We start from the raw sequence: 56,489 nt of genomic DNA on the forward strand, positions 1-56,489 counted from the left end.
GAATTGAGGATCAATCAACATGGCTGCTAAAGAAGTCAAATTCGGCGACTCCGCACGCAAGAAGATGCTGGTCGGTGTGAACGTCCTGGCTGATGCCGTTAAAGCGACCCTCGGCCCGAAAGGCCGCAACGTCGTGCTGGAGAAGAGCTTCGGTGCTCCGACCATCACCAAGGACGGCGTTTCCGTCGCCAAGGAAATCGAGCTGAAGGACCGCTTCGAGAACATGGGCGCCCAGCTGGTCAAGGACGTTGCGTCCAAGGCTAACGACGAGGCCGGTGACGGCACCACCACCGCTACCGTTCTGGCCCAGGCTATCGTCAATGAAGGCCTGAAGGCTGTCGCTGCCGGCATGAACCCGATGGACCTGAAGCGCGGCATCGACAAGGCCACCATCGCCATCGTCGCCGAGCTGAAGAACCTGGCCAAGCCGTGCACCGACTCCAAGGCCATCGCTCAGGTTGGCACCATCTCCGCCAACTCCGACTCCTCCATCGGTGACATCATCGCCGAAGCCATGGAGCGTGTAGGCAAGGAAGGCGTCATCACCGTCGAGGAAGGTTCGGGTCTGGAGAACGAGCTGTCCGTCGTAGAAGGCATGCAGTTCGATCGCGGCTACCTGTCGCCGTACTTCATCAACAAGCCGGACACCATGGTCGCCGAGCTGGACAGCCCGTTGCTGCTGCTGGTCGACAAGAAGATCTCCAACATCCGCGAACTGCTGCCGGTGCTGGAAGCTGTTGCCAAGGCCGGTCGCCCGCTGCTGATCGTTGCCGAAGACGTCGAAGGCGAAGCCCTGGCGACTCTGGTGGTCAACAACATGCGCGGCATCGTCAAGGTTGCTGCAGTCAAGGCCCCGGGCTTTGGCGATCGCCGCAAGGCCATGCTGCAGGACATCGCCATCCTGACTGGCGGTACCGTGATATCCGAAGAAGTCGGCCTGAGCCTGGAAACCGCTACCCTGGAGCACCTGGGTAACGCCAAGCGCGTCGTGCTGAACAAGGAAAACACCACCATCATCGACGGTGCTGGTCAGCAGGCCGATATCGAAGCCCGCGTTGCGCAGATTCGCAAGCAGGTCGAAGACACCACCTCCGACTACGACAAAGAGAAGCTGCAAGAGCGTCTGGCCAAGCTGGCCGGCGGTGTTGCCGTGATCAAGGTCGGTGCCGGTACCGAAGTCGAGATGAAAGAGAAGAAGGCCCGCGTTGAAGACGCCCTGCACGCGACCCGTGCTGCCGTCGAAGAAGGCGTGGTTCCTGGCGGTGGCGTTGCCCTGGTGCGCGCTCTACAGGCCATCTCCGAGCTGAAGGGCGAGAACGAAGACCAGAACGTTGGTATCGCACTGCTGCGTCGCGCTGTCGAAGCGCCGCTGCGCCAGATCGTCTCCAACGCCGGCGGCGAGCCAAGCGTAGTGGTCGACAAGGTCAAGCAGGGTGAAGGCAACTACGGCTTCAACGCCGCTTCCGACACCTACGGCGACATGATCGAGATGGGTATTCTCGACCCGGCCAAGGTGACCCGTTCGGCTCTGCAAGCTGCAGCGTCCATCGGCAGCCTGATGATCACCACCGAAGCGATGATCGCCGAAGTGGCTGAAGACAAGGCCGCCGGCGGCATGCCGGACATGGGTGGCATGGGCGGTATGGGTGGCATGGGCGGCATGATGTAAGCCGACCGGCCCTTAGCTACAAAAAGAACCCCGCCTTGTGCGGGGTTTTTTTATGCCTGCTGAACAGTGACGTCACAGGCCGTACATACCGTTCGTCCAAAATTGCACAGGAATTAAACAACTGAACTACGGTCAGTTAACTACTCGCTTAATCAAGGGCTTACGCCATGAAGCTGGAAATAGCTCGAGGATTGTTCCTGGCTGGCGCTCTGGGAGTGACCACGCTGTGCGTGGCGGCCTGGAATGAGCCCGGAGCGACGCTGGTGCAGAGCAGCGAAAGCCGCAGCTATTGTCCGGTGCCGCCTGGTGGGCGCCCGCAGTTCGAGGCGATGCGGCCTGATCAGGATTTGCTGTTGTTGCTGTATGGCCTGTCCCAGGGCATGCGGTGAGCTGGAGGCTATCCTCGCAGCCCACACCGCACTCAGCCGGCGCTCGGTACGGCCGCCGCGGACGGGCTTTGGTCGGGCTTGGCCAGCAGGTCATAGACCGCCGGTAGCACGAACAGGGTGAACAGCGTACCCACCGACATGCCGGTGGCAATCACCAGGCCGATGTCGAACCGGCTGACCGCGCCGGCCCCACTGGCGATGATCAGCGGCACCATGCCGAACACCGTCGCCGCTGTGGTCATCAGCACCGGCCGCAGGCGAATCGCCGCCGCTTCTTCCACCGCTTCGCGTCGACTCAGGCCCTGTTCGCGGCGCAGCTGATTGGCGAACTCGACGATCATGATGCCGTGCTTGCTGATCAGTCCGATCAGCGTCACCAGGCCCACCTGGGTATAGATGTTCATGCTCGACAGGCCAAGGAACAGCGGCACCAGCGCGCCACAGACCGACAGCGGCACGGTGACCAGGATCACCAGAGGATCGCGGAAGCTCTCGAACTGCGCGGCCAGGACCAGGAAGATCACCGCCAATGCCAGCGCGAAGGTCAGGTACAGCGCGTTGCCTTCCTGGATGTACTGGCGCGAGGCGCCGGCGTAATCGAAGCTGAAACCTTCGGGCGCTTCTTCGCGGGCGATGGTCTGCAGCGTTTCGATCGCCTCGCCCATGCTGACGATCGGAAAGCCCTGGATCATCGCGGCGTTGAGTTGCTGGAACTGCTTGAGCTGAGTCGGTCGGGCGCGATCGTGCACCTGGATCAGCGTCGACAGCGGCAGCATCTGGCCTTGCCCATTGCGCACGTAGTAGTTGCTCAGCCAGTCCGGGTTGTCGCGGTAGGCGCGCTCGACCTGGGCGATGACCTTGTAGCTGCGGCCTTCGATGGTGAAACGGTTGATCTCGCCTTCGCCGAGCAGGGTGCTCAGGGTCAGGCCGAGGTCTTCCATGGATACGCTCATCTGCGCCGCCTTCTCGCGGTCGATCTCGACCACGATTTCCGGTTTGTCGAAGGCCAGGTCCACGTCGAGGAAGGCGAACTTGCCGGACTCCTCGGCGCGCTTGCGGATGCGCTCGGTCACCTGCAGCAGCGTCTCGTAGTCGTTGGCGGTGTTGATCACGAACTGGAAGGGCAGGCCTTCGCCGGTGCCCGGCAGAGACGGCAGGTTGAAACCGAAGATCTGCAGGCCCGGCAGGCGATCGAGCTTGGCCTGCACCTCGGGAAGGATTTCCATCTGCGAGCGCTCGCGCTCGTCCCAGGGCTTGAGCAGGAAGCCGCCGATGCCGCTCTGCACGCCGTCGAAACCGTTGATCTGGAACCAGGAGTAGTACTCCGGAAAGCTCTTGAAGATCTCCAGGAACTGGTCGGTGTAGGCGTTCAGGTAGTCCAGGTTGGCGGTCTTCGGTGCGCTGGCCATCATGAAGACGATGCCCTGGTCCTCCTCCGGTGCCAGTTCGCTCTCGGTGAACATCAGCAGCACCGGAATCAGCGCCAGCACGAGCACGGCGAACACCAGTACCACCGGGCGGGTATTGAGGGTGCCGTGCAGCGCGTGCTGATAACGCTGCTTGAGGCGTTCGAACAGTTCGTCCAGGCGATGGGCGAAGCCGCTGGGGTTCTCCTCATGGCGCAGCAGCTTCGAACACATCATCGGTGACAGCGTCAGCGCCACCACGCCGGAAATCAGCACCGCGCCGGCCAGGGTCAGGGCGAACTCCTGGAACAGCGCGCCGGTCAGCCCCTGCAGGAAGCCGATGGGGGCATAGACCGCCGCCAGGGTGATGGTCATGGTCACCACCGGCATGGCGATTTCCCGTGCGCCGTCGATGGCCGCCTGGAACGGTGACTTGCCCTGTTCTATATGCCGGTGGATGTTCTCCACCACGACGATGGCATCGTCCACTACCAGGCCGATCGCCAACACCATGGCCAGCAGCGTCAGCAGGTTGATCGAGTAACCCATCGCCTGCATGAAGAACAGCACGCCGATCATCGACAGCGGAATGGTCACCACCGGAATCAGCACGGTGCGCAGCGAGCCGAGGAAGAGAAACACTACGACGATGACGATCACTGCGGCTTCGGCCAGGGTCTTCACCACCTCGTCGATGGAGGCCTGGATGAACTCGGTGGCGTCGTAGGCGATGGTCGCCTTGAGGCCCGGCGGCAGCTGTGCCTCGATCTGCGGCATGATCGCGCGCACTTCCTTGATCACGTCCAGCGGGTTGGCGCTGGGTGTGCCCTTGATGCCGATATAGACCGAGGGGATACCGTCGAACGAGCTGATCGAGTTGTAGCTTTCGGCGCCCATCTCCACCCGCGCCACATCACCCAGCAGAACGCGACTGTCGCCCTGCGTGCGCAGCGGGATGGCGGCGAACGCTTCCGGCGTCTTCAGCTCGGTGTCGGCGTTGATGCTGGTGACCACGTACTGGCCCTTCACTTCGCCGGCCGCCGAGAGGAAGTTGTACTTGCGTACCGCCTCGTTCACGTCGCTGGCGGAAACCCCATAGGCCGCGAGCTTCACCGGGTCCAGCCAGAGGCGCATGGCGAACACCTGGTTGCCGAGGATTTCCGCTTCGGCCATGCCCGGCAGCGTCGCCAGCTTGGGCTGGATGACCCGCGACAGGTAGTCGGTGATCTGCGGGTTGCTCAGCTGGTCGCTGTAGAAGCTGATGTACATCAGCGCGGTGGAGTCGGCTGCCTGCTTGTTCAGCACTGGGTCCTCGGCATCCTGCGGCAGCTGGTTCTTCACCGAGTTGGCCTGGCTCAGCAGCTCGGTGTAGAGGCGATCGGTGTCGGCGCCAATACGCGCATAGACCGAGATCACCGAGGCGTTCTGCTGGCTGACCGAGGTCATGTAGTCGACGCCTTCGGCGCTGGCCAGACTCTGCTGCAACGGCTGGGTGATGTAGCCCTGGATGGTCTCGGCGTTGGCGCCGGGGTAGGCGGTGGTCACCGTGATCAGCGCACTTTCCATCTGCGGGTACTGACGGATGGTCAGGCTGTTGAAGGCCTGGATGCCGAGCAGCACGATCAGCAGGCTAATGACGCTCGCCAGCACGGGGCGGCGGATGAAGGGGTCGGTGAACGCCATGGGAAGTCCCTGGAACCTTGTCTGAGTCTGCTGTGCGTCGGGCCTGCCGCGTGAGGAACAGGCTTTTTCTATTCGGTCGCCGGCTGCTGAGAGCCTTCCAGCTTGAGCGTGCGGCTTTCGGCGATGGCGACATGGGCGCCGCTGTCCAGCTTGAGCTGGCCGGCGGTGATCACCTGTTCGCCGCCCTCCAGGCCGTCGAGGACGACCGTCAGTCCGTCGCGCCGCTCGCCGGTGGTGACGAAGCGGCGCTCGACCACCAGGTAGGGCTCGTCGCTGCTGACGCCTTCCGGCGGCGTGCCCTCGGTCACCAGCAGCACCGAGTTGCCATACAGGGTGTAGGTGATGGCGGTTTCCGGGACCACCACCTGGGCGGTCTCGGTCGGCAGCAGCACCTGCAGGTCGGCAAACATGCCGGGCAGCAGACGTCCGTCCGGATTGCCCAGTTCGGCGCGCACCTGAACGTTGCGGGTAGTGGTTTCCACCTTCGGGTTCAGCGCGCTGATCAAGCCTTCGAAGCGTTCGCCGGGATAGGCGGCGACCTGTAGCTGCACTCGCTGGCCGAGCTTCAGCAGCGGCACATGCTGCTCGGCCAGGAAGAAGTCGACGTACAGCGTGGTCAGGTCCTGAAGCGTGGCGATCGGCGTGCCGGCGGCGATGTAGTCGCCGACATCCACCTGACGGATGCCGATGGTGCCGGAGAAGGGCGCCAGGATGCGCTTCTTCGACAGACTGGCGCGCAGCTGCGCAACGCTGGCCGCGGCCTTCTGCGATTCGGCATTGAGCCGGTCGTACTCGCTGCGCGAAATGGCCTGGCGATCCAGCAGGCTACGCGCGCGCTGGAATTCCAGGCGCGACAGGTTGAGGTCGGCTTCGGCGCTGGCCAGGCTGGCCTGCTCCATCTCGCTGTCGAGCAGCACGATGGCCTGGCCCTTGCTGACCTTCTCGCCGGACTGGAACTGCACGTCGGTGATGGTGCCGGCGATCTCGACGCTGAGGTCGATGCCCTGCGACGCCTTGAGCGTGCCGATGGCTGGCAGGCGGCTTTGCCAGTCCATGCGGCGGGCGAGCTCGGTTTCGACGTCGATCGCAGGCTTGGGGGCCTGGAACTGTTGAATCTGCTGATAGATCGAGTTGAATTTGAGCGCGGCAAGAATCGCAACGACGACGACCACCGCGCCCAGCATGAACAGCATGCGGCGCAACATTTTCCGATTTCCTTGGAGATGTGAGCCGGCTGTCTACTGCCGTGATCGAGGCAGCCGTTCGAACGGTCCGGTCGCCAGCTTCGGCGACCTGCTGGCACCTGACTCAGCAGGACCGGAGAGCGAGGAACTTAGCCCCGAAACGAGGCCAAGTAAAGGGGGAGCGGGGCGGAATGCAGCGCAGGTGTGGGGCGGGCGACAGACTGTCGGCCCGCCCGCAGATCATCAGCCGGCAAGGCGTTGGGTGACCTCGGTAAGTTGCGCCGACAGCCCGTGCAGGTTCTGGCTGGCGGTTTCGGTGCGCTCGACGTTCTGCTGGTTGATGGTGGCGATGGAGGTGATCTCGGTGATGTTGCGCGAAATGTCTTCGGCCACCGCGGTCTGCTCCTCGGCGGCCGTGGCGATCTGGCGGTTCATGTCGCGGATCGCCTCGACCGCTTCGGTGATGCGCTGCAGCATCTGACCGGCCTCGGTCACCTGGCCGACGCCCTGTTCGCTGCGCGCCTGACCGCTCTCGATGGCGCGTACGGCATTGCTTGCGCCGGTCTGCACGGTGTCGATGATCTGGTGAATCTCGGCGGTGGACTCGGCGGTGCGCTGGGCCAGGGTGCGCACCTCGTCGGCGACCACGGCAAAGCCACGGCCGGCGTCACCCGCTCGGGCCGCCTCGATGGCGGCATTGAGCGCGAGCAGGTTGGTCTGGTCGGCGATCCCGCGGATCACCTCCAAGACCTTGCCGATGCGCCCGCTATCACCCTCCAGGCGGCGGATGACGTCTGCCGTGCTGGCGATCTCGTTGCTCATGTCGGTGATAGTGGCGATAGTGCCGCGCATCACCGCTTCGCCCTGCTGGGCGGAATGGTCGGCGGCGTCGGCGGCCTGCGCGGCTTCGGCGGCATGCCGCGAGACTTCCTGAGCGGTCGCGGACATCTCGTGCATCGCCGTGGCGACCTGATCGGTACGCGAGAACTGCTCGCGGGCGCCGTCGGCCATCAGCCTGGCGATGGCGTTCAACTCGCCGCTGGCACTGTCCAGATTCGAGGTGCTCTGCTGCAGGCGGGTGAAGGTGTCGGCGAGGAAGTCGCGCAGCACGTTGGCGGCAGCGGCAAGGCGGCCCAGTTCGTCGCTGCGGCTGGCATCCACGCGGTCGGCGAACTTGCCCTGGCTGAGGCGGGCGATGTGCTCGATCAGGTTGCGAATCGGTTCGATGATCCGGCGATTGACCAGCCACAGGCTGAACAGCGCCACCACCACACTGGCGAGGATCATGATGATCGGGCCGAAGGACGCGGTGCTCTGAGCGTCGGCACGGATGGTCTCCGAGCGCTGCGCGGCGGCGTCGCCCAGCTGTTTGACCAGCTCGCTCAGCTGAGCGCTGGTCGCCCGGTCGATACCGGCTACCGCGGCGTCCCCGGCGAGCGGGTCGCTGTCGGCGGCAATGTAGGCATCCAGGCCCTTGCGATAGGCAACGCCGAGAGTGCGGTGCTCGCTACGCAGGCTCTCGATCTGCTTGGCCAGCTGCGGTTCGTCGGCGGTCAGTACCAGTAGATCGCCCAGAATCTTCTGCACCTTCGCTTCCTGGGCCTCGAACTGGCTCCAGTAGCGGTTGCGAGAGTCCGGCTGTTTGCCACGCAGCAGAACGTTCTTCCATTCCTGGACCTGCACCTTGAACTCGAGGTTGGCCTCGTCGATCAGTTGCACTTCGGCCAGCGGGCCGTCGAGCAGCGCCTGGAAGTGGTCGATGTTGTTGCTGAGCAGGCGAATGCAGGCGAGGGCGATGAGCAGCGTCAGCAGCAGGCTGCCGCCGATCAGCGCGAGGATCTGCGCGCGCAGGGATTTCTGGAGCATGGGCAAGGTCTCGGCATTTGAGAAAACGTCAATCAGCATCCGTGCCGTTTCCCAGCATCATCGGCCGGGGGACGCTTTTCTTGAGCTAGACGATGCGCAGATGGTTGTCCCAGAGCCCCGCGGGCAGGTCCAGCGGTGTGCTGGCGATACGTTCGCCACGGCAGTCGAACAGGCGGCAGCGGCCCTGCCCGGAGCTGACCACGAAGCCCTCGGTGACTGCCGCGACGCCCGCGCAATCGGGCACATGGGCTGCCTGCCGCAGCTCGGCACTGTCCAGGTCCCAGATGAACACCTTGTTGCCGCGCGGCGCGGTGACGGCCAACAACCGCAGCTCGTCGTGGATGGCGAGGCTGGCGGTGTACTGGTTCATGATCTGCCGCTGTGCCTCGCCCAGCGGAAAGTGCTGGAAGGCCTGCCCGGGCCGCTTGATCGCCAGCAACGGGATACGGTCCATGGCATCCCCTTCGTACTGCTGGCCGCTGACCACGGTACCGTCGGCGGCCACGGCGAGGTGACGCACGCTGTTCATCTGCTCCGGCAGCTGTTCCTTGCTGACCAGCGTACCGTCGCGGCGTAGCAGCACCAGGCTCGGCTCCATCGCATCGAGATTCATCATCTCGCGGCTGTCGGCTTCGGTGCGGATCCCACCATTGGCGATGACCAGGGTTTCGTTGTCCGGCATCCACAGCAGCTGGTGCGGGCCGATGCCATGGGTCGCGTGCTCGCCGACGCGCACCAGCTGTCGGCCTTCCAGTCGATAGACGCCGAGGACGCCACGGCCGGCATCGGCGGTGTCGTTTTCGGTGGTGTAGAACCACTCGCCGTCCTTGTGAAACACCCCGTGCCCGTAAAAGTGGCGGTCGGCCGGCGAGGCCATGACCTGCAGCAGACGCCCGTCACGCGCATCTATCAGGTAGCTCTCGCGGCTCGGGCGACGGCCGACGAACACGGCCAAGGGCAGGTACGGGTGCGGGTAGACGTCATGGCAGCGCTCGGCGACTGGTGTGGCAAATACCTGGCTGCCATCGAGGCGGTAGCCGACGGCGTAGTGTTGCCCGTCGGCGCCATCACGTGCGGAGAGCAAAACCTGTTGCCCGTCGTGACGCGTCAGTGACCAGCCAGCGATGCCGCTGGCGGCAAGCATGGCGCCGGTCAGGCCAAGCAGGGTGCGGCGCTTCATGATCAGTCCCCGTCGTGCGCGTTGAAGCCGATCTGCACGCCGAGGGCGCGTGCCAGCTCGAGCTGGTGCAGGCGATGCAGTTGGTCTATCCGCTGGTACAGCGCATCGAGCTGCGCCCGACTCTCCTCGTTGGCGAGCATTTCGCCGAACGGCTCGGGCATGGCTTTCAGTTGTTGCAGCAGATCGGCGTAACCGGCGTCGATGCGCTTGGCCAGATCAGCCTGCTCAGCGCCGAGCAGCGCGCGCAGACCGTCCTGGTCGGCACCCAGCCAGAGGCTTTCGGCGCCTTTGACGGTGGCAGCGATATTGCTCAGGGTCGTGTCGCTGCGCCAGCCGTCGGCCTGGTACGGCTGCGGATGGCCCTTGGTCTGGCGACCGAGCGGCGCGCCGAGCTTCTTCTTCAGGCCGTCGAGGGCCGTGACCTGAACCCGCAGCAGTTCGGCGATGGCTTCGCTCGGTTCGGCATAACGCTCGTTGGGAAAGCTGCGCAACTGATCGGCCATGCCGTCCTTGTCCTGCCATTGCTGCAGGACGCTGGCTGCAAGCTGCTGCTGGTGCTCGCCGATGGCCGTCAGCAAGGGGCAGTAGCGCGTCCTGGTGGTGGGGTCGGCGAGGTCGATGCTGCTGTCGAAAAGGACGTACTCGTAGGCGCTCAGGCCCTGCACCACGACGCTGGCGTTATCCAGATCGGCCTGGGTCAGCTCGGGCTTGGTCTTGAGCAGTGCCGTGACCTGGCGTGCAACGAGGTTCTTCTTGTCCGGCCAGAACTGGACCTGCCAGGCCAGATTGCCTTCGCCCATTGGGCCGATCAGCAGCGGCTGCAGGCCGGCCCAGGCGGTTTGCGCATGCACGAAGGCTGCATGCGCTTCGTCCAGGGTCTGGTTGTCGGCACAGAAGGCGATCGCGCTGGCCGCCAGGCGGCGGTCGGCTTCCGACCACTGTTTATAGGCTGGCAGCAATACGCCATCAGCCAGGGTTTTGCTGGTCTCGGCCTGCGGGTCGGTGGGCGTGCAGGCGCTCAGCAACAAGGCGGTGAGCAGAGCGCCGCTGGCGATGCGCAGGGTGTTCGAACGGATCATGGTGTCCTCATCGGCAAGGCCGGTTGCAGCGCTTTTCGCGCCGGGAAAGCATGGTGAATAGCATGGGCATTCAGAGCGACTCGAGGAAGCTCAGCAGCGCGGTACGTTCGTTCTGGTCGTAGCCGAGCACGATCTGGCGCGCCTTCTCGGCCTCGCCGCCGTGCCAGAGTATGGCTTCGAGCAGGTTGCGAGCGCGGCCGTCGTGCAGGAACTGGGTATGCCCGCTGACTGCCTGGGTCAGGCCAATGCCCCACAGCGGTGGCGTGCGCCATTCCCGGCCTTTGGCCTCGAATTCGGGGCGGTTATCCGCAAGACCTTCGCCCATGTCATGCAACAGCAGGTCGGTGTAGGGGCGAATCAGCTGATTGGCCAACTCCGGTTCCGCGGCGTCGGCAGCGGTGGTGAACTGTGGCACGTGGCAGCTCTGGCAGCCGGCGCGGTGAAATAGCGTCTTGCCGGCGAGTACCTGTGGGTCGTCGACGTTCCGTCGCGCAGGTACGCCGAGATTGCGGGTGTAGAACAGCACCTGGGCGAGGATGTCGTCGCTGACTTCCGGCTCGCCACCGTCCGGCATCGCGCGACACTCGGTCTGCCGGTCGGTGCAGCTGTTGCCGCTGAACAGGCTGGTGGACAGACCCATATCGTTGAAGAAGGCGTCGGCGTTCTGCTGATTGAGGCTCGGCTGTCCGGCCTTCCAGCCGAAGCGGCCAATCACGGTCTGCCGGCTGGTCTGGTCGAAGACCCGGTTCGGGCGGCCGGAGATGCCGTCGCCGTTGCGGTCATCGGGGTCGGCATTGGCCAGCAGCGCTTCTTCGGGAATGGCTTCGAGCAGGCCCAGGCCGATCATCGGTGGCGCGATGCGCAGGGACATCCGGGTATCCGGATGCATGTCACCATAGGCCAGGTCGTTCAGTTCGATTTCCGGCCTGCGCAGCTCGACTTCGGTGCCATCGGCGAAGCGCACCTGCTCGGTCGAATAGCGCAGCCGTACCTTGCCTTCCGGGGCGACGCCGGGAATCGCCATGTCCTGCAGCTGGCCGCCGTAGCTTGGCTCCGGTGCGATGCCACGTTCTCGGACGACTTCGGCAAGCTCAGGACCGGCCGGAATGGACAGCCGTACCAGCATCGACACGGCGCTGGTCGCATCGGGTGCCGGCGGATGGCCGCGGCCGTCCTTGATATGGCAGTTTTGGCAGGCGTTGGTATTCAGCAGCGGGCCAAGACCATCGCGAGCGGTGGTGGATGCCGGGGCGATGACCCAGGGATTTCGGAAGAAGCTGTTGCCGACGCTGAAGTCGAGTCGACGCATCGGTGCCAGATTGGCCGAAGGCATGGAGTAGGCGTTCTGGTCGAACTTCATCACCGTGGTGCTGCCGCCGGAGAGCGCCTCACCAGGTTCGGGCTGGGAGAAAGTCGGTGTTTCAACGTTATCGCAGGCGACCAGGGCCAGAGCCAGCAGCGGGAAGAGGCGGCGAAACAGCGGGCGCATCGGAAGTACCTGCGGGGCGGTGAATTAAGCCGCGCAATCTTAGCAGGCTAATCGTAATGGAATAAGAGGGATTTGCATTTGCGCGAGAGGAGCGCGCGCTCTGGGACCAAGCAGGGGCACAGCGAAAAGCCCGACACGGGCGCAACAGCTGCGCCCGTGTCGGCGCCGATCAGAACTCGTGATCGGCGGTGTCAGGGTTGAGGTCGCTGATGCCGAGGGCACCGGCGGCCTGCTCGATCGCGGCGGTCTGCTTGACCAGTGCGCCGATGGCATCGCGTACTTTCTGCTGGCCTTCGGTGTTGTCCGAGGCGATCAGCTGATCGAAGGCCTCTCCGTTCTCAGCACTTTCCACCAGAACCTGCAGCTTGGCTTCGGTAGTTTCCAGGTCGGTCTTCAGCGTGCTGTCCACCTCCGGGCTGACGCCCTGAACCAGCGAGGCCAGGCTCGGGCCGGTCAGTGTGGTGCCGTCGACGCGCTTGTACTCGCCGAGATAGACGTTGCGAACGCCACGGGCATTGAAGAAGTGCGAGTTGTGAGTGTTGTCGCTGAAGCAGTCGTGCTCGTCTTCGGTGGAGTTGGCTTCCAGAGCGACTTTCATGCGCTCGCCAGCCAGTTCGCCGAGGGACAGGCTGCCCATGCCGAAGAACATCTTGCGCAGGCCGTTTTCCGCGGTATCGGCTTCGAGGCTGGCGCGGTAGTTCTCGGCATTCGGCTGCCACTGCTCGACCATTTCCTGCAGGTCGCTGACCAGCAGTTCGGTCGCGACTTTCAGGTAGGTGCGGCGGCGGTCGCAGTTGTCGCCGGTGCAGCCTTCGCCTTCCACGTAGTCGGTGTAGGGCCGCTCGCCGGCACCTGGGTCTGTGCCATTGAGGTCCTGGCCCCAGAGCAGGAACTCGATCGCGTGGTAGCCAGTGGCGACGTTCGCTTCGGAGCCGGCCAGTTCGTTGAGGCTGGCCAGCAGCTCGGCGTTGATTTCGCTGGTGTCGACCTTGTCTTCGCCAATCTGCAGTTCGCTGTTGGCGATGATATTGGCTGTGGCGCCCGGGTTGCCGAGGGCGTGCTGGTAGTCGCCCTCGATGTAATCGATCAGGCCCTCATCGAGCGGCCAGGCATTGAGCTGACCTTCCCAGTCATCCACGACGGCGTTGCCGAAGCGGAATACTTCGGTCTGCATGTAGGGAACGCGGGCCGCCAGCCAGGCCTGACGCGCGGCCTGCAGGGTCTCTTCGCTGGGGTTGGCGAGGAGGGCGTCGACAGCTTCCTGCAGTTTCACGCCGGTGGCGTGGGCATCGCTGAATACCGCCAGCGCCAGATCGGCGTAGTGGCTGACGACTGCCTTGGCCGCTTTCTCATCGGGCGCCTGCGCCTTTTCGGCTGGCACGCTTTCGGTAGTGCTTTGCGGGGCAGCAGTCTGGTTCGCGGGGGTCTTGTCCTCACCACAACCGGCGAGTGAGATGGCCACAGCGAGGAGGCTGGCGGTTGCCCAGATGGGGGTGCGTAGCATGTGCGGGTTCCTTTGCGTGCGAGTGAACGAAGCCGAGGGCTGCTCGGAAGCCGTCAATAATGCGAAAGATTTTCATTTTGTGCAAAGCCAATGCGTGCACAGGCTCTCTCTTCCGTTTCGGTGCAGCCGGTAGAATGCTGGCGTTCTGACGGCCTTTGTCCCTGGAGATGCTATGAGCCTGAGCGCGGTGGTTGTGCTGGTTGTGCTGTTTCTCGTCGCCGCTTATGCGGTGATTCTCTACAACGGGCTGGTGCGTCTGAAGCATGGCGTCGGCAAGGCCTGGGCCAATATCGACGTGCTGCTGCGTCAGCGCCATGAAGAGTTGCCCAAGCTGGTGGAGACCTGCCGGAAGTACATGCAGCATGAACGCAATACGCTGGAGCAGGTGATCAGTGCGCGCAATGCCGTGTCCAGCGCGCGGGAGCAGGGCGATGTGAGTGCGCTGGGGCAAGCCGAAACCGGTCTGCGTGCCGGCCTCGGGCGGCTGTTCGCGCTGGCCGAGAACTACCCCGAGCTCAAGGCCAACGAGAGTTTCCGCCATCTGCAGCAGCGCATCAGCGGACTGGAAAGCGGAATCGCCGATCGCCGTGAGCTGTACAACGAGGCGGTCAACCTGAACAACGTGCGCATCGAGCAATTTCCCGATGTACTGCTGGCGCGGACGTTCGGTTTCAAGGAGGCTGCCCTGCTGCAGTTCAGCGAGGCGGAGAAGGCCGACGTCGATCTCAAGGCGCTGTTCGGCTGAAATGCATCCGGGCCAGGTTTTCACACTCATTCTCGCCGCCGCGCTTTGCGTCGGCGGGGCGTGGATCTGCATCGGTCGCTGGTCGCGTGCCCGTCATTTGCTAGATACCCCGACTTCTCGCATTCGCTCTGCAGCCCAGGGGTATGTCGAGCTGGTTGGTGTGCTGCGCGAGCTGATGGTGCCGCAACCGGTGGCGCCGCTGACCGGCGAGCGCTGCCTGTGGTGGCGCTATCGTATCGAGGAGTACCGTTCCAACGGCAAGCGCAGCAGCTGGAGTGTGGTCGAACGCGGTGTCAGTGAAGCCTGGCTGCGCCTGGCCGATGCCACCGGCGAATGCCTGATCGACCCGCGTGGCGCGGAGGTCCATCCCGCCTTCCGCAAGGTCTGGACCGGCGATCTGCGCCACCCGCGCGGTGTCGCTCCGAGTGGCTGGCTCGGCCTGTTCAGCATCGGCAAGCGCTATCGCTACACCGAGGAACGTCTGCACGAGGGTGAACCGCTTTACGCACTCGGTGATTTCCGCACGAGCGGCGGCGGGCGACAGGGCCTCGACCTGCAATCCGCCAAGCGCGACGTGATCCGTCAGTGGAAGGGGGATTTCGCCGGCCTGCTGCAGCGTTTCGACAGCAACGCCGACGGTCAGCTCGACGAGCAGGAGTGGAGCCGCGTACGCCTGGCGGCGCGCCTCGAGGCGGAAGATCGGCATCGCGAGAGCAGCGCCGCGCCGGCATTGCACCAGCTGGGGCAGCCAAGCGAGGCGCTGCCTTTCGTACTGTCCAGCCACGGCGAAGAAGTGCTCACGCAGCGCTTCTACTGGCAGGCCGCCGGTGGTGCACTGATGTGCCTGGCTGGCGCCGTCTGGCTGGCGTCGCAGCTGGGTGTGACGGCCTGGTAAACCGGCCGGCTCAGCGCTTGCGTTTTTCGGCGATCCAGATGGTATGCCGGGTGCCGCGGTTGCCGTGGGCGAACACCTGCACTTCTTCGGCCTTGAAGCCGGCCTTGGCGAGCTTGTCGGAAAAGGCGCAGTCGGCGCTGGCCGACCAGACCGCGAGGATGCCGGACGGGCGCAACGCGCGGGCGCAGGCGTTGAGGCCGTCAGCCGAGTACAGCCAACTGTTGCTCTTCTGCGTCAGTCCCTCGGGACCGTTGTCGACGTCCAGCATGATCGCATCGAAGCCCTGGGCTTGATCCCGCAGTAACTCGGCGACGTCCTGGTTCAGCACCCGTGCGCGGGCATCGCGCAGCGGATTGCCGGACTTCTCACCGAGTGCACCGCGGTTCCACTCGATCACCCCTGGCACCAGTTCCGCGACCAGCACCTCGGCGTCCGGCCCGAGATGGCGCAACGCAGAAGCGAGGGTAAAGCCCATCCCCAACCCACCGATCAGCACGCGGGCCTGCGACCGTGCAGCGATCCGTTTGCAGGGAATCTCCGCCAGCGCGTCCTCTGAGCCATGGGTGCGGGTGTTCATCAGCTGATTGCCGTTTCCGCCCTGGATCTTGATGACGAAGTCATCGCCATATTCGAACAGGCACAAGGCGCCGCCAGTGGGAATGGCGGCGGTATCCAGGAGTACGAAGCGTTTCATCGGGGACTCGTTGTAGGCGCGGGCGATAAAAGGCTGGAAGTGTGGCCCATGTGCTCATGACTGGCCAGCGCCAGGGGGCAAGTGCGGGTGGCGATTCGAGGCGGCGATGCGCGCCAGCGGCGCGCTGTCGGGCTAGCGCAGCTCGGAATTGACTGCCCGATCGAATGGCGTCGACTGGCGCAGCAGCAGGTCGAGATCGCGGGCGGGCAGCGGCTTGCTGTAATAGTAGCCCTGGCCTTCCTGGCAACCTTCAGCGATCAGATAGGCTTCCTGCTCCGGTGTTTCGACGCCCTCGGCGATCACCGTCATGCCGAGGCTTTTGCCCAGCTGGATGACCGCGCGCACGATGGTCGCGCCCTCGTCCTGGCCGATGTCCTGGACAAAGCTCTTGTCGATCTTGATCTTGTCCAGCGGCAGGCTCTTGAGATAACTCAGCGAGGAGTAACCGGTACCGAAATCGTCGATCGCGATCAGCGCGCCGGAGCGCCGCAGGCTGTGCAGGTTGTGCGCTGCCGCGTCGATGTCTTCCATCAGCCCCGTCTCGGTCACCTCCAGTTCGAGGGTTTCGGCCGGCAACTGGTGCTTCTGCAGCAGCTCGCCGATCATCTGCGGTAGCTGCGGGTGGCGCAGTTGTACGGTGGAAAGATTCACCGCAACGCGCAGACCGGTGTAACCCTCGGCATGCCACTGCCGCAGCTGGCTGCAGGCCTGATCGAGCACCCATTTGCCGATCTCGATGATGCTGCCGTTCTGCTCCGCCAGCGGGATGAACAGATCCGGTGGGACCAGCTTGCCCTGGGGGTGTTTCCAGCGGATCAGTGCCTCGACGCCGGTGATGCGGTTCTGGTGGTAGTCGACCTGGGGCTGGTAGACCAGATGGAACTCGTTGCGCTTGAGCGCTTCGCTGAGGTCCTTTTCCAGCTCCCGACGGGCGCGCATCTCGCTGTCGATGCTGGCGACATAGAACTGGTAGCGGTTGCGCGAGCGGCTCTTTGCCAGCGTCATGGTCTGCTCGGCCTTTTGCAGCAGCTTCTCGGTATTGTCGCCATCTTCCGGGTACAGCGTGATGCCGATGGTAGCGCGCAACCGAATCGGGTCGCCGTCGAATTCGATGGGGTTTTCCAGATCGTCCAGCAGCGCCTGAGCGAGCTCGGCGGCCTCGTAGGGCTGCTCGATGCCGCTGAGTACGAGGACGAACTGATCGCCGCCCAGTCGTGCCAGCGCACCGAGACGGCCAGCGGAGCCGCGCAGGCGGTCTGCCAGGGCCTTGAGCAGGCAGTCGCCGGCCTGATAGCTGTACTGCTCGTTTACACCCTTGAAGTCGTCAAGCCCCAGACAAAGCACTGCGACGCGCCGCTGCATGCGTCGAGCCTCGTCGAGAATGTGGTCGAGCTGACTTTGCAGCTGCTGCCGGTTCGGCAGACCAGTCAGGGAGTCGTACTGGGTCATGCGATACAGGCTGCTTTCAGCCTCCTGACGCAGGTGCATGTTGTGTTCGATGGAGGCGAGCAAGCCGTTGGCCGTTTCCACCCACAGGCCTAGCTCGTTGCGCTCGTGCCCACGGATCATCGGCAACTTGTGCTCGCCGGGACGGTCGGGGTTGATCCGCGCCAGATGCTCGATGAGCTTGGTCAACGGACGGGTCAGCAGCCACTGGTAGATCAGGAAGAGCACGAAGCCCAGCGTAAGCGCACGGAGGATGCCGACGATGAAGATCACGATGGAGTCGTTGATGAATTCCTGGCCGTATTTGGCGGTGTCCAGGGTTATGCGCAGCTCGCCGTAATATTCGTTGTAAGGCGGTTTGCCGATCAGCGGAATCGAGAACTGTCGGTCGCGGTGGAGAATCGGATCGGTCAGCCAGCGTGTCGGCAGGTCGATAGGTGGTCTGATCTTCAGCGCCAGCATGCCTTCGTCCGGATGGCCGATGGATGCCATGCGAATCGATTCGTGCTGGAAGAGCCCCTCCATCACCTGGGCGCCCATCTCGCGGTCGAGGCTGTAGATCGCCTGAGTGGATGGGTCGCGGGTCATGCGCAGGATGCGTTGGGCATCGGCTTCGATCAACTGGCGTGTCTTGTAGGCACCGAAGATGATCTGTGCGCAGCTGAGCACCAGCCCTACCGCAAGCGCCGATAGCAGGACTACACGCAGGAGCTTACGCGACAGGCTATTGCGCATTTCCAGCTTCAAATGAAGGTCCTTTTCCGTGCCGACGCTCGGTTGCGGAAGTATTGTTAGTCATTCGGCAATCGTCAAAGGCAATTAAACCAGTAAGTCAGCAAGCTCCGACTGTGCCGGCAGTACGTCTTAGGATGCAAGCCCAAAGGCGTAATCCTAAGGAAACATTGCGCGTCGATTACCGATACCGTAAGGCGACTTTTTTCCGGGCTGCAAATGTATAGCGGCAGGCGACACCGAACCCTTAAATGAAAATGCCCGCAACAAGTGCGGGCATTTTCGTTAGCGCTGGGTGGCTCAGCCGGCGAAGTTCTTCGCGACGAATTCCCAGTTGACCAGGTTCCAGAACGCTTCGACGAACTTCGGACGAGCGTTGCGGTAGTCGATGTAGTAGGCGTGCTCCCAGACGTCACAGGTCAGCAGTGGCTTGTCACCTGCGGTCATCGGGTTGCCGGCACCGATGGTGCTTGCCAGGCCGAGGCTGCCGTCGGACTTCTTCACCAGCCAGGCCCAGCCGGAGCCGAAGGTGCCGATGGCGGTCTTGGTGAACTCTTCCTTGAACTTGTCGAACGAGCCGAAGGATGCGTTGATGGCATCGGCCAGCGCGCCAGTCGGCTGACCACCGGCGTTCGGCGCCAGGCAGTTCCAGAAAAAGGTGTGGTTCCAGACCTGAGCGGCATTGTTGAAGATGCCACCGGAAGAGGTCTTGATGATGCTTTCCAGATCCTTGCCTTCAAACTCGGTGCCCGGGATCAGGTTGTTCAGATTGGTCACGTAAGCAGCGTGGTGCTTGTCGTGGTGAAACTCGAGCGTCTCGGCGGACATGTGCGGCTCGAGAGCGTTCTTTTCGTACGGCAGCGGCGGCAATTCGAAAGCCATGATGTATCTCCTACTCAGGTGTCGAGGATTGATGCGGCAAGCTGGAAGGAGCGTGCGAGGCGTGCCGGCGATACCGGTGAGCAGGAGCGAATGTGCGTCCCACCCTGACCTCTGTCGTTCCCTTCGCTCGCTACATGCTTGCGCAATCTCTGGCCGTTCACGGTCGGCCGAACAGACAGACTGAAGCCTTCCGCTTCATGTCTGCGAGCCAGCGATCATAGCACCCGACCTGCGGCAAAACCACGCGGCAACTGTATGGAATATAGGTTCCAGAGGGGTTGGCGAGGCGAAGCAGCGGATGCAAACAACTGGCTGCGCCTTGCGTGGACCGCGCCGTCGGGCTGGGCGTTCCTTGCGACCTGCAAAAATGGCGCGCGGCCGGTTGTCGCGCGCCAGGGCGTCAGCTGGCGAATGCGAGCTGTGCGGCAATCGCGAACATCATGGCAGCGACGCCGAGGTCGATCAGACGCCAGGTCAGCGGGCGGGCCAGCCAGGGCGCAAGCCAGGCGCCACCGAGCGCCAGGGTCATGAACCACAGTGTCGATGCACTGGCAGCGCCCAGTGTGTAGGCGCCTGGCTCGGGCTGCTGTGCGCCGAGTGAGCCGATCAGTACCACTGTATCGAGATAGACGTGCGGATTGAGCAACGTCACCGCCAGCGCGGCCAACAGCACCGCCCGCAGCGGTCGTGGCTGCGCATCAGCGCTGCGCAGGCTCTGTGGCTTGAACGCGCGACGCAGCGCCAGGGTGCCGTACCAGAGCAGGAACGCAACGCCGCCCCAGCGCGTGATCTCCAGCAGTAGCGGGTTGTCCGCCAGCACTGCTGCCAGCCCGAAGACGCCGACGCTGACCAACAGTACGTCACAGAGGATGCACAGCGCCGCCACTGGCAGATGGTGCTCCCGGCGCAGGCTTTGCGCGAGCACGAACGCATTCTGCGCGCCGATCGCCATGATCAGCCCCGCCGCGACCAGAAGGCCGTTGATATAGCTTTGCCAGATTGCATTCATGCCGCACGCCTCGTCCGATTTACTGGCGAGTCTGGGCAGTGGGGCGTTATAAGAGAAACAAATTCTCTTCAGGGTGCATTAGGAATACTGATGTTCGATTACAAATTACTCGCGGCGCTTGCGGCGGTTGTCGAGCAGGCGGGTTTCGAACGAGCCGCGCAGGCGTTGGGGCTTTCGCAATCGGCCATATCCCAGCGGATCAAATTACTCGAGGCGCGCGTCGGCCAGCCGGTGCTGCTGCGCGATACGCCGCCCCGGCCGACCGAGCTGGGTCAACGATTGCTCAACCATGTGCAGCAGGTGCGCTTGCTCGAGCGGGACCTGCAAGGGCAGGTCCCGGCGCTGGACGAAAATCGCCTGCCCGAGCGATTGCGTATTGCCCTGAATGCCGACAGCCTGGCGACCTGGTGGGCCGGCGCGGTGGCGTCGTTCTGCGCCGAGCATCGGGTGCTGCTCGATCATGTGGTGGAAGACCAGGCGGTCGGGCTCAAGCGCATGCGCGCTGGCGAGGTCGCAGCCTGCGTGTGCGCGGCGGAACGGCCGCTGGCAGGTGCGCGCAGTCAGTTTCTTGGGGCGATGCGCTATCGCGCGCTGGCCAGTCCGGTCTTTGTCAGTCGGCATTTCCAGCGACCGGCAGCCGCTGCGGATCTGGCTCGGGTGCCTGCCGTGGTCTTCGGCCCGGATGACCAGCTGCAACACCGCTACATGGCAGCAGTCGGCGGGGGAGAGGCGTTCGTCCATCACCTCTGCCCGTCGTCCGAAGGTTTCGTACGCCTGCTGCAGAGCGGGCTTGGCTGGGGGTTGGTGCCGGAGTTACAGGTGCGCGGCGAACTTGCGCGCGGGGAATTGGTCGATGTGCTGTCCGGACCGCCGATCGACGTACCTTTGTATTGGCATCACTGGCGTAATGGCGGGCAATTGCTCGACGAGCTGACCCGGCATCTGGTGCGTTGCGCCAGCGACTGGTTACTGGTTGATTGAGCGCTCAGGCGAGTACGCGCTGGCCTCGGTAAATGCGTACCGTGGCGCCGCTGCTGGCCGCGCGTGGTGGAGGTGGTGCCGGCAACCGATCACTGAACGCGGCGAGCTGGCGTCCGAGTTCGCGGGTCAGCTCATCGTTGGAGTTCATGCACCCGGCAAGCATTGCCGTAACCGCATCCGGTTGGTCGAGATGGATGTCGAGTTGCTGCTCATCGCGAAGTCTGCGTCGCAGGCTGCGCATGCAGTCGATAACCGCCTTGTTCAGCTCCATGCTTTGTTCCTCGTGAATTGCCCTAAGGCCCAACATCCCTGTCGGAAGTGTCTATCCGCTGGCAAGAGAGACAGAGCAAGTGGCGTACCAATTTCCGGCTTTGCTGCGCGGTTTTTGCATCTGGCAGGCGAAGCGCCCGGCTGGCGAGGCCTGCAGACTGCCCGTAGGCGATGGTCACCGCTGTGGTGTCTGTTCGCGGGGCTGCTGAGTGCGCCATTCGATGCACCGTGATGCGTATCACAGGCGGCGCACTGCTCTACCACGGTGCATCTGCTCCACCGGCGCGCCGTCACTGATGGGCACGCCCTGAATCGTTATACTGCGCGCTGTATTTCGCACCGCGCCATTGAAGGTACCCCATGCGCAACGATGCTCACGACGAACTGGACAACATTCCCAGCCTGACCGCAGGCCGTGACCGCGTGGAGCCCTATCCGGCGCCGGATCTCGAGCCGATCCGCAGAACCGCCGATGAGCCTGTGGATGACGGGCGCTCCCGCCAGAAACGTCGCCCTGCAAGCACTGCTGGCAAGGTGAGCACGGCGCCGCTGTGGGTCATGGTGCTGGCCTTGCTCCTCAGCCTTGGCGCTCTCGGCTGGTGGAGTTATCAGAAGATCGCCATGCTGGAAATGCAGCTGGTCGCCACCCAGGAAAGCTTCGCGCGTATCAGTGAGGATGCCGCGGGACGACTGCAGGACATCAGCGGGAAAGTCGTTGCGACCGAGTCCAATGTGACTACGGAAAGCGAGGCGGTGAAACTGCGCATCAAGCAGCTTGAGCAACAGACCATCGATCTTGACCGCAAGCAGCAGGCCTTTGCTACCGAACAGCAGAGTCTGACTGGCAAACAGGGCAATCAGGATCGGCGCATGGATGAGCAGGGCAAGCGCCTCGAGCAGTTGGGTGCCGACCTGCAGGCTCAGCAGGGGAGTACTGCGACACTGGCAGAGAGCGTCAAGGCGTTGGGCAGCGAGCAGGCGTCACTCAAAACGACCCTGGACGAGCAGGGCAAGCTGGCCGGACGGGTCGACAGCCTGAGCAAGGACATCGCGGCGCTGAAGCAGGGCGGTAACCAGAGTCAGGCGATCAGCCGGCTGGAGCAGGACATCCTGGTGCTGCGCAGTGAGCTGGACAATCGGCCGGCGCCCGCGCCAAACGCGATCAACACCGCCGAGTTCGACTCCTTCCGGGCTCAGGTCACCCGCACCATCAATTCCATGCAGGGGCAGATCGCCAATCTGCAAGGTCAGCTCGACGGACGTTAACCGCGTAAGAGCCGCCGCGCGTATTCGCGACGGCGGCCTTTGCGCCCTTCGAGCCTTACAGGTCCCAGGCCAGTGACAGCCCCACTCCGTGGTCGCGGTTATCGTTGCCGCGGTAATGGTAGTTGGCGCGCAGCGCCAGACCGGGCGTCAGGCGGTGCGTCAGGCCCATGCTGAAGCGCGTCTGGTCGCCGGTCGGTACCGCGCCCGGCAGCTCGAAGCTGTTGCCCGACACACTGTTCAGCGACATGCGCAGGTCACGCCGATCCTCGTCCTCGCGCTCCACCTCCCGCGCCACTTCGCCGAATAGCCGCGTGCGTTCGCTCAGCGCATAGTCGCCGAACAGGCCGAGTGAGAGGCGCAGCGAATCCAGTTCCTGATCGTCATAGCTCAATGCAGTGGAGCGCTCGCCCTGCTCGCTGTAACCGTCGACTTCGACCTTCTGATAGCTGGCACCGACGAATGGACCGAACTGGAGTTGATCGCCTGGCTGCATCAGGTTGAAGCCAGCCTTCGCCGCCGCGCCCCATAGCGTGCCTTCGGTGTCACCCTTTTCCGTGCGCTCGCTGATGCCAAGGGCGAACGTACGCTTGAGGTCGTGGTAGTCCAGATACCCGGCGCTGAGGCTGAAGTCGGCGAACAGACGCTGGTGTTCGTAACGGGCGAAGGCCGTGGCCAGGTAGCTGCGCATGTCGTACTCGGAGTCGTTTCTGCCCAGTTCCAGCGAGTTTTCCGCCAGGCCCAGGCTGACGCCGGCCAGCCACGTCTCACTCAAACGCTGGGTAACACCAAGCGACAGGCTCAGACCGCTACCGTCACCGCCACCGTAACCGTCGTACTCAGGCCGGTTGTAACCACCCTGGACGAAGGTGCGCCAGGCGCCGACCGCCTGCCAGTCGCCGCGCCGCGCAGACAGTTCGTTGTCCAGTTGCTGCAGGTGAGCGCGCAGTGCCGAGCGGCCCATTTCCGGTAGCAGGGATACTTCCCAGGGCGCGGAAATGATCGAGTACAGGTAGTCGGCGCTGATCTGATGAACAGCGGTGGTTGGATGGACTGCGTCGTTGAACAGCAGGCGGCTAGGATCAGGTGCTGTGCCGCCGAGGCTGTAGGTCGGGTCCGGCAGGCAGGTGCCGCCCGACGCATCAAAACACACGGCTGTCTGTGCCACGTTGGGGTCGAAGCCGAAGGCGGCCAGGTCAGCACGTACCTCGGCCAGCAACAAGCGGTTGTTCACCAGCACGTAGTTGCCGCCCTGGGCTTGCAGCTGGCTCGCCAGCTCGGTGTTGAACTGGTCGCTCAGAAAGTTGAATGTGGCGGCCTGGCCAGTGATGAAGCCCAGGGGCGTGGTGCCGACGTCCGGCAGATCGGAGACGATGATGTAGCGCGCGCCCGCGGCCTGTAGTGCAGCGACGCCAGCCACCAGATTACCGGCGGCGTCAGCCATCGTGACCGGGTTGGTGCCGAGCTGGAAGATGTCGTTACCGCCGCCGTTCAGGTAGTAGAGAGCATTGCTGTCGACGCGCGGGTTCTCGACCAGATAGCCAGGCCGGGTCCGGGTAGAGCCGCCCGCGGAAACGGTCGAGTCGAGTGTGATCGAATCGAGAATCTGGTCGGTGCGATAACCACCGACGGCATAGTTGGTGCCGTCCGGATTGCCTGTGAGGACTGCCGGTAACAGCGGCGTGGAGGGTAACGATTGAAGGCCCAGCATGCTCGCCAGGCGTTGCGTGCCGACCTCGCCGATATATTCGCCGGCACCGTAGGTAGGGCCGGTGCGGTTGGTGAAGCGCAGACCTCCTGTAGGGTTGCCCCCGAGTGTCGGGCTTTGCAGGTCGGGAAAGTTGCCAGCATCGCTCAGCGAGTCGCCGAACACGACGAACTGACTGAACGGGCCGTCATTGGCGATGGCCGCGTCTGTCGCGCAGGTGAGTAGAACGGCTGCCGCAAGCGGTTTGAGGGCGCTCTGCACGGGTAACTCCTTATTGTTCTTTTTGTTTGGATGCATCGCTCGCACATGCGCGGGCGATCCGGCCACGCTATTGGGAGCCGCCAGCGAGTATAAGCGCCCGAAAGGGCGATTTTTCCGAACGGTAGATCGTTCTTAGGAGTTATTTGCAGCTTCGATTTCATTGTCCTGGCTCAAGGGTTGTTGGTGGCCAACTGATACCATTCGCCGCGCTTGCGCTTCTGTGGACGTCCGATGCACCGGCGAACGGTGATCTTCTTTGAGACGGATATGAAAGCAGCCGGCGGCGTCCGAACCGCCGGTTGTAAGAAACCTTCCCTGCCTGGGAGCACAATAATAAATGCCATCGATTCTCGACCTGCTGCGCAGTCGCCTGAGCTCGTTGCTGCCCAGCGAGCTCAAGCCCAGCGAGCTTCGCCATCTGCTGAGCCCGCGACGCCATCCACTGCTGCTCTGCCAGCGCCGCGCGACCCTGATTGTCAACCGCGTTCGCCTGTTCGCCTTTCTTTTCGCAGTGCTCACCCCGCTGTGGAGTTTGATCGATCTGATGGTGTTCGAGCCCAAGCTGTGGGCGGCGCTGGCCGGTTTTCGGATGATGGCGTGCCTGGCGTTCACCTGCCTGCTGCTGTTCTACCGTCCGAGCGGCAATCTGCTGGACGCCTATCGGGCGATCGCGATCCTGTTCGCCATTCCGACCATCTTCTACATCGCCTCGCATACCTTGCTCGGCAGCTATCAACTGGCGCAGTTCTCTGCCGTGGTCGGCGCCGGCTACGCCTTTCTACCATTCGTGCTGATGGCCGGGCTGACCATTTTCCCGCTGACCCTGGTGGAGAATCTGGTGCTCTCCAGCCTGTTGCTGCTGGCCCAGGCGCTGGCTGGCTATCTCAGCTGGGCGACGCTGAACTGGCCGTCGTTCGCCGGTGCCTTCTGGCTGTTGATCCTGATCGCCGGCGTCGCCAGCCTGGCCAGCATGAGCCAGCTGGCGTTCATGTTCGCGCTGGTGCGCCAGGCCATCCGCGACCCGCTCACCGGGGTTTTCTCCCGCGGCAGCGGAGAGGAGATCCTTCGATTGCAGTGGGACAGCGCACAGCGCAAGGATGGTCCGCTGGCGCTGGCTTTCATCGACCTCGACCACTTCAAGTCGATCAACGACAACCATGGCCATGAGTCCGGCGATCAGGTCCTGCGCGAGGCGGCCAGGCGTCTGGTGGCGACGCTGCGAGGCTCCGACAGCCTGCTGCGCTGGGGCGGCGAGGAGTTCCTGCTGATCATGCCGGAGACCGACATGCAGCAGGCGCACATGGCGCTCGAGCGCATCATTGGCCAGGGCCTCGGCGTGCGGCCGGACGGTGCGCCGCTAACGGCGAGCATCGGGTTGGCCGAGCGCCGTTGCGATCAGGTCGCGGACTACCGTGACCTGCTGGAGCTGGCGGATAAGCGCATGTACTGCGCCAAGACGAGCGGGCGCAATCGCCTCTGCGCCATGGAGCCGGAGGCTGTGCAGCCGCCCCGGGCATTCGCCGTGGGAGGCTAGTCGTCAGCCATTGGCCAAGCCGAAGACGTGCCGCATGTAGCTGACGAATGCCTCATCGCGGCACATGGTCTTGCCCGGCGAGTCGGAAATCTTCGCCACTGGCTGGCCATTGCAGGCGGTCATCTTGATGACCATGTTGGTCGGCTCCACGCCTGGGATGTCGCAGGTCAGTCCGGTGCCGATGCCGAAACTCGGATTGCTGCGCCCGATCAGCGCGCGATGGAGTTCCAGCGCTCTGGCCAGGTCCAGGCCATCGGAGAAGATCAGCTGGCGGGTTTTCGGATCGATACCCAGGCGCTGGTAATGCGCGATGGCCTTCTCTGCCCACAGCAGAGGGTCGCCAGAGTCATGACGCAGGCCGTCGAACAGCTTGGCGAAGTACAGATCGAAATCGCGCAGGAAAGCATCCATGGTGATGCAGTCGGTGAGCGCGATGCCCAATGCCCCACGATATTCGCGAACCCAGCAGTCCAGCGCCGCAACCTGGCTGTCGATCAGCCGCGGGCCGAGTTGCTGGTGCGCCATGATCCACTCATGGGCCATGGTGCCCATCGGCTTCACATTCCGCGTGCGTGCCAGATGCACATTGCTGGTGCCGGCGAACCGGCCGGGAAAATCGCATTGCAGTCGGTCCACCACCATCGCCTGTACGGCAAAGGAGAAACGACGGCGTGTGCCGAAATCCGCCAGGGTGAAGCTGGCCAGTTCGTCGCTGCTGGCCTGGCTGCGTAGCCAGTGCAGCTTCTCATCCAGCCGGTCGCGCGCCTGGGCCAGCGTCACCGCCGGGTAGCGCGCGCGGTTGCGCACCTCGCTGACGATGGCGAGGAGCGGCACTTCGAACAGGATCACATGGAGCCAGGGGCCGCGCAGGTGCATCACCAGCTCGCCGTCCTCGATGCTCACCTGCAGATAACGCAGATCGAAACGGAACAAACCGAGGAAGCGGATGAAGTCGGGCTGCATGTAGGGGATGCGCTCGAGGTAGGCTAGCTCCTCGGTTGTCATCTGCAGCTCGGCAAGCGCCTCGATCTGCTGGCGGATCTCGTCGAGGTAGGGCGTCAGGTCCTCACCGGAGCGGCTGCGGAATGCCCACTCCACCTCCGCGTTCGGATAGTGATGCAGCACCGCCTGCATCATGGTGAGCTTGTAGAAATCGGTATCCAGCAGGCTCTGGACGATTCGTTCGGAAAAGGCGCTGCTGTTCATCGACCGCTCCAGCTTGAAATGCCTGTCGATGATATCGACAAACGGCAAGGGATGCAGGTCATCGTTATAAGTTAGGAATGAATAAAATAACCGCAGATATCAGCTTCTGCCTGGCCCGTCGCGTTGCGCAAAAGGCCTATAAATATAATTCTGCCGGCTATATATCGCTCGGATAGCAATATCGCATTACTTTGCAATTTCGTTTTTTGATATTTGCTTAAAGGATTGAATGAAGAAATGAAGAAGGGCAGGGCCGTACGGCGCCTGCCCTTCTTCATTTCTTCAGCTTTTAGCTGCTGCGGCCACCGCCGTGGCTGTTCTGGCCACCCTTGCGGCCGGCCTCGGAGGCCTTCTCGCGGTCGTTGGCGAAGTTGCCGCCGCTGTTGTGACCACCCTTGCGGCCGGCCTCGGAAGCTTTCTCTCGATCGTTGGCGAAGTTGCCAGGATTACTATTTGCCATGTGTTTTTCTCCTCAATTGGATAGACACGTTCACAAACGGCTGAAAGAGAGAGATCAATCAGCCTCACTGTGTCAGAGGAAGACTTCAGACAAGAGTTTCGGTGAATTCAAAAGTGTAGACGAATGGTTTTCCCCATGTTGCGTATGACTATGGCGGACTGAAATCACAGGCGAAGCGGCAAAGTTGCAGGAACGAATTATGATTATCCGAGCGCGGACTTATCCAGCCGCGCCTCAGGCCGCAAGTTTCGTCTTGCGCTCGGCCAGAAGGCGCATCACGTAGCCGATCTTCAGCGCCGTGGGGCCGAGGATGACCAACGCATGGGCTGCGATGATGCTGCCCATCGCCAGATGTCGATCGAACAGGTAGGCGCCGCTGATGCCCAGCAGCAGGAGCAGTATGCCTGCGACCATCAGCGCATTTGCGGCGCCCATCAGGCGTTGTGGAGAAGCTGAGTGATAAAGCATGACTGAATCTCCTTCGGGGAGAGGCTCGCGCCGGGCGAGCCTCCGAATGGATCAATCGAGTGCCGACGCGGGACCGAAGAACTCGTAGCGGGTTTGCTGTTCCGGCACACCGAGTGACTTCAGCTGGCGGCGGACGGCAGCCATGAAGGGTTTCGGCCCGAGGAAATAGGCGTCTACGTCGCGGTCTTCCGGTAGCCATCTGCCAAGCTGTTGCTCGGTCAGGCGGCCAACGGCATCCGGCGCGGCATCTGCGCCGTCGTGCTCCTCATAGCAGTAGAAACGCTTGAGCTGGGCGTGACGCTCGGCCAGCCCGTCCACGCTGCGGCGGAACGCATGCACGCCGGCATTGCGCGCGCAGTGGATGAAGTGCACCGGTCGTGCGCTGGCCAGAGCCTGTTCCAGCATCGCCAGGGTAGGCGTGATACCGACGCCGCCGCTTATCAGCACCAGCGGCTTGTCGCCCGGTTCGAGGGTGAACTCGCCAGCCGGCGCGAACAGCTCCAGCACGGCACCTTCGGGCATGGCATGCAGCGCGTTCGAGGCGACGCCGCCGGGCTCGCGCTTGACGCTGATGCGGTATTCACTGCCATTGCTGGCGGCGGACAGCGAGTAGTTGCGGCGCACCTCCTGGCCGTCGACCTCCAGGCGCAGGCCGATGTACTGGCCGGGCAGAAATTCCATCAACGCGCCGCCATCTTCCGGCTGCAGGTGAAAGGAGGTGATCTCTGCGCTTTCGACGGTCTTGCGCGCAATGCGAAAACGCCGCGCCCCCCGCCAGCCACCATCCGCCTCGGCCTTGATCTGGTAGAGATTCTCCTCCTGACCGATAAGGATGTTGGCGAGTTGCTGGTAGGCGGCGCCCCAGGCGTCGATCACGGCGTCGCTAGCGATCTCGTCGCCGAGCACTTCGCGGATCGCCCGCAGCAGGCAGGAGCCAACCAGCGGGTAATGCTCGGGCAGCACCTGCAGCGCGACATGCTTATTGATGATCTGAGCGACCAGCGGACCGAGGGCGTCGAGCCGGTCGATGTGTTTGGCATACATCAGCACGCCGTTGGCCAGTGCACGCGGCTGTTCACCGCTGGCCTGGTGGGCCTGATTGAACAGCGGGCGCACTTCGGGATGCTCACTGAGCAGCAGGTTGTAGAAATGGGTGGTCAAGGCCTCGCCGCCGCTTTCCAGCAGCGGCACGGTGGCTTTGATAAGGGCAGTCTGTTCAGCGCAAAGCATTGCTAACTCCTCTGATGGGACAGTCGTCCTGTATTCGCGGGGCGAACACGAAACGTTCTGCCATAGAGGCTTTCAACAATCGTTCCAGGTCGAAAATTGACTTGAATCAAGGTTTGCAGGATGTGCGAGGTAAAAAGAACCTTGGCTTTCCATGGTGATATGGACCGTAAAGGGTCGGAATTACCTTAGTTGTTACGATCGAACCTCGCCCGCTGGCAGCTTTCTTACCAGGGGCGATCCGCGATATTTCATTCAAGCAGGAGAGAGGGCCATGGAGATCTACCACATCACTCACGAAGATGACCGCTGGGTGCTACGCGAAGAAGGCGATCAGCGCGCGTTGCTCGAAGCCGGGAATCGACAGGACATTCTCGATGAGACGCGCGACTACATGAAGCTGCGTACTGCGCTGGTGAACGTCCACGGCGACGACGGCAGCGTCGAGGAGGAGCATCGCTACCCGCAGGAGCAGAACCCGCTGGAGACCAGGGGCTGACAGCTTGGCCATTGTGCGCTGGGTGGGCTGCCAACCTAGTCGAGGACTTCGATACGCAGCGTGTTGGTGGTGCCAGGTTGGCCGAGCGGCACGCCAGCGGTGATCAGCACCGTGTCACTACTGCCGGCCATGCCCTGGGCGCGCGCCAGCTCGAGGGCGTGGCTGCTGACCTGCTCCATATCGCGCATCGGTGCATCCACCACCGAATACACGCCCCAGGCCACCGTGAGCTTGCGCGCGGTGGCGGTGCTCGGCGTCAGGCTGAGGATTGGCGTGGCCGGGCGCTCGCGTGAGGCGCGCAGGCTGGAGCGGCCTGATTCGGTGTAATTGACCAGCACCGCAATCGGCAGGATGCCACTGATGCGGCGGATTGCGCAGCTGATGGCATCCGGCAGCGTTGCCTCGGCATTCGTCGGTGCACATCGAGCTGGGCCTGGAAATCCGGGCCGCCTTCGACCTGGCGGATGATCTTGCTCATCATGCTCACCGCTTCCAGCGGGTAGTCGCCCGAAGCGGTTTCCGCCGACAGCATCACCGCGTCTGCACCCTCGGCGACCGCGTTGGCCACGTCGGTGACCTCGGCGCGGGTCGGCGCCGGGGCGAAGCGCATGGATTCGAGCATCTGCGTCGCCACCACCACCGGGCGGCCGAGCTGGCGGCAGATGCGCACGATGTTCTTCTGAATGCGTGGCACATTCTCCGGCGGCACCTCCACGCCGAGGTCGCCACGCGCGACCATGATCGCGTCGGACAGCCGCGCGATCTCGCGCAGGTGCTGCACCGCCGAAGGTTTCTCGATCTTCGCCATGAGGAAGGCGCGCTCACCGATCAGCTTGCGCGCTTCGTGAATGTCCTGTGGGCGCTGGACGAAGGACAGGGCCACCCAATCCACGCCCAGTTCAAGGCCGAAAGCCAGGTCGCGGCGATCCTTCTCCGTCAGCGGGCTAAGCTCCAGCACTGCTTCCGGCACGTTGACGCCCTTGCGGTCGGACAGCTCGCCGCCGGCGACCACGCGGGTGTCGATGGCATCGCTGTGGCGCGCGGTGACCGTCAGACGCAGGCGGCCATCGTCGATCAGCAGCTGCATGCCCGGCTCCAGCGCGGCGATGATCTCCGGGTGCGGCAGGTTCACGCGTCGGTTGTCGCCCGGCGTCGGGTCCAGATCCAGACGGAAGGCCTGATCGCGATCCAGCCGCACCTTGCCCTCGGCGAAGCGGCCGACCCTGAGCTTGGGCCCTTGCAGGTCCATGAGGATGCCGATCGGTTGGTTCAACTCACGTTCCACCTCGCGAATCCAGGCGAAGCGTTCGGCATGGTCGGCGTGCTCGCCATGGCTGAAGTTCAGGCGGAACAGGTTGACCCCGGCGGCGACCAGCGCCCGTACATCATCGATGCTGCGGGTGGTGGGGCCGAGGGTGGCAAGTATCTTGACCTTCTTGTCGGGTTTCATGGCGGGCTCGCTGGCAGGTGAGCGTCCTCGGTCTAGGCCGAGGGCGGCAGAATCAGGATGGCGCGGAAATCGTTGACGTTGGTACGCGTCGGACCGGTAACGATCAGGCTATCCAGCGCGGCGAAGTAGCCATAGCCGTCGTTGTTGGCCAGCGCATCGGCGGCACGCAGGCCCTGTGCTTCGGCGCGGGCGAAGCTGTCCGGGGTCATCAGTGCGCCGGCGTTGTCCTCGGAACCGTCGATGCCATCGGTGTCGCCGGCCAGGGAGTAAACGCCGGGCAGGCCTTGCAGGCTTTCGGTGAGGGCGAGCAGGAATTCGGCGTTGCGTCCGCCACGGCCGTTGCCGCGCACGGTCACCGTGGTCTCGCCACCGGAGAGGATCACGCAGGGCGCGGCGATCGGCTGGCCGTGCAGCACCACCTGGCGGGCAATGCCGGCATGCACCTTGGCCACCTCACGCGCTTCGCCTTCCAGGTCGCCGAGGATCAACGGGGTGATACCGGCGGAACGGGCTACTTCGGCTGCCGCATCGAGCGACTGCTGCGGCGTGGCGATTAGCTGGAAGTGGCTGCGCGAGAGAATCGGATCGCCCGGCTTGAGGGTTTCCGAGCGTGGGTCTTCGAGCCAGGCGCGCACGTTGGCCGGCACCTCGATGTGGTAGCGCTCGAGGATCTCCAGTGCCTGCGCCGATGTGGTCGGATCGGCGACGGTCGGGCCGGAGGCGATCACCGTGGCTTCGTCGCCGGGTACGTCGGAAATCGCATAGGTGTATACGCTGGCCGGCCAGCAGGCCCTGGCCAGGCGGCCGCCCTTGATCGCCGAGAGATGCTTGCGCACGCAGTTCATCTCGCCGATGTGCGCGCCGGAACGCAGCAGCGCCTTGTTGATCGCCTGTTTGTCGGCCAGCGAAATCCCTTCGGCCGGCAATGCCAGCAGCGAGGAGCCGCCGCCGGAAAGCAGGAAGATCACCCGGTCGCTTTCCTCGAGGTTGCTGACCAGCTCCAATACGCGGCGTGCGACGCGCTCGCCGGCATCGTCCGGGACCGGGTGCGCGGCCTCCACCACCTCGATGCGGCGGCAGTCGGCGTGATGTTCGTAGCGGGTCACCACCAGGCCGGACAGCTCGCCTTCCCAGACCTGCTCAATGGCTTCGGCCATGGCCGCGGCGGCCTTGCCGGCGCCGATGACGATGGCGCGACCGCTGCGGTCTTCAGGCAGGTGGTCGGCGAGCACGTGGCGCGGATGGGCGGCCTCGATGGCGCTGTCGAACAGCTGGCGCAGCAGGGCTTGGGGATCGATGGGCATCTCTGGCTCCTTGGGTCTTTTTTTGCAGAGGCCGATTGCAGACCTTAGGGCTCGGCAATGCAAGCGCTAAGGGTTGAAATCGACCCGCCCGGCAGTCGGGCCGTGACTCCTTGTGCCGGGCGAATCGAAAAGATGCCGTCCGCAGACGGCGGTTGGTGTGCAGGCGCGCGGGGCCCTGGTCGTGGGGGAGACGCGATGATTCCGACCCCGCGTACCTGCACACCAACCCTTTGAGCATCACTGGTGCTGAGCGTTGCGCTGATCCCACCACCTGGTCTGTCTGTCCCTGAAGGTGGGGGCGCAGGCCCGACTCAGTGCGCTCGAAGGCTTTACTCCTTGCGGATCGAGAAATTGGCCATGTGCTCCAGGCCCTTGATCAGTGCCGAGTGGTCCCAGCCGCTGCCGCCGATGGCCGCGCAGGTGCTGAACACCTGCTGGGCGTTGGCGGTGTTGGGCAGGTTGAGGCCCAGCTCGCGGGCGCCGGCCAGGGCGAGGTTGAGGTCCTTCTGGTGCAGGCTGATGCGGAAGCCCGGATCGAAGGTGCCCTTGATCATGCGCTCGCCGTGCACTTCGAGGATCTTCGAACCGGCGAAGCCTCCCATCAGCGCCTCGCGCACCTTGGCCGGGTCGGCGCCGTTCTTCGCGGCGAACAGCAGGGCCTCAGCGACCGCCTGGATGTTCAGTGCAACGATGATCTGGTTGGCCACCTTGGCGGTCTGGCCGTCGCCGTTCTCGCCGACGCGGGTGATGTTCTTGCCCATCGCCTGGAACAGCGGCAGGGCGCGCTCGAAGGCCGCTTCGCTGCCGCCGACCATGATCGACAGGCTGCCTGCCTTGGCGCCGACTTCACCGCCGGAGACCGGGGCGTCGAGGTACTCGGCGCCGCTCGCCTTGATCTTCTCGGCGAACTGTTTGGTAGCACTGGGGGAGATCGAGCTCATGTCGATCACCACTTTTCCTGGGCCGACGCCAGCCGCAATGCCCTGGTCGCGGAACAGCACGTCTTCGACCTGCGGGGTATCCGGCACCATGACGATGATGAACTCGGCTTCCTGTGCGACTTCTTGCGGCGTGGCCAGGGCGATGGCGCCGGCCTGCAGCAGGTCGGCGGGTGCCTTGTCGTGGTGTTCGGAAAGGAATATTTGGTGGCCTGCGTTCTGCAGGTTGCTTGCCATGGGCTTTCCCATGATTCCGGTGCCGATAAATCCGATCTTAGCCATGGTCGTTTCTCCTCAAATTCTGTTCGGGTCAGATGGCGTTGTGCGTCTTCAGCCAGGCGAGGCCTTCGGCGGTGCTGGTGGCCGGCTTGTACTCGCAGCCGACCCAGCCCTGGTAGCCGATGCGATCCAGATGCTCGAACAGGAAGCGATAGTTGATCTCGCCGGTGCCCGGCTCGTTGCGACCGGGGTTGTCCGCCAGCTGGATATGGTTGATGGCCGCCAGGTTGTTCTCGATGGTGCGCGCCAGGTCTCCTTCCATGATCTGCATGTGGTAGATGTCGTACTGCAGGAACAGGTTGGCGTGACCGACCTTGCCGCGAATCTCCTGCGCCTGGGAGGTGTTGTTGAGGAAAAAGCGCGGGATGTCGCGGGTGTTGATCATCTCCATCACCAGGCGGATGCCGGCTTCCTCGAGCTTCTGCGCGGCGTAGCGCAGGTTTTCGATAAAGGTGATTTCCAGCTGGCCGAGGTCGGCGCCACGCGGGGCAATGCCGGCCAGGCAGTTGACCTGGGTGTTGCCCAGCACCTTGGCGTAGGCGATGGCCTGGTCCACGCCGGCGCGGAATTCCTCGACCCGCTCCGGCAGGATGGCGATGCCGCGCTCGCCGCCAGCCCAGTCGCCGGCCGGCAGGTTGAACAGCACCTGGGTCAGCTGGTTGGCGTCCAGCCGGGCCTTGATCTCCTCGGGCGGGTAGTCGTAGGGGAACAGGTATTCGACGCCGGTAAAGCCGGCTTCGGCAGCGGCAGCAAAGCGGTCAAGGAAATCGACCTCGGTGAACAGCATGGACAGATTGGCGGCAAAGCGGGGCATGGTTCTCTCTCCTGATCTGTAGGGATCAAATTCGGTTCTGCATTGCGGCGGTGTGGTGACCACCCTGGGTGTTGCGTTGCGGTGGATATGCTTCGCGATATCCACCCTATGGTTGCACTGCGCTGGCGTGGCGTAGGGTGGAAAACCGCGAAGCGTTTTCCACGCGTACGAGTGATGCCTAATCCAGCAATCCAACCGCGGTCGGGGCATCTTCCCGGCCTGCGGCCAGCGCCTCGAACTCGTTGATGGCGTCGATCTCGGTGCCCATGGCGATGTTGGTCACCCGTTCGAGGATCACCTCGATCACCACCGGCACCTGATGCTCGGCCATCCAGGCCTGCGCCTGTTCGATGGCCGGGCGCAGGTCTTCCTGCCTGAACACGCGCAGTGCTTTGCAGCCCAGCCCCTCGACCACCGCGACGTGATCGACGCCGTAGCCTTCCATGCCGCTCTGGTCGGCATTGATGTTCTCGAAGCCGAGCTGCACGCAGTAATCCATCTCGAAACCGCGCTGCGACTGGCGGATCAGCCCGAGGTAGGCGTTGTTCACCAGGATGTGGATGTAGGGCAGCTTGAACTGTGCCCCCACCGCCAGCTCCTCGATCATGAACTGGAAGTCATAGTCGCCCGAAAGCGCCACCACCTTGCGCGCCGGGTCCGCGGCAACCACGCCGAGCGCTGCCGGAATGGTCCAGCCAAGCGGGCCGGCCTGGCCGCAGTTAATCCAGTGGCGCGGCTGGTAGACGTGCAGAAACTGCGCGGCGGCGATCTGCGACAGGCCGATGGTGCTGACGTAGCAGGTGTCCTTGCCGAAGGCGTTGTTCATGCACTGGTACACACGCTGCGGCTTCATCGGCACGCTGTCGAAGTTGGTCTTGCGCAGCATGGTGCGCTTGCGCTCCAGGCAGTCGGCGGCCCAGGCGCGACGATCCGGCAGACGACCTGCGGCCTTGCGCTCCTTGGCTACCTCGACAAACAGCTCGAGCGCGGCGCGGGCGTCGGAGACGATGCCGTAGTCCGGCGCGAACACCCGGCCGATCTGCGTCGGCTCGATGTCGACGTGAACGAATTTGCGGCCCTTGGTATAGGTCTCCACCGAGCCGGTGTGGCGGTTGGCCCAGCGGTTGCCGATGCCGAGCACGAGGTCGGATTCCAGCATGGTCGCGTTGCCGTAGCGGTGGCTGGTCTGCAGTCCGCACATGCCGGCCATCAGCGGATGGTCGTCGGGGATCGAACCCCAGCCCATCAGGGTCGGGATCACCGGCACGCCCACGGTCTCGGCGAATTCCACCAGCAAGGCCTCGGCCGCGGCGTTGTAGATGCCTCCACCGGCGACGATCAGCGGGCGCTCGGCGGCGCAGAGCATGTCGATGGCTTTGTCGATCTGCTTGCGGGTCGCCGCCGGCTTGTACACGGCGAGCGGCTCGTAGGTGTCGATGTCGAATTCGATCTCGCCCATCTGCACATCGAACGGCAGGTCGATCAGCACCGGGCCGGGGCGACCCGAGCGCATCACATGGAAGGCCTGCTGGAACACCCGCGGCACCAACGCCGGTTCGCGAACGGTAACCGCCCATTTGGTCACCGGCTTGGCAATGGATTCGATGTCGACGGCCTGAAAGTCCTCCTTGTGCAGCTTGGCACGCGGCGCCTGACCGGTGATGCACAGGATCGGGATCGAGTCGGCCGAGGCGGAATACAGGCCGGTGATCATGTCGGTGCCGGCCGGGCCAGAGGTGCCGATGCACATGCCGATGTTGCCCGGCTTGGCACGGGTATAGCCCTCGGCCATGTGCGAGGCACCCTCGACGTGGCGGGCGAGGATGTGACGAATGCTGCCGTCGGCCCGCAGGGCGGAATACAGCGGGTTGATCGCGGCACCGGGGATGCCGAAGGCGGTGTCGATGCCTTCCTTGCGCAATACCGCGACGGCGGCGTCGATTGCTCTCATGCGGGCCATGGATCACACCTCTTATTCGATAGTTTTTCTACGTGGCTCAAGCATGCCGCCCTGGATTCGCTGGCGGAATTGGTCGAGACTTCAGTTCTGTCGATATCAGGAGTATCGAATGGATCGCTATACGACCCTGCGCAGCTTCGTGCTGGTGGCCGACTGCGGCAGCTTCGCCGCGGCTGCGCACAAGGAGAACGTCACCCCGGTGGTGATGGGCCGGCGGCTGGATGCGCTGGAGCGGCATCTGGGTGTGAAGCTGATGCACCGCTCGACGCGCGGGCTGTCATTGACCGATCTGGGCGAGCAGTATCTGGAGCGCGCCCGTGGGCTGCTGAAGGATTTCGACGAGGTGGACGCCAGCATCAGCCATGACCGCACTTCGGTGCGTGGCCATCTGGTGGTGTCGGCGCCGGCGGCATTCGGCCGGCGACATATCGGCCCGCACGCACCGGCGTTCCAGGCGCGCTATCCGGACCTGCAGCTGTCGTTCAACTTCACCGACAGCGTGGTCGACCTGGTGCGCCACGGTTACGACATGGGCATTCGCATCGGCGAGGTGACCGACCCCAACTATGTGGCGGTGCGGCTGTTTCCGAACAGGCGGGTGGTATGCGGCTCGCCAGAGTATTTCGCCCGCCATGGCACGCCGACGGCATTGGAAGAGCTGACGCAACACAACTGCCTGGCCTTCAACCTGCAGGGCGGGCAGCAGCGGGGCTGGACCTTCCTGCGTGACGGCAGACAGGTGGCGATCCGCGTGGCTGGCAATCTGGACTGCAATGACGGTGAGCTGCTGTTCGACTGGGTCAAGCAGGGGCTGGGCATCGGCTGGCGCTCGACCTGGGAGATCCAGGCCGAGCTCAAGCGCGGCGAGCTGGTCACGGTACTCGACGAGTACGCGCTGCCGGCCTACGACATCCAGGCGGTGTACCCGCAGCAGCGCTACCTGCCGGCCAAGGTGCGTTTCTTCATCGACTACCTGAAGGACATCTACAACGCACCGGGCTATTGGGAAGTGCGCTGAGCGGCTCAGTTGCCGCGGTAGGTGGAGAAGCCGTAGGGGCTCAGCAGCAGCGGGATGTGGTAGTGCTCGACGCTGCCATCGGCTTCGAAGATCACTGGAACTTCGGGGAAAAAGGTGCTGGCCTTCTGCGCGGCGAACCAGTCGCCGGTCTTGAAGGTGACGCGGTAGGTGCCTTTTTCCAGCGCCTTGCCTTCGGGATACAGCGCGGTGATGCGGCCTTGGGCATTGGTCTCGCCGCTGTTGAGTGATTTCCAGGCATCACCCTGACGTTGTTCGAGGGTGACGCGCACGTCCGGTGACGGCAGGCCGTTCTCCAGATTCAGCACATGCACGCTGAGCGGGTTGCCGGCGGCCAGGGTGAGACCGGACAGGCCGCTGAGCATCAAGCCGGCGGCGATTGAACGTAGTGCTTTCATGGGGTTTTCCTTTTCTTCAGTGGGAAGAGGGCAGCAGTTTTTCGATGGCGGCCATGGCGCAGGCCTCGTCGTTCTTGGCACCGCCGGCACCGGCCACGCCGATGGCACCAATCACCTCGTCGCCGACCTTCAGCGGCACGCCACCGCCGAGCAGCAACAGCTCATCCAGCGTGTTGAGGTTGGCGGCGTCCGGCGTAGCGGCGGCGCGCTCGGCGAACAGACGGGTCGGGGTCCTGCTCGACAGCGCGGTGTAGGCCTTGCGCTGGGCGGCGAGAGTGTTGTGCGGGCCGACGTTGTCGTCGCGGCGCAGAGCCACGAGGTTGCCGCCGCGATCCACCACCGCGACCACCGCCGTGCGGTTTTCCGCGTGGCACTGATCCAGCGTGGCCTGGATCAGGCCGTCGGCCAGGGCCAGCGAGACGTTCTGCTGGGTGATCGGTGCTGGCGTGGCGGCGTTGGCGCTTAGGGCCGGGGTAAGTAATGCCAGCGTCAGCAATGACAGTGTGGCTGCGATACGCATATCGGTTTCCTTGGGTGGCTGAGCTTCGGGGCGCATGGTGCCGATGCCTGCCCGTCAGAACCGTTGCCTGCGCATTACGCTTTTGTAATGGCTCGCAGTGCGGCGACTCCCATAACCTATGCGCCATCAGCGAGGTGATCCGATGCGAATTCTGGTGGTGGAGGACGAGGCCAAGACGGCCGACTACCTCAAGCGTGGGTTGGAGGAGTCCGGCTACCGCGTCGAGGTCGCGCGCAATGGCGTCGACGGCAAATACCTGATCGAGGAGGAGACCTTCGACCTGGTGATCCTCGACGTCATGCTGCCGGGGCTCGATGGCTGGCAGCTGGTGCAGGTGGTGCGCAAACGCTCTGCGCATACGCCGGTGCTGTTCCTGACGGCGCGCGATGCGGTGGAGGACCGTGTGCGCGGGCTGGAGCTGGGCGCTGACGACTATCTGGTCAAGCCGTTCTCCTACGCGGAGCTGCTGGCGCGGGTACGCACCCTGCTGCGCCGCGGCCCGCCGCGTGAGGTCGAACGTTTCCACGTCGCCGATCTGGAGCTGGACCTGCTGCGCCGCCGCGTCACCCGCCAGGGCGAGCGCATCAACCTGACCAACAAGGAGTTCGCCTTGCTACACCTGTTGCTCAGTCGCCAGGGCGAGGTGCTGTCCCGCGCGCAGATCGCCTCGCAGGTCTGGCAGATGAATTTCGACAGCGACACCAACGTGGTCGACGTCGCGATCCGCCGCCTGCGCGCAAAGGTCGACGATCCCTATCCGCTCAAGCTCATCCACACCGTGCGCGGTATGGGTTACGTGCTGGAGACAGCATCGTGAGGCTGTTGCCGCGCTCGCTCAGCCTGCGCCTGGCCATCGCTTTCGCCCTGGTGGCGGTGGTGCTGCTCGGTGCCATCGGCCTCTATCTGTACCGCTCGCTGGACCGGGAAATCAGTTGGCGTGACGATCAGGCGCTGCTCGGCCGGCTGGAGCGCATGCAGGCCTTGCTCGAGGACAGCACCAGCGTTGAGGCGCTTCGGCAACGTCCGCAGCTTTACGAAAACATGCTGGGTAATCGCGACAGCCTGCTCTGGTTGCTCGACGCTCAGGGACGCGCGCTGATCGAGATCAACCCGGCGCGGCTGGCGATACCACCACTGCCGGCCGGCGATGCTGCGGAGCTGACCGATACTGACGGAGCGCGTCTGGCCTGGCGGCGCCTGCCGGGCGAGGCGGGCCTGACCCTGGTGGCCGGGCGCATGCTCGTCGAGCGCGAACAGATGCTCGCCGCCTACCGTGTGAAGCTGTGGTGGGCGCTGAGCCTCGGTGCGCTGCTGGCGTCAGTGCTCGGTTGGCTGATCAGCCGGCGCGCGCTACGTCCCGTACGGCATCTCACGCGCCAGGCGCTGGCGATCGATGTGCAGCATCTGCACTTGCGCCTGGACGAATCGGCGATGCCGAGCGAACTGGAACCGCTGCGTGCCGCGCTGAACCAGATGCTCAACCGGTTGGAACAGGGTTTCGCGCGGCTGTCGCGCTTCAGCGAGGACCTGGCCCACGAAATGCGCACGCCGCTCGGCAATCTCATGGGCCAGACCCAGCAGCTGTTGCACAAGGATCGCGATGCCGAGGCCTATCACGCGCTGCTGGTGTCCAATCAGGAGGAGTATGAACGCCTGGCGCGGATGATCGACAGCATGTTGTTTCTCGCCCGTGCCGAGCAGCCGGCTGCGGCCATCGAGCGGCAGCGCTTTGCATTGCCGGCACTGGTCGAGCAGCTGTGCGACTACTTCGAAGGCGTCGCCGAAGAGCGCGGCATTCAGCTGCTCGATGAAACCGAGGGTGAGCTTTTCGGTGACCCTGAGATGATCCGCCGGGCGCTGGCGAACCTGCTGGCCAATGCGCTGCGCTACGGCGCCAGTGACAGCCCGGTGCGTATCGTCAGTGGTGGCTCAGGAGTAGGTTGGCGGTCGGTCAGCGTGATCAATCTGGGACCTCCGATCCCGCCCGAGCATCTGCCGCGGCTGTTCGATCGCTTCTACCGCTGCGACCCATCGCGCGCCGAGCCGGGCGATACCGGCGGCCTGGGGTTGGCCATCGTGCGCTCGATCATGCAGCTGCATGGCGGCGAGGTGAGTGTTCGCAGCGACGCCGGGGTGACCGAATTCACCCTGCGTTTTGCCGAAACGCCGGCCTGATTCCGATCGTTGGCACCGGATCGGGAAGCCTCACTGCGCTGTCACAGCTAAGGTGGATATAACCGCCTGTGAGAGACGCGCTTGTGGATAGTCTGAAAATCGCTACCTACAACATCAATGGCATCCGTGCACGTCGGGCCAATCTGCTCGAATGGCTGACGCGCGAGCAGCCTGACGTGGTCTGCCTGCAGGAACTCAAGGCGCAGGATGCCGATTTCCCCATCGACGACATCCGTGCGGCCGGCTACGGCGCGATCTGGCACGGGCAGAAGTCCTGGAACGGGGTGGCGATTCTGGCCCGCGATTGCGAGCCGCTGGAGATCCGCCGCGGGCTGCCGGGCGATCCGGGTGACAGCAACAGCCGCTATCTGGAAGCGGCGGTGCAGGGTGTGATCGTCGCCTGCCTCTACCTGCCCAACGGCAACCCGCAGCCGGGGCCGAAGTTCGATTACAAGCTGAGCTGGTTCGAGCGCTTCATCGAGCATGCCGCCGGTCTGCTCGCCAGCGGCCATCCGGTGGTGCTGGCCGGCGACTACAACGTGGTGCCCACCGACGAAGATATCTACAACCCGCGCTCCTGGAAGAAGGACGCGCTGCTGCAGCCGGAAAGCCGTGAATGTTTCGAGCGCCTGCTGGCGCAGGGCTGGACCGACGCGTTGCGCGCCAGGTACCCCGACGAGCGCATCTACACCTTCTGGGACTACTTTCGCCAGCACTGGCAGAAGAACTCCGGGCTGCGCATCGACCATCTGCTGCTTAGCCCGGACCTTGCGCCGCGGCTGCAGGATGCCGGCGTCGATCGCTGGGTACGCGACCAGCAACATGCCAGTGACCATGCGCCTACCTGGATAACCCTGAAAGGTGACGCGAGCGCGGCGGCCGAGCCGGCGAAGTCGAGCAAGCGTGGCAAGACGGGGGCGAGCAGCTAGAGGCAGGCGGTGAGAGGCGGGGTTCGAACGATGCGGCAACGTGCGACGCGGCCGGTTCTACAAGGCCTTGTGCCAATCGTCGCTGAGGCATCGGCAGATCGACGGGCGCGACTAGTATCCGGGCAACTGGTCGGCAAACGACATCGCGGGCTCCAGAGGCTCGCTGTCGACGGTATTCATACGGCAGCAATGGCAGCCAGCAAACGGGGAGGGACTCCATGTCTGATGACATACAGCAGGATCAGGTCGATCAATTCGGGATGGCCGATGATCCGCTCTCCATTCTGCGTCGCCTGGAGAGCGCCAACCTTTCATTGAGCGAGATGCTCGTCGAAACCCTGCATGCCGTGCGCACGCATCTGGGGATGGATGTCGCGTTTATCAGCGAGTTTCGCGGCGGCAGCCGGATTTTTCGCTACCTGGACGGAAATTTCGTACCCCTGCAGCTCGAGGTCGGGGCGTGCGATCCTCTGGACGACAGTTACTGTCAACGCGTGCTCGACGGGCGCTTGCCCGAGCTGATTCAGGACGCGGCGACTCTACCGGAGGCGTTGGCCATGCCGGTGACCAAAGCCTTGCCGGTCGGCGCGCACCTCAGCGTTCCGCTGCGCTTCAGCGATGGCCGGCTCTACGGCACCTTTTGTTGCTTCAGCACCACGCCGGACAACAGCCTCAACGAGCGAGATCTGAATACGCTGCGGCTGTTCGCCGACTTCGCCGGCAGATTGCTGGAACGCCATGCGCTCAATGAGATCCGCTATGCCGAGACGCTCACGCGCATTCGCTCGGTGCTCGAGCAACGCGCGTATTCGGTGGTGTACCAACCCATTGTGCATCTGGTGGAAAACCGCATCGTTGGCCACGAGGCGCTGGCTCGATTCAGCGCGCAGCCGCAGCGAACCCCGGACAAGTGGTTCGCCGAGGCCGGGCTGGTCGGCTTGCAGCAGGAGCTGGAGGTCGCCCTGATCGAGGCGGCCCTGCACGACTTCGATCAGCTGCCGGCAGACAGCTACCTGTCGCTCAATGTTTCGCCGGAAACCATCCTCGTCGGCGCGCTTGACACGGTGCTCGCCGATCAACCGCTGGCGCGGCTGATGCTCGAGGTGACCGAACACGCATCGGTACAGGACTACTCGCAGCTGGCCGAGGCACTCGAACCACTGCGCAGCAAGGGGCTACGGCTGGCGGTTGACGATGCCGGCGCCGGTTACGCGAGTTTCCGCCATATCCTCAAACTCAAGCCGGATGTGATCAAGCTCGACAGCAGCCTGATCCGCAATGTCGACAGCGACACCGGCTGCCGCGCGCTGGCCGCCGCGTTGATCCGCTTCGCCGAGGAAACCGGCTGCAAGGTCGTCGCCGAAGGGGTTGAGACCCAGGAGGAACTGGCCATGTTGCGGCGGCTTGAAGTGAACAAGGCGCAGGGCTACCTGATCGGTCGCCCGATGCCATTGCATCACGGGCTCGCCATGAGCCGACAGGCATAGCCGGCGTTGCCGGGGGATGAGCCAGGAGGGTGCCTTCGGGCGGTTTCGATGAACCTTTGTGGTGCGTGGGCAGTCGACTTTATAACGCGGGCGGCAGCGATGTGGCCCTTTCCGAGTCGACTTGTCAGGAGGTACAAGATGGATACGAAAGACACGATTTCAGTGCTCAACGACCTGATTGAAACCAGCAAGGATGGCGAAAAGGGCTTCCTCGAATGCGCCGAAGACCTGCGCGATCCGCAGCTCAAGAGCACCATGAATCAGCGTTCGCGCGACTGCGCTACTGCCGCCGCCGAGCTGCAGCAACTGGTGCGCTCCATGGGCGGCGATCCGGAGACCAGCACCAGTGTGGCTGCCGACATGCACCGTCGCTGGGTCGACCTCAAGTCGATGATCACCGGCAAGGACGACGAGGCCATTCTCAACGAGTGTGAGCGTGGTGAGGATGTCGCGGTTAAGAGCTACCGCAAGGCGCTGGAAAAAGACCTGCCAGCCGAAGTGCGGATCGTGGTCGAACGTCAGTACCAGGGCGTACAACGCAACCATGATCAGGTGAAGGCTTTACGCGACGCGGCTCGCGCCCGGAGCTGATGCTTCGCGAGCCGGTCAGGGTTTGAAGAACGCCAGCGCATGCTGGCGTTTTTCGTTTCCGCCGGTCAGTCAACCTGAGCCGGCTCGGCGATTTCGCAACCCTTGAGTACCAGGCGAATGATGGTGTCGGCCGCCGCATCGTAGTCGGCGTCGTCTAGGCGGTTCTTGCCGGTGACGGTGCTGATCTGCCAGTCGAAATCGGCGTAGGTCTGGGTCGCCGCCCAGATGCTGAACAGCAGGTGATTGGCATCGACCTTCGCCATCAGGCCGTCGTCGATCCAGCGCTGGATGCAGGCGATGTTGTGTGCCGCCTGGGCGTTGAGTTGTGCAGTGCGTTCCGGTGACAGGTGCGGAGCGCCGTGCATGATCTCGTTGGCGAACACCTTCGAGGCGCAGGCGTGGTCGCGGGAAATCCTGATCTTGGTGCGGATATAGGCGCGCAGGACCTCGGCCGGGTGGCCTGGCTGGTTGAACGGTGCCGAGGCTTCGAGCAAGGGTTCGACGATGCTCTCCAGCACCTCGCGGTAGAGGTTTTCCTTGGACTTGAAGTAGTAGTAGACGTTGGGCTTGGGCAGCCCGGCGCGGGCGGCGATGTCACTGGTCTTGGTCGCGGCGAAGCCCTTTTCGGCGAATTCTTCGCTGGCGGCGTTGAGGATCAGCTCTTTGTTGCGCTCACGGATACTGGACATGGGGGCCTTTCGCTGGCTGCCGGCGATACGAACAAGCGCCCGCATGCTAGCACCCTGTCCGCGAGCCCCTCAACCGAAGCGCCGGAGGAGAGGCGAAGGGGCCCGGAGCCCCTTCGCGACAGCACTCAGAAGTGCGCTTTGACGATAGCGCTGAAGGTGTTCTGGTCGGTTTTGCCAACGAAGTTTTCGCTGACGAAGCCGCCATTCTCGATGCCGTACTTGTCCGACCAGTAGTCGTACTCGATACCGACGTAGAGCTGCTTCTCGCCCCAGTTCATCGCCTTGCCTAGGTCGTACTTGATCTGCGGGTTGATGTGCAGGTTGGCGTGATATTCCTCACCGCGGGAGTTGCTGTCGTTGTCGACCACCCAGTCGATGAAGCCGTCGATGAGGATGTCGGAGTTGCCCACCGGCAGGGTGTAGCCCCACACCGGGGTGACCTGCCAGGTGCCGTCGCCTACGCGGTCACCGTCAGTGTCGCGGTGGTAGACGTTCACCGAGACATAGTCGAAGCCGGGCACGTCCAGATCGAAGCCCGGGCCGATCATGTAGGTTTCCACATCGCCTTCGCCGAACTCGTAGGTCATTGCGACCAGCACATCCTTGATCGGGCCGAAGCTCAGGTCGCGCTGGAAGATCTTGCCGAACGACAGGCGCGGTGAGAATTCGCCGTAGAAGGTGCTGTCGTCGTTGCCGTTGTCGTTACCCTTGCCGTTGAAGTGGATCGAGTCGAGAAACAGGAACGTGTCGCCATACTTCCAGCCGTTGACGTGCTCGAAGGTGACAGTCTGCTGGATCGGCGCATCGATCTTGTAATCCTTGCCGTACAGGTAGGTCAGGCTGTTGCTGTGCCAGTGGAGCAGGCCTTCGGCCATCGCCGGGGCGGTCAGCAGGCTGCCGGCGAGCGCGACGGCGAGGGGAGCGGTCTTCAGTTGCATGTGGATTTCCTTGAAGTGGGTGACGGCTTTTTTTGGGCGCCATTGTCTTTCAAGACTGGCGTGGCGAGAAGCGCACGATGGCGTGATTCTGACCATCAGACGGATCGCCCCGCACAGGGAGTCGTGGCGTTATCCCTGCGCGCCGAATAGTCAGGAATATTCACCGACAGCGTATTGGTGCCGACGGCATCCTCGACCAGTTCCTCGGGGTCGAATACATCGACTTCGCTCGGTTCGCGCGGCAGGAACAGGTTGAGCAGGATGGCGCTGAAGGCGCCGATGGTGATCGGCGAGCCGAAGATGTTCTTCAACACCTCGGGCATCGCGCTCAGCACTTCCGGCACGCCGGCGACACCTAGGCCAAGACCCAGGGAAATCGACACGATGAGCATGTTGCGGCGATGCAGGCCGGCTTCGGCGAGGATCTTGATACCGGCGATGGCCACCGTGCCGAACATGATCAGCGTGGCGCCGCCGAGCACCGGCTTGGGCATCAGCTGCAGCACACCGCCGACGAAGGGGAACAGACCCAGCAGTACGAGGACCGCGGCGATGTAGTAGCCGACGTAGCGGCTGGCGACGCCGGTGAGCTGGATGACGCCGTTGTTCTGGCTGAAGGTGGTCATCGGCAGGCTGTTGAACACCGCGGCGACCGCCGAGCTGCAGCCATCGGCGAGGATTCCCGACTTGATCCGCCGCAGATACACCGGCCCGCGCACCGGCTGACGCGAGATCATCGAGTTGGCGGTGAGGTCGCCGGCGGTTTCCAGCGGTGTGATGAGGAAGATCACCGCGATCGGGATGAAGGCCATCCAGTCGAATGCGAAACCGAAGCGGAACGGTTGCGGCACGCTGAGCAGCGGCAGTTCGCCCAGCTCGGCGAAGTCCACCTTGCCCATGGACCAGGCCACCAGATAGCCCGCGGTCAGCGCGATGATCACCGCCGACAGCCGCAGGATCGCCCAGGGAAAGCGGTTGAGCACCACGATGATGCCGATCACCAGGCCGGCCAGCGCCAGGTTGGGCAGGGCGCCGAGGTCATCGGCGCCGTAGCCGCCGGCGATATCGGTCATCGCCACCTTGATCAGCGAAAGGCCCATCAGGCAGATGATGGTGCCGGTGACCACCGGCGTAATCACCCGGCGCAGCTTGTTGATGCACTGGCTGAAGGCGATCTCGACGAACGCGGCGCAGAAACTCACGCCGAACAGCGTCGCGAGGATCTCCTCCGGCGTGCCGCCACGCGCCTTGACGATGAAGCCGGCGCTGAGGATGGCGCTGAGAAAGCCGAAGCTGGTGCCCTGCAGGCATAGCAGTCCGGAGCCGATGGGGCCGAAGCGCCGGGCCTGGACGAAGGTACCGAGACCGGAGACGAACAGCGCCATGCTGACGAGGTAGGGAACGTATTGATCGAGGCCAAGCGCGCTGCCGACGATCAGGGTGGGGGTGATGATACCGACGAAGCTGGCCAGCACGTGCTGCAAGGCGGCGAAGGTCGCGGGTAGCGGGCCGGGGCGATCATCGAGCTGATAGATGAGGTCCTGATTCGCTTGCGGAGCGGTGCCGCTCCTGTTTTCGGTTGCGGTCATTGTTAAGCCTGCCATTTGTTGTTTTACGGTCATGGGCTTGCGAGGCTTCACGGCACCTCTATCGCTGTCCGTCGAAAGCTGTTCGATCGGTCAGGACGCCTGGACTATAGCAACCTGTAGACAGGCTGATAAACAATAAATCAGAAAATTGTGCACAATTGGATCGACGGCAGTTGGTCCAGATCGCGCGAGCGGCTCTGGACCGGGCCTCAGCGCGGTGCCTGCAATTCCCGCGAGACATTTTCCGCAAGGCCCGCGCCGGCCTCGCTCATGGTCAGGTAGGTGCGGTCGGCGCCGGCTTCCTGGATGCGCTGGGCGATATCCTCGTACATCGCGTGGGACACGATCAGCCCGCCAAATCCGCTTTCGCGCAGCTTGCGGGTGGAGATGATCTTGGCCTCGGGATCGTTCATCGCCAGGATCACCGCTTCGACCTCGTTCATCTCCAGGCTCTGCCAGAACATCTGGTCCTCGGCGTCGGCAAAGAGGATATGTCGGCCCTCGGCGGTGTTCTTTTCCACCATGACCGGGTCGGAATCGAGGCTGACCAGGGCGAAACCCTTCTCCGCCAGGTAGTCGTAGGCGGCGCGCCCGGTACGGCCCATGCCCATGATCAGAATGCGCGCATCGCCCAGGGACACCGGTTGTTCGTCGGGGTGGCGAATGTTGCGCTCGTAGCGGAGCAGACGCGGCGCCAGGCGTTCGTACAGCGGGTGGGCGAAACGGTTGATCTGCGCCGAAACGATGAACGAAAACGCCACGGTGATCGCCAGCGGCATCAGCCACTGCGGCAGCACCACGCTGACGACGATCAGGCCGAATTCGCTGTAGTTGGTCAGGCTGGCGGCGCTGAGAAAGGCGCTGCGGGCGCGCAGGCGGAAGGCGACGAACAGGCCGAAGAACAGCACCGCCTTGAGCGGCAGCAGCAGCGACATGGCGAAGGCGAACCAGAGGGCGTTGGCATCCGGCAGCCCACCGATGCCGATCTTCAGGAAGAAGCCGACCAGGAACACTTCCTTGATTGCCCACAGCGAATTCGACAGCTCGCTGGCGCGCTTGTGTTTGGCGAGCATCGCGCCAAAGGCCAGCGCTCCCAGTTCGGAACTCAGGCCGACGTATTCGAAGCCGAGACCGCCGGCCACCAGCGCCAGCATCAGGCCCAACAGCACCATCAGTTCTTCGTGGCCACTGTGGTCGAGCAGGCGGAACAGCACGGGGCGCAGCAGCGGCAGCAGGAACACCAGCAATGCCCAGGCGGAGGGGACCTTGCCCGCGGCGAGGCTCATGACCACCAGAGCGATGAGGTCCTGGATGATCAGCACGCCGATGGCGACGCGGCCGTGAAAGGCGCGCAGCTCGCGCTTGCTTTCCAGCACCTTGGCCGCCAGCACGGTGCTGGAGAACGACAGCGCGATGGCCAGCAGCATGGCCTCGCGCCAGCTGTTATCGAGGATCAGCATGATCGCCGGCATCACCAGCACGCTGGAGATGAAGAAGTGCAGCAGGCTGCCGCCGATGACTTCGCGGCGAACCAGATTGCCGAGCTTGAGCTTGAGCCCCACGGTGAACAGCAGCAGGAGCACGCCCAGATGCGACAGGTGATCGAGAATGATGCTGTCGTCACGGGTCACGCCCACGTAGTCGCCCGCCGCGGCCAGCGCGAAGCCGGCACCGAGGTAACCGATCAGCGGCGGCAGGCCGATGAAGCGGGCAAGCAGCCCGAGGGCGAAAGCGAAGGCAATCCAGCTGGCTTCAATCACGGGGCGGCGTCCGGCGTCGAGGGAGGGCGCGGCATTTTAACGGGGCGTCGGCGATTGGGTAGCGTTGGCAGCGATATTCCTTGCGGGAATCTGCTCGTTCGTCGTCGTGGAAGCGGAGTTGCCGTACCGCAGCGCTAGCTGGCCAATGCCGCCTGGGGCGCGGAGGAGGGGATGGCGGTCAGTGCGCCAATGGGCACGGTGCGGAAGGGGAAACGCCGCGCGGATGGCGCGCGGCGTCTTTGCTCAGTCGATGGACGCGCCCTTGGCGATCCAGTCACCCAGCAGGTCACGCTCGTCCTGGGTCATCTGGGTAATGTTGCCCAGCGGCATGATCTGGCTAGCCACGGTCTGCGCATGGATCTTCGCCGCCTGCTCGCGTATCTGCTCGGCGGTATCGAACATCACGCCCGCAGGGGCCGCGCTGAACAGCGGGCTGCTCGGCTGCGCTGAGTGGCAGACGGTGCAACGCTCGTGAATCACCTCGCTGACCTGGTCGAACTGGCTGGCACTGGCGCCGCTCTGCTGTGCACTCGTGCTGGCCTGCTCCGGCGAGGTCGCCGCCAGGTTTGGTGCTGTCGGCTGACGATTCGGCGCGGTGACGTAGGCCAGGCAGATCATGCCCAGTGCCGCGGCCGGTAGCGCCCAGGCAAAGCGATTACTGTTGTGGCGGGTGTTGAAGTAGTGGCGCGCCAGCACCGAAAGCGCGCCGAGCGCGGCGAGGATCAGCCAGTTGTATTCGCTGCCGTAGGTGCTCGGGAAGTGGTTGCTGATCATGATGAACAGCACCGGCAGGGTGAAATAGTTGTTGTGCCGCGAACGCAGCAGGCCCTTGGCCGGCAGCACCGGATCGGGCGTGCGGTTCTGTTCGATGGCGGCGACCAGCGCACGCTGGGCCGGCATGATGATGCGGAACACGTTGCCGACCATGATGGTGCCGATCAGCGCGCCGGTATGGATGTAGGCTGCGCGGCCGCTGAATACCTGCGAATAGCCCCAGCACGCAGCGATCACCAGCACGAACAGCACCAGGCCGAGCAGGGCGGGGGTCTTGCCCAGCGGCGAGTCGCAGAGCAGGTCGTAGACGAACCAGCCGACGATCAGCGAGCCGAAGCCGATAGCGATGGCCGCCGCAGGGGACAGTTCGCTGCCCGGTGCGATCAGGTACAGGCTGGGGTTGAGGTAGTACACCACCATCAGCAGCGCCACGCCCGACAGCCAGGTGGTGTAGGCCTCCCACTTGAACCAGTGCAGGTTTTCCGGCATCTGCGGCGGCGCCAGCTTGTATTTCTCCAGGTGGTAGATACCGCCACCGTGGATGGCCCAGAGATCGCCCGACAGGCCCTCACGCGGGTTGGCGCGGTTGAGGTTGTTCTCCAGCCAGACGAAATAGAAGGAAGCACCGATCCAGGCGACGCCAACGATCATGTGAATCCAGCGGATACTCAGGTTCAACCATTCGGTCAGATGGGCGTCCATTTGTCATGCACCTCTTGCGGCCTGCAGGCGGCCGTATTTCTTCTTATTGGAATCGGCTTGAGCGCGGCGCGAACGCAGGCAAGGCAACGCCGAATGACCCAGCGCAGTAGCGGTCATGTCGATTCCGGTTGGGGGTCGAGGAGGAGTTGCTGATCCTCCGTGAAGAAGTACTCGTCGCAGTTGTTGCCAGAACCGCTGCGATCGACCACCAGGAATTCATCCCGCTTTTCGATCGTCAGCACCGGGTGGTGCCAGACGCCGCGGTGGTAATTGACGCCCTGCCTGCCGTTGCTGCGGAAGGCGCGGACGTGGTCCGGTACAGGCGCATCGCCAAGTGGCGCGACCACGACCAGAAAGGGGTTGCCGAGCAGCGGGATGAAGGCCTGGCTGCCCAGCGGATGACGTTCGAGCATGCGGATGACCAGCGGCATCTCCAGCGCCTCGGCGGCGAAGATGCTGATGATCGCCTGGTCATCGGGCGCGGCGGTCTTGACCGTGGCCAGCTTGTGATAGCGGCGGGTCGAGCCGTTGTTGATCATGAAGTAGTCGCTGCCTTCGGTCTCGATGACGTCGCCGAAGGGGGCGAAGGCTTCCTTGGTCAGTGGCTCGATGGTCAGGGTGCGCATGGTGTGCTCGTTCTTTGTTGAAGGATCGTTATTCGCGTGGGGCTGCTCCCCCTCACCCTAACCCTCTCCCCGGAGGGGAGAGGGAACTGGCGCGGGGAAACGGCGGACCTCGTTCCTCCCTCTCCCCTTGGGGAGAGGCCGGGGTGAGGGGAAAGGCGCTTCCTACTTCGCCACCTTGCCAAACAACCGCAGCCGGCTTACACCGCCATCCGGGAAGATGTTCAGGCGCACGTGGGTGATCGGGCCGAGCTTGGCGATCTGCTCGCTGAACTCGTGTTCGGCGTGCATCGACAGCTTCTGGCTCGGCAGCAGCTCGCGCCAGAACAGGCTCTGGGTCTCGATCTGGCTGTCGGTGCCGCCTTTGACGTAAGCCGCCTGGATCGAGCAGCTGTCCGGGTAGTTGCCCTTGAAGTGCAGGGTATCGACGACTATGTGCTCGATTTCGCCTGGATGGCCGAGGGCGACGATGACCCAGTCGTTGCCGGGCGTGCGGCGGCGGGCGGTTTCCCAGCCGTCGCCCATGTTCTCGCCACGGTTCGGGTTGAGGATGTTGCTCATGCGGCCGAAATGCTCGTCCGAGCAGGCCAGCGCGCGACCGCCATTCAGCGCCGCCGCCAGGTCGATCTGTTCGTTGTCGCCGACGCTGCTCCAGTCGCGGAACGGAATGCCGTGCACGCGCAGACGCGCGACGCCGCCGTCCGGGTAGATGTTGAAGCGCAGGTGGCTGACCGGCTTGTCGACGGCGATCTCGTGGTAGTGGTGGCTGTTGCCCTGGAGCTCGACAGCCGGGAGGATTTCCGTCCAGACGGTGTCGTCGCTCGGGTCGCCGTCAGCGACGAAGCAGGCTTCCAGCGAGGCGGACGGCGGGTAGTTGCCGGTGAAGTGGCTGGTGTCGATATCCACGCCCTTGATCTGACCCGGCACGCCCAGGCGGATCACCGCATGGTCGTAACCTTCGAAGCGCTTGCGGCGCGACTCCCAGCCGTCCATCCACTTGCCGTTGTCATCGAAAACGCCCTCCTTCCATACGGCCGGTGTTGGCTGGAACAACCGGTTGACGTCGGCGAACCAATCGTCGGTGACGGAGATGGCGCGGGTGCCCAGGCGGGCATCGGCCAGGTTGACGTATTTTTCGAAGGGTACGGCGTAAGCTTTCATGGACTCGTCTGCCTTGGATGAGAAGCGGTTTCTGTCATTACTGCCTTTGTTGCGGTTGGTGCTCGTTACATCGCCTGCAGGCGGAACAGGGCGATCTTGTTGATTTCCGCCAGCGCCCGGGCGAATTCCTGCTCGGGTTCGTTGTGGATGCGTTCTTCGAATGCGGCGAGGATCTGGTGCCGGTTGCTGCCCTTGACCGCCATGATGAAGGGGAAGCCGAACTTGGCCTTGTAGGCCTCGTTGAGTTCGGTGAAGCGGGCGAACTCCTCCTGCGTGCATTCGTGGATGCCGGCGCCGGCCTGCTCCGAGGTGCTGGAGGCGGTCAGCTCGCCACGCACGGCGGCCTTGCCGGCCAGGTCGGGGTGAGCATTGATCAGTGCCAGCTGAGTGTCATGGTCGGCGGCGAGCATCGCCTGGGACAGGCGGGTGTGCAGCACCTCGATGTCGTCCAGCGTCTCGTCGACGCCCGCCTGGTAGACGGTTTCGGCAACCCAGGGCGAGTGCTCGTAGACGTCGGCAAAGGCGGCGACGAAGGCGTCGCGATCCAGCGTCGAGGGTTTGATCGTCTTGAACGGGGTCATCAATTGCGCTCCGCGATAAAAGGGTGGGTGGCGTGCCAGTGGCGGGCGATGTCGACACGACGGGCGCACCAGACCTTCTCATGACCCTTCACGTACTCAATGAAGCGTGCCAGCGACGCCAGACGCGCCGGGCGCCCGAGCAGCCGGCAGTGCATGCCGATGGACAACATCTTCGGCGCGCCTTCGCAGCCTTCGGCGTAGAGCACGTCGAACGCATCCTTCAGGTAGGTGAAGAAGTCATCGCCGCTGTTGAAGCCCTGTACCTGAGTGAAGCGCATGTCGTTGGTGTCCAGCGTGTAGGGGATCACCAGATGCGGCTTGTCCGGCGTCGACTCGGAGTCCCAGTAGGGCAGATCGTCATCGTAGGTGTCGGAGTCGTAGAGAAAGCCGCCTTCCTCGCGTACCAGGCGCCGGGTGTTCGGGCCGGTGCGGCCGGTGTACCAGCCGAGCGGCCGTTCGCCGGTGATCTCGCCGAGGATGCGGATCGCTTCCTGCATGTGCTCGCGCTCCTGCGCCTCATCCATGTACTGGTAGTCGATCCAGCGGTAGCCGTGGCTGCAGATCTCGTGTCCGGCGCCGGCCATCGCCTTGATCAGTTCGGGGTGACGCTGGGCGGCCATGGCGACGGCGAAGATGGTCAGCGGGATGTCGTGCTTGTCGAACAGCTTGAGCAGTCGCCATACACCGGCGCGACTGCCGTATTCGTAGAGCGACTCCATGCTCATGTGGCGCACGCCTTGCAGCGGCTGTGCGGCGACCATCTCGGAGAGAAAGGCCTCGGATTCCTTATCGCCGTGCAGCACGCAGCGTTCGCCACCTTCCTCGTAATTCAGCACGAAGGACAACGCGATACGCGCATCGCCCGGCCAGCGCGGGTGCGGTGGGTTGCTGGCGTAACCGATCAGGTCGCGTGGGTAGTCGGCGCTCACTGGGGTGCTTCCTGTATGGCAGGTCGTCATGGCACGACCGGATGGATGGATTGTATACAAATTGAATGAGGCTTTGTAAATAGCCATTTTCATCCTTTCGCTATAGCTGGTATCTGCCGTGTCACGATCAGCCATGCTCAGAGTCATCTGCAACTTGCAGGTAACGGGCCAAACGATGCTTGAAGAACTGTATACAAAAATATTTACAGATTGTCTTGAGCGATGTGGAGCGGATGGTTATGCTCGGGCAGTTTTCATTCAACAGAGCGGAGGTGCCCGTGGGCCGATTGACCACACACGTACTTGATGCCGCCCACGGTTGCCCGGGCAGCGGAATCAAGGTGGAGCTGTATCGCGTCGAGGATCAGGGGCTGACTCTGGTCGCAACCCGTGAGACCAATGCCGACGGGCGCTGCGACAGGCCGTTGCTGGAAGGTGCGGATTACCTGTCCGGTGTCTATCAGCTGCAGTTCAGTGCCGGCGACTACTACCGCCGCCGTGGTGTGGTCCTGGCGGATCCTGCGTTTCTCGATGTGGTGGTGCTGCGCTTCGGGATCGATTCGGCGCAGGAGCATTACCACGTGCCGTTGTTGGTATCGCCGTATAGCTATTCGACGTATCGGGGTAGCTAGTCGCTTTTCCGTTCAGTGCTGACTCTTGTGGAGTCCCTTTGCCCGCCGTAATGGCGGGTTTTTTATGGGTTGAGTTTGGTCAACGTGGGACGCTCGGCGCTGGTTTTTAGCCTTAGTGACCTAGGCACCTGTGGCGTGAGATTCGCGCGATGGCGCCGCGCTTTCCTCACTTCTAAGTGACGAAAGAAAACGCGCATTGCTTGCTCCTAGTTGCACGGCCTGGCGGGCAACGTTCATCTTCCGCGACTGGAAAAAGTGAATTGCCCAGCAGGGCGGAACCAATGCCTCAGCCAGGAGCCTGGCTAAGGGGCAAGCTGCAGAGCGCTATCGGCTCATCAAAGACGCTGCCCCCGCGCCCCCAAACAGCGCCGCACTTGTCCGGTTGAACCACACATGCCCCTTCCCGGTGCGCAGGTAACGTGCCGCCCCCTGCGCGCCCAACCCGTAGGCCAGCTTGCAGAGTAGATCGAGCACGGCCCAGGTAAGGATCATCACCAACAGCTGCGGCAGCAACGGCTGCCCCGCGCTGAGAAACTGCGGCAGAAAGGCGGCGAAGAAGAGAATGTCCTTTGGATTGCTGCCACCAAGGATGAACGCCCGGCCGAACAATCGACTGAAACGTGGGGCGAGGGCGGGGCTTTCGATCTCGTGGGCGGTGGGTGTGCGACGGGCTTCCTTCCAGCTCTGCCAAGCGAGGTAGAACAGGTACAGCGCACCGACCAGCTTGAGCGTGCTGAACAGCCGCTCCGAGGCCATCAGTAGCGCGCCAAGCCCCAGCGCCGAGGCGCTGAGCAGGGCGATGGAAGCTGTCACGCCGCCCAGGAAGGCCGGCCAGGAGCGGCGCACTCCGTAGTTCAGGCTGTTGCTGATCATCAGTAACGACAGCGGCCCGGGGATCAGGATCACCACCAGCGCCGCACCGGCGAACAACAGCCACATCTCCAGGGTCATGACGGCCTCCTATAGCCAATGCAAAAGCCCCACTGCGAAGCAGTGGGGCCGTAGGTGAGCCGGGCGCGGCCGGCCCGGTTCAGAGAAACGCGAACTTGGCGATGAAGATCACGCACAACACATACAGACTGATCGAGACCTTGCCGCGCTGGCCAGTCAACAGCTTGAGCGTCGCGTAGGTCAAGAAGCCCAGGGCGATACCGTTGGCGATGGAAAAGGTCAGCGGCATCATCACCACGGTGACGATGGCCGGGATGGTGTCGGTGTGGTCCTTCCAGTCGATATTCGCCAGGCCGCTCATCATCAGCATCGCCACGTAGATCAGCGCGCCGGCGGTGGCATAGGCGGGAATCATGCCGGCCAGCGGGGCGAAGAACATGGCAATCAGGAACAGCACGCCGACGGTCACTGCGGTCAGCCCGGTGCGGCCGCCGGCGGCGACGCCCGCGGCGCTTTCCACGTAGCTGGTCACTGGCGGGCAACCGACGAAGGCGCCGACCACGCTGGAGCTGCTGTCGGCCTTCAGCGCGCGGGAGAGATTCTCGATCTTGCCGTCCTCATTGACCAGGTTGGCACGGTGGGCGACGCCCATCAGGGTGCCGGCGGTGTCGAACATGTTCACGAAGAGGAAGGCCAGGATCACGCTGACCATCGCCACGTTGAGCGCGCCGGCGATATCCATGGCCAGCCAGGTCGGTGCCAGGCTCGGCGGCATCGACACCAGGCCGTTGTACTCGACCAGACCAAGCGCCCAGCCGATACCGGTGACCACCAGCATGCTCAATAGGATCGCACCGAACACGTTGCGGTGACTGAGGACCGCGATCATCAGGAAGCACATCGCGGCCAGCAGCGCCGACGGCTCGGCGAACGAGCCCATGGTCAGCAATGTCGCCGGGCTATCGACGACGATGCCGGCGGTCTTCAGGCCGATCAGGCCGAGGAACAGGCCGACGCCGGCGCCCATGGCGAAGCGCAGGCTCATGGGGATGCTGTTGAGCAGCCATTCGCGAATGCGCGACAGGCTCATGATCATGAACAGCACGCCGGAGATGAACACCGCGCCGAGGGCGATCTCCCAGCTGTAGCCCATCTCGCCGACCACCGTGTAGGTGAAGAAGGCGTTGAGGCCCATGCCTGGCGCCAGGCCCACCGGCCAGTTGGCGTACAGCCCCATCAACAGGCAGCCGAGCGCCGCGCCAATGCAGGTGGCAACGAAGGCAGCGCCGTGGTCGATGCCGGCGTCGGCCATGATGTTCGGGTTGACGAAGATGATGTAGGCCATGGTGACGAAGGTCGTCAGGCCGGCGAGCAGTTCGGTGCGGATACTGGTGCGGTGTTCGCTGAGCTTGAACAGGCGGTCCAGCCAAACGGGGGCGGTGCGCTGCAAGGGTGCTGCCTGGGGCTTGCGCTTGATGCTTTCCACTGGGCGTTCCTCATCGTTCTTGTTGTCGATCACCCGGAGCGTGAGTACTCCCGAGGGGCGGGTGATGGTGGGCCATCCGCATCGGTAGTTGACCGAAAGGTCAGAAAGGCTTTCCGGATTATGC

The 56,489-nt window shown here is 63.7% G+C and carries 49 protein-coding genes and 1 pseudogene; 15 read left to right on the forward strand and 35 right to left on the reverse strand.

All coding sequences use genetic code 11. From position 1 onward, the window contains the following. Positions 1–19: 19 nt before the first annotated feature. Together groL and LW136_RS05510 are read left to right on the forward strand one after the other, a co-directional pair. The gene (groL, locus tag LW136_RS05505) at positions 20–1,669 is read left to right on the forward strand and encodes a chaperonin GroEL (protein ID WP_003299861.1); all 1,650 of its coding nucleotides are present in this window, start codon (positions 20–22) and stop codon (positions 1,667–1,669) included. A gap of 167 nt (positions 1,670–1,836) precedes the next feature. Beyond that, complete coding sequence (locus LW136_RS05510) at positions 1,837–2,058, forward strand: hypothetical protein (RefSeq protein ID WP_044313796.1); 222 nt, start codon at positions 1,837–1,839, stop codon at positions 2,056–2,058. Between the two features lie 32 nt (positions 2,059–2,090). On the opposite strand, the gene LW136_RS05515 is transcribed toward LW136_RS05510, so the two are convergent. From LW136_RS05515 to LW136_RS05545, 7 genes are all read right to left on the reverse strand, one after another. After that, complete coding sequence (locus LW136_RS05515) at positions 2,091–5,147, reverse strand: multidrug efflux RND transporter permease subunit (protein ID WP_044313797.1); 3,057 nt, start codon at positions 5,145–5,147, stop codon at positions 2,091–2,093. A 68-nt stretch (positions 5,148–5,215) separates the two neighbouring features. Beyond that, a complete protein-coding gene (locus tag LW136_RS05520) occupies positions 5,216–6,352 on the reverse strand; it encodes an efflux RND transporter periplasmic adaptor subunit (RefSeq protein ID WP_044313798.1) in 1,137 nt (378 codons plus the stop codon). Between the two features lie 222 nt (positions 6,353–6,574). Beyond that, positions 6,575–8,197 (reverse strand): methyl-accepting chemotaxis protein, encoded by a 1,623-nt coding sequence (locus LW136_RS05525; protein WP_044313802.1) that lies wholly within the window; start codon positions 8,195–8,197, stop codon positions 6,575–6,577. A gap of 85 nt (positions 8,198–8,282) precedes the next feature. Next, positions 8,283–9,377, reverse strand: coding sequence for a DUF1513 domain-containing protein (locus LW136_RS05530; protein WP_044313799.1), 1,095 nt, complete (start codon positions 9,375–9,377; stop codon positions 8,283–8,285). 2 nt (positions 9,378–9,379) lie between these two features. After that, complete coding sequence (locus LW136_RS05535) at positions 9,380–10,456, reverse strand: imelysin family protein (protein ID WP_044313800.1); 1,077 nt, start codon at positions 10,454–10,456, stop codon at positions 9,380–9,382. A 70-nt stretch (positions 10,457–10,526) separates the two neighbouring features. Further along, positions 10,527–11,945 (reverse strand): di-heme oxidoreductase family protein, encoded by a 1,419-nt coding sequence (locus tag LW136_RS05540; protein WP_044313801.1) that lies wholly within the window; start codon positions 11,943–11,945, stop codon positions 10,527–10,529. Between the two features lie 169 nt (positions 11,946–12,114). Beyond that, entirely contained in the window at positions 12,115–13,449 is a 1,335-nt protein-coding gene (locus LW136_RS05545; RefSeq protein ID WP_044314345.1) for an imelysin family protein, read from the reverse strand. A 172-nt stretch (positions 13,450–13,621) separates the two neighbouring features. Here LW136_RS05545 and LW136_RS05550 point away from each other — a divergent pair, with 172 nt between their 5' ends. Both LW136_RS05550 and LW136_RS05555 read left to right on the forward strand, forming a co-directional pair. Beyond that, on the forward strand, positions 13,622–14,194 hold the full coding sequence (locus LW136_RS05550; RefSeq protein WP_044314346.1) for a LemA family protein: 573 nt from the start codon (positions 13,622–13,624) through the stop codon (positions 14,192–14,194). Position 14,195: 1 nt separating this feature from the next. Continuing rightward, positions 14,196–15,089: a GIDE domain-containing protein gene (locus LW136_RS05555; RefSeq protein ID WP_044314347.1), complete on the forward strand. Its 894-nt coding sequence runs from the start codon at positions 14,196–14,198 to the stop codon at positions 15,087–15,089. Between the two features lie 10 nt (positions 15,090–15,099). On the opposite strand, the gene LW136_RS05560 is transcribed toward LW136_RS05555, so the two are convergent. The 4 genes from LW136_RS05560 to LW136_RS05575 form a co-directional block, all read right to left on the reverse strand. Next, complete coding sequence (locus LW136_RS05560) at positions 15,100–15,783, reverse strand: spermidine synthase (RefSeq protein ID WP_044314348.1); 684 nt, start codon at positions 15,781–15,783, stop codon at positions 15,100–15,102. 132 nt (positions 15,784–15,915) lie between these two features. Next, a complete protein-coding gene (locus LW136_RS05565; RefSeq protein ID WP_044314349.1) occupies positions 15,916–17,976 on the reverse strand; it encodes a putative bifunctional diguanylate cyclase/phosphodiesterase in 2,061 nt (686 codons plus the stop codon). Positions 17,977–18,261: 285 nt separating this feature from the next. After that, entirely contained in the window at positions 18,262–18,843 is a 582-nt protein-coding gene (locus tag LW136_RS05570; RefSeq protein ID WP_014819386.1) for a superoxide dismutase, read from the reverse strand. A gap of 400 nt (positions 18,844–19,243) precedes the next feature. Next, positions 19,244–19,852 (reverse strand): LysE/ArgO family amino acid transporter, encoded by a 609-nt coding sequence (locus LW136_RS05575; RefSeq protein WP_014819387.1) that lies wholly within the window; start codon positions 19,850–19,852, stop codon positions 19,244–19,246. A gap of 90 nt (positions 19,853–19,942) precedes the next feature. Here LW136_RS05575 and LW136_RS05580 point away from each other — a divergent pair, with 90 nt between their 5' ends. Next, entirely contained in the window at positions 19,943–20,833 is an 891-nt protein-coding gene (locus tag LW136_RS05580) for a LysR family transcriptional regulator ArgP (protein ID WP_014819388.1), read from the forward strand. Positions 20,834–20,837: 4 nt separating this feature from the next. Here the strand turns inward: LW136_RS05580 and LW136_RS05585 are convergent, their stop codons facing one another. Further along, positions 20,838–21,104 carry a hypothetical protein gene (locus tag LW136_RS05585; RefSeq protein ID WP_023444113.1) on the reverse strand — a complete coding sequence of 89 codons (267 nt, stop codon included), beginning with the start codon at positions 21,102–21,104 and terminating at the stop codon, positions 20,838–20,840. 359 nt (positions 21,105–21,463) lie between these two features. On the opposite strand from LW136_RS05585, the gene LW136_RS05590 reads away from it, so the two are divergent. Further along, complete coding sequence (locus tag LW136_RS05590; protein WP_044314350.1) at positions 21,464–22,369, forward strand: hypothetical protein; 906 nt, start codon at positions 21,464–21,466, stop codon at positions 22,367–22,369. A 55-nt stretch (positions 22,370–22,424) separates the two neighbouring features. Here LW136_RS05590 and LW136_RS05595 read toward each other — a convergent pair whose 3' ends face one another. Beyond that, positions 22,425–24,335 carry an autotransporter domain-containing SGNH/GDSL hydrolase family protein gene (locus tag LW136_RS05595; RefSeq protein ID WP_044314351.1) on the reverse strand — a complete coding sequence of 637 codons (1,911 nt, stop codon included), beginning with the start codon at positions 24,333–24,335 and terminating at the stop codon, positions 22,425–22,427. A 337-nt stretch (positions 24,336–24,672) separates the two neighbouring features. Here LW136_RS05595 and LW136_RS05600 point away from each other — a divergent pair, with 337 nt between their 5' ends. Beyond that, on the forward strand, positions 24,673–25,869 hold the full coding sequence (locus tag LW136_RS05600; RefSeq protein ID WP_044314352.1) for a GGDEF domain-containing protein: 1,197 nt from the start codon (positions 24,673–24,675) through the stop codon (positions 25,867–25,869). A 3-nt stretch (positions 25,870–25,872) separates the two neighbouring features. On the opposite strand, the gene pncB is transcribed toward LW136_RS05600, so the two are convergent. The 4 genes from pncB to hmpA all read right to left on the reverse strand — a co-directional run bounded on the left by pncB (position 25,873) and on the right by hmpA (position 29,233). Further along, the gene (gene pncB, locus LW136_RS05605) at positions 25,873–27,075 is read right to left on the reverse strand and encodes a nicotinate phosphoribosyltransferase (RefSeq protein WP_044314353.1); all 1,203 of its coding nucleotides are present in this window, start codon (positions 27,073–27,075) and stop codon (positions 25,873–25,875) included. Between the two features lie 289 nt (positions 27,076–27,364). Next, positions 27,365–27,535 (reverse strand): con-10 family general stress protein, encoded by a 171-nt coding sequence (locus LW136_RS05610; RefSeq protein WP_003299895.1) that lies wholly within the window; start codon positions 27,533–27,535, stop codon positions 27,365–27,367. A gap of 234 nt (positions 27,536–27,769) precedes the next feature. Then, a complete protein-coding gene (locus tag LW136_RS05615) occupies positions 27,770–28,003 on the reverse strand; it encodes a hypothetical protein (protein ID WP_014819394.1) in 234 nt (77 codons plus the stop codon). A 51-nt stretch (positions 28,004–28,054) separates the two neighbouring features. After that, positions 28,055–29,233: an NO-inducible flavohemoprotein gene (gene hmpA, locus LW136_RS05620; RefSeq protein WP_044314026.1), complete on the reverse strand. Its 1,179-nt coding sequence runs from the start codon at positions 29,231–29,233 to the stop codon at positions 28,055–28,057. Between the two features lie 271 nt (positions 29,234–29,504). Here hmpA and LW136_RS05625 point away from each other — a divergent pair, with 271 nt between their 5' ends. Next, complete coding sequence (locus LW136_RS05625; protein ID WP_044314025.1) at positions 29,505–29,729, forward strand: DUF2188 domain-containing protein; 225 nt, start codon at positions 29,505–29,507, stop codon at positions 29,727–29,729. A gap of 35 nt (positions 29,730–29,764) precedes the next feature. On the opposite strand, the pseudogene pyk reads toward LW136_RS05625, so the two are convergent. The 5 genes and pseudogenes from pyk to gcl form a co-directional block, all read right to left on the reverse strand. Further along, positions 29,765–31,179: pseudogene (gene pyk / locus LW136_RS05630) on the reverse strand (pyruvate kinase). Between the two features lie 32 nt (positions 31,180–31,211). Then, entirely contained in the window at positions 31,212–32,483 is a 1,272-nt protein-coding gene (locus LW136_RS05635; protein WP_044314024.1) for a glycerate kinase type-2 family protein, read from the reverse strand. A gap of 329 nt (positions 32,484–32,812) precedes the next feature. Beyond that, positions 32,813–33,703 carry a 2-hydroxy-3-oxopropionate reductase gene (locus tag LW136_RS05640; protein ID WP_041013142.1) on the reverse strand — a complete coding sequence of 297 codons (891 nt, stop codon included), beginning with the start codon at positions 33,701–33,703 and terminating at the stop codon, positions 32,813–32,815. Between the two features lie 28 nt (positions 33,704–33,731). Then, positions 33,732–34,514, reverse strand: a complete 783-nt coding sequence (gene hyi / locus LW136_RS05645) for a hydroxypyruvate isomerase (protein WP_041013143.1) — start codon at positions 34,512–34,514, stop codon at positions 33,732–33,734. Between the two features lie 178 nt (positions 34,515–34,692). Continuing rightward, positions 34,693–36,474 carry a glyoxylate carboligase gene (gcl, locus tag LW136_RS05650; RefSeq protein WP_044314023.1) on the reverse strand — a complete coding sequence of 594 codons (1,782 nt, stop codon included), beginning with the start codon at positions 36,472–36,474 and terminating at the stop codon, positions 34,693–34,695. A gap of 109 nt (positions 36,475–36,583) precedes the next feature. On the opposite strand from gcl, the gene LW136_RS05655 reads away from it, so the two are divergent. Continuing rightward, positions 36,584–37,492 carry a LysR family transcriptional regulator gene (locus tag LW136_RS05655; protein WP_014819402.1) on the forward strand — a complete coding sequence of 303 codons (909 nt, stop codon included), beginning with the start codon at positions 36,584–36,586 and terminating at the stop codon, positions 37,490–37,492. Positions 37,493–37,497: 5 nt separating this feature from the next. Here LW136_RS05655 and uraH (LW136_RS05660) read toward each other — a convergent pair whose 3' ends face one another. Together uraH (LW136_RS05660) and LW136_RS05665 are read right to left on the reverse strand one after the other, a co-directional pair. Next, on the reverse strand, positions 37,498–37,908 hold the full coding sequence (gene uraH, locus LW136_RS05660; protein ID WP_041013145.1) for a hydroxyisourate hydrolase: 411 nt from the start codon (positions 37,906–37,908) through the stop codon (positions 37,498–37,500). A gap of 16 nt (positions 37,909–37,924) precedes the next feature. Next, complete coding sequence (locus tag LW136_RS05665; protein WP_041013146.1) at positions 37,925–38,428, reverse strand: GlcG/HbpS family heme-binding protein; 504 nt, start codon at positions 38,426–38,428, stop codon at positions 37,925–37,927. 142 nt (positions 38,429–38,570) lie between these two features. On the opposite strand from LW136_RS05665, the gene LW136_RS05670 reads away from it, so the two are divergent. From LW136_RS05670 to LW136_RS05690, 5 genes are all read left to right on the forward strand, one after another. Continuing rightward, complete coding sequence (locus LW136_RS05670) at positions 38,571–39,245, forward strand: heavy metal response regulator transcription factor (protein WP_041013147.1); 675 nt, start codon at positions 38,571–38,573, stop codon at positions 39,243–39,245. After that, the gene (locus tag LW136_RS05675) at positions 39,242–40,603 is read left to right on the forward strand and encodes a heavy metal sensor histidine kinase (protein WP_041013148.1); all 1,362 of its coding nucleotides are present in this window, start codon (positions 39,242–39,244) and stop codon (positions 40,601–40,603) included. The genes LW136_RS05670 and LW136_RS05675 overlap by 4 nt, the downstream gene beginning before the upstream one ends. An 83-nt stretch (positions 40,604–40,686) precedes the next feature. Further along, complete coding sequence (gene xth, locus LW136_RS05680; RefSeq protein ID WP_041013149.1) at positions 40,687–41,532, forward strand: exodeoxyribonuclease III; 846 nt, start codon at positions 40,687–40,689, stop codon at positions 41,530–41,532. A 218-nt stretch (positions 41,533–41,750) separates the two neighbouring features. Then, positions 41,751–43,019: a sensor domain-containing phosphodiesterase gene (locus LW136_RS05685; protein WP_052462814.1), complete on the forward strand. Its 1,269-nt coding sequence runs from the start codon at positions 41,751–41,753 to the stop codon at positions 43,017–43,019. 138 nt (positions 43,020–43,157) lie between these two features. Continuing rightward, a complete protein-coding gene (locus LW136_RS05690) occupies positions 43,158–43,610 on the forward strand; it encodes a PA2169 family four-helix-bundle protein (RefSeq protein WP_014819409.1) in 453 nt (150 codons plus the stop codon). A gap of 65 nt (positions 43,611–43,675) precedes the next feature. Here LW136_RS05690 and LW136_RS05695 read toward each other — a convergent pair whose 3' ends face one another. The 9 genes from LW136_RS05695 to puuE all read right to left on the reverse strand — a co-directional run bounded on the left by LW136_RS05695 (position 43,676) and on the right by puuE (position 53,356). Further along, positions 43,676–44,299: a TetR/AcrR family transcriptional regulator gene (locus LW136_RS05695; protein WP_041013150.1), complete on the reverse strand. Its 624-nt coding sequence runs from the start codon at positions 44,297–44,299 to the stop codon at positions 43,676–43,678. 125 nt (positions 44,300–44,424) lie between these two features. Then, positions 44,425–45,237, reverse strand: coding sequence for an outer membrane protein OmpK (locus LW136_RS05700; protein WP_041013151.1), 813 nt, complete (start codon positions 45,235–45,237; stop codon positions 44,425–44,427). Between the two features lie 95 nt (positions 45,238–45,332). Beyond that, entirely contained in the window at positions 45,333–46,826 is a 1,494-nt protein-coding gene (locus LW136_RS05705; protein ID WP_041013152.1) for a uracil-xanthine permease family protein, read from the reverse strand. A 209-nt stretch (positions 46,827–47,035) separates the two neighbouring features. Continuing rightward, entirely contained in the window at positions 47,036–48,586 is a 1,551-nt protein-coding gene (locus tag LW136_RS05710; protein ID WP_125877861.1) for a cation:proton antiporter family protein, read from the reverse strand. A gap of 243 nt (positions 48,587–48,829) precedes the next feature. Continuing rightward, a complete protein-coding gene (locus LW136_RS05715; RefSeq protein ID WP_234174751.1) occupies positions 48,830–50,062 on the reverse strand; it encodes a urate hydroxylase PuuD in 1,233 nt (410 codons plus the stop codon). Positions 50,063–50,175: 113 nt separating this feature from the next. Beyond that, the gene (locus LW136_RS05720) at positions 50,176–50,688 is read right to left on the reverse strand and encodes an ureidoglycolate lyase (RefSeq protein ID WP_234174752.1); all 513 of its coding nucleotides are present in this window, start codon (positions 50,686–50,688) and stop codon (positions 50,176–50,178) included. Positions 50,689–50,850: 162 nt separating this feature from the next. Further along, entirely contained in the window at positions 50,851–51,846 is a 996-nt protein-coding gene (alc, locus tag LW136_RS05725) for an allantoicase (protein WP_234174753.1), read from the reverse strand. Between the two features lie 65 nt (positions 51,847–51,911). Continuing rightward, positions 51,912–52,427 carry a 2-oxo-4-hydroxy-4-carboxy-5-ureidoimidazoline decarboxylase gene (gene uraD, locus LW136_RS05730; protein ID WP_046620378.1) on the reverse strand — a complete coding sequence of 172 codons (516 nt, stop codon included), beginning with the start codon at positions 52,425–52,427 and terminating at the stop codon, positions 51,912–51,914. Continuing rightward, positions 52,427–53,356, reverse strand: coding sequence for an allantoinase PuuE (gene puuE, locus LW136_RS05735; protein ID WP_234174754.1), 930 nt, complete (start codon positions 53,354–53,356; stop codon positions 52,427–52,429). The genes uraD and puuE overlap by 1 nt, the downstream gene beginning before the upstream one ends. Positions 53,357–53,595: 239 nt before the next feature. Between puuE and uraH (LW136_RS05740) the strand changes: the two genes are divergently transcribed. Next, positions 53,596–53,988, forward strand: coding sequence for a hydroxyisourate hydrolase (uraH, locus tag LW136_RS05740; protein WP_234174755.1), 393 nt, complete (start codon positions 53,596–53,598; stop codon positions 53,986–53,988). A gap of 324 nt (positions 53,989–54,312) precedes the next feature. On the opposite strand, the gene LW136_RS05745 is transcribed toward uraH (LW136_RS05740), so the two are convergent. Both LW136_RS05745 and LW136_RS05750 read right to left on the reverse strand, forming a co-directional pair. Further along, complete coding sequence (locus LW136_RS05745) at positions 54,313–54,939, reverse strand: LysE family translocator (RefSeq protein WP_041013161.1); 627 nt, start codon at positions 54,937–54,939, stop codon at positions 54,313–54,315. Positions 54,940–55,018: 79 nt separating this feature from the next. Further along, positions 55,019–56,365, reverse strand: a complete 1,347-nt coding sequence (locus LW136_RS05750; protein ID WP_041013316.1) for an NCS2 family permease — start codon at positions 56,363–56,365, stop codon at positions 55,019–55,021. Positions 56,366–56,489: the final 124 nt, after the last annotated feature.

This window comes from Stutzerimonas kunmingensis, from assembly GCF_021432085.1.
In the GTDB taxonomy this organism is placed as follows: Bacteria; Pseudomonadota; Gammaproteobacteria; order Pseudomonadales; family Pseudomonadaceae; genus Stutzerimonas.

Excerpts from the sequence above, each read along its gene's own strand:
- LW136_RS05625 (WP_044314025.1), top strand. The coding sequence starts at position 29,505 with ATGGAGATCTACCACATCACTCACGAAGATGACCGCTGGGTGCTACGC.
- uraH (WP_234174755.1), top strand. The coding sequence starts at position 53,596 with ATGCTCGGGCAGTTTTCATTCAACAGAGCGGAGGTGCCCGTGGGCCGA.
- hmpA (WP_044314026.1), bottom strand. The coding sequence starts at position 29,233 with ATGCTTTGCGCTGAACAGACTGCCCTTATCAAAGCCACCGTGCCGCTG.
- LW136_RS05575 (WP_014819387.1), bottom strand. The coding sequence starts at position 19,852 with ATGAATGCAATCTGGCAAAGCTATATCAACGGCCTTCTGGTCGCGGCG.
- LW136_RS05585 (WP_023444113.1), bottom strand. The coding sequence starts at position 21,104 with ATGGAGCTGAACAAGGCGGTTATCGACTGCATGCGCAGCCTGCGACGC.
- LW136_RS05665 (WP_041013146.1), bottom strand. The coding sequence starts at position 38,428 with ATGCGTATCGCAGCCACACTGTCATTGCTGACGCTGGCATTACTTACC.
- LW136_RS05690 (WP_014819409.1), top strand. The coding sequence starts at position 43,158 with ATGGATACGAAAGACACGATTTCAGTGCTCAACGACCTGATTGAAACC.
- LW136_RS05695 (WP_041013150.1), bottom strand. The coding sequence starts at position 44,299 with ATGTCCAGTATCCGTGAGCGCAACAAAGAGCTGATCCTCAACGCCGCC.
- LW136_RS05515 (WP_044313797.1), bottom strand. The coding sequence starts at position 5,147 with ATGGCGTTCACCGACCCCTTCATCCGCCGCCCCGTGCTGGCGAGCGTC.
- LW136_RS05550 (WP_044314346.1), top strand. The coding sequence starts at position 13,622 with ATGAGCCTGAGCGCGGTGGTTGTGCTGGTTGTGCTGTTTCTCGTCGCC.
- LW136_RS05720 (WP_234174752.1), bottom strand. The coding sequence starts at position 50,688 with ATGCGCACCCTGACCATCGAGCCACTGACCAAGGAAGCCTTCGCCCCC.
- LW136_RS05745 (WP_041013161.1), bottom strand. The coding sequence starts at position 54,939 with ATGACCCTGGAGATGTGGCTGTTGTTCGCCGGTGCGGCGCTGGTGGTG.
- LW136_RS05705 (WP_041013152.1), bottom strand. The coding sequence starts at position 46,826 with ATGACCGCAACCGAAAACAGGAGCGGCACCGCTCCGCAAGCGAATCAG.
- LW136_RS05540 (WP_044313801.1), bottom strand. The coding sequence starts at position 11,945 with ATGCGCCCGCTGTTTCGCCGCCTCTTCCCGCTGCTGGCTCTGGCCCTG.
- uraH (WP_041013145.1), bottom strand. The coding sequence starts at position 37,908 with ATGAAAGCACTACGTTCAATCGCCGCCGGCTTGATGCTCAGCGGCCTG.
- gcl (WP_044314023.1), bottom strand. The coding sequence starts at position 36,474 with ATGGCCCGCATGAGAGCAATCGACGCCGCCGTCGCGGTATTGCGCAAG.
- alc (WP_234174753.1), bottom strand. The coding sequence starts at position 51,846 with ATGAAAGCTTACGCCGTACCCTTCGAAAAATACGTCAACCTGGCCGAT.
- LW136_RS05590 (WP_044314350.1), top strand. The coding sequence starts at position 21,464 with ATGCGCAACGATGCTCACGACGAACTGGACAACATTCCCAGCCTGACC.
- LW136_RS05580 (WP_014819388.1), top strand. The coding sequence starts at position 19,943 with ATGTTCGATTACAAATTACTCGCGGCGCTTGCGGCGGTTGTCGAGCAG.
- LW136_RS05635 (WP_044314024.1), bottom strand. The coding sequence starts at position 32,483 with ATGCCCATCGATCCCCAAGCCCTGCTGCGCCAGCTGTTCGACAGCGCC.
- LW136_RS05510 (WP_044313796.1), top strand. The coding sequence starts at position 1,837 with ATGAAGCTGGAAATAGCTCGAGGATTGTTCCTGGCTGGCGCTCTGGGA.
- LW136_RS05555 (WP_044314347.1), top strand. The coding sequence starts at position 14,196 with ATGCATCCGGGCCAGGTTTTCACACTCATTCTCGCCGCCGCGCTTTGC.
- LW136_RS05700 (WP_041013151.1), bottom strand. The coding sequence starts at position 45,237 with ATGCAACTGAAGACCGCTCCCCTCGCCGTCGCGCTCGCCGGCAGCCTG.
- LW136_RS05600 (WP_044314352.1), top strand. The coding sequence starts at position 24,673 with ATGCCATCGATTCTCGACCTGCTGCGCAGTCGCCTGAGCTCGTTGCTG.
- LW136_RS05685 (WP_052462814.1), top strand. The coding sequence starts at position 41,751 with ATGTCTGATGACATACAGCAGGATCAGGTCGATCAATTCGGGATGGCC.
- LW136_RS05520 (WP_044313798.1), bottom strand. The coding sequence starts at position 6,352 with ATGTTGCGCCGCATGCTGTTCATGCTGGGCGCGGTGGTCGTCGTCGTT.
- LW136_RS05655 (WP_014819402.1), top strand. The coding sequence starts at position 36,584 with ATGGATCGCTATACGACCCTGCGCAGCTTCGTGCTGGTGGCCGACTGC.
- LW136_RS05715 (WP_234174751.1), bottom strand. The coding sequence starts at position 50,062 with ATGGACGCCCATCTGACCGAATGGTTGAACCTGAGTATCCGCTGGATT.
- LW136_RS05535 (WP_044313800.1), bottom strand. The coding sequence starts at position 10,456 with ATGATCCGTTCGAACACCCTGCGCATCGCCAGCGGCGCTCTGCTCACC.
- LW136_RS05560 (WP_044314348.1), bottom strand. The coding sequence starts at position 15,783 with ATGAAACGCTTCGTACTCCTGGATACCGCCGCCATTCCCACTGGCGGC.
- LW136_RS05525 (WP_044313802.1), bottom strand. The coding sequence starts at position 8,197 with ATGCTCCAGAAATCCCTGCGCGCGCAGATCCTCGCGCTGATCGGCGGC.
- groL (WP_003299861.1), top strand. The coding sequence starts at position 20 with ATGGCTGCTAAAGAAGTCAAATTCGGCGACTCCGCACGCAAGAAGATG.
- hyi (WP_041013143.1), bottom strand. The coding sequence starts at position 34,514 with ATGCCCCGCTTTGCCGCCAATCTGTCCATGCTGTTCACCGAGGTCGAT.
- LW136_RS05545 (WP_044314345.1), bottom strand. The coding sequence starts at position 13,449 with ATGCTACGCACCCCCATCTGGGCAACCGCCAGCCTCCTCGCTGTGGCC.
- LW136_RS05570 (WP_014819386.1), bottom strand. The coding sequence starts at position 18,843 with ATGGCTTTCGAATTGCCGCCGCTGCCGTACGAAAAGAACGCTCTCGAG.
- uraD (WP_046620378.1), bottom strand. The coding sequence starts at position 52,427 with ATGACCCCGTTCAAGACGATCAAACCCTCGACGCTGGATCGCGACGCC.
- LW136_RS05530 (WP_044313799.1), bottom strand. The coding sequence starts at position 9,377 with ATGAAGCGCCGCACCCTGCTTGGCCTGACCGGCGCCATGCTTGCCGCC.
- pncB (WP_044314353.1), bottom strand. The coding sequence starts at position 27,075 with ATGAACAGCAGCGCCTTTTCCGAACGAATCGTCCAGAGCCTGCTGGAT.
- LW136_RS05610 (WP_003299895.1), bottom strand. The coding sequence starts at position 27,535 with ATGGCAAATAGTAATCCTGGCAACTTCGCCAACGATCGAGAGAAAGCT.
- LW136_RS05615 (WP_014819394.1), bottom strand. The coding sequence starts at position 28,003 with ATGCTTTATCACTCAGCTTCTCCACAACGCCTGATGGGCGCCGCAAAT.
- LW136_RS05670 (WP_041013147.1), top strand. The coding sequence starts at position 38,571 with ATGCGAATTCTGGTGGTGGAGGACGAGGCCAAGACGGCCGACTACCTC.
- LW136_RS05640 (WP_041013142.1), bottom strand. The coding sequence starts at position 33,703 with ATGGCTAAGATCGGATTTATCGGCACCGGAATCATGGGAAAGCCCATG.